The organism is Ramlibacter sp. G4-7 (assembly GCF_057784995.1).
This window is the reverse complement of record NZ_JBYNTT010000008.1, coordinates 110465-164673: the sequence shown is the minus strand read 5'-3', so window position 1 is coordinate 164673 and position 54209 is coordinate 110465. Positions and strand designations below refer to the sequence as shown.

At 67.3% G+C, this 54209-nt stretch carries 55 protein-coding genes and 3 tRNA genes (1 of these 58 cut by a window edge); 24 read left to right on the top strand and 34 right to left on the bottom strand.

Annotated features, from left to right (window positions below; genetic code table 11):
• From AC3EGR_RS13125 to AC3EGR_RS13105, 5 genes are all read right to left on the bottom strand, one after another.
• Positions 1-307, bottom strand: the beginning of a protein-coding gene (locus tag AC3EGR_RS13125) for an ABC transporter substrate-binding protein (protein ID WP_488546925.1). The gene continues 1187 nt to the left of window position 1, outside the view; the window shows 307 of its 1494 coding nt (coding positions 1-307); its start codon is at positions 305-307; its stop codon lies off the left edge, out of view.
• Positions 308-416: 109 nt separating this feature from the next.
• Positions 417-1232 (bottom strand): ATP-binding cassette domain-containing protein, encoded by an 816-nt coding sequence (locus AC3EGR_RS13120; RefSeq protein WP_488546924.1) that lies wholly within the window; start codon positions 1230-1232, stop codon positions 417-419.
• Positions 1229-2263 (bottom strand): ABC transporter ATP-binding protein, encoded by a 1035-nt coding sequence (locus tag AC3EGR_RS13115; RefSeq protein WP_488546923.1) that lies wholly within the window; start codon positions 2261-2263, stop codon positions 1229-1231. Before AC3EGR_RS13115 ends, AC3EGR_RS13120 begins: the two co-directional genes overlap by 4 nt.
• Entirely contained in the window at positions 2260-3138 is an 879-nt protein-coding gene (locus AC3EGR_RS13110; RefSeq protein WP_488546922.1) for an ABC transporter permease, read from the bottom strand. Before AC3EGR_RS13110 ends, AC3EGR_RS13115 begins: the two co-directional genes overlap by 4 nt.
• Positions 3135-4085, bottom strand: a complete 951-nt coding sequence (locus AC3EGR_RS13105; RefSeq protein ID WP_488546921.1) for an ABC transporter permease — start codon at positions 4083-4085, stop codon at positions 3135-3137. The genes AC3EGR_RS13110 and AC3EGR_RS13105 overlap by 4 nt, the downstream gene beginning before the upstream one ends.
• A 51-nt stretch (positions 4086-4136) precedes the next feature.
• On the opposite strand from AC3EGR_RS13105, the gene AC3EGR_RS13100 reads away from it, so the two are divergent.
• Positions 4137-4436, top strand: a complete 300-nt coding sequence (locus AC3EGR_RS13100; RefSeq protein ID WP_488546920.1) for a YfhL family 4Fe-4S dicluster ferredoxin — start codon at positions 4137-4139, stop codon at positions 4434-4436.
• On the opposite strand, the gene AC3EGR_RS13095 is transcribed toward AC3EGR_RS13100, so the two are convergent.
• The 8 genes from AC3EGR_RS13095 to AC3EGR_RS13060 all read right to left on the bottom strand — a co-directional run bounded on the left by AC3EGR_RS13095 (position 4408) and on the right by AC3EGR_RS13060 (position 10607).
• Positions 4408-4791 carry a hypothetical protein gene (locus tag AC3EGR_RS13095; RefSeq protein WP_488546919.1) on the bottom strand — a complete coding sequence of 128 codons (384 nt, stop codon included), beginning with the start codon at positions 4789-4791 and terminating at the stop codon, positions 4408-4410. The genes AC3EGR_RS13100 and AC3EGR_RS13095 overlap by 29 nt on opposite strands.
• Positions 4792-4810: 19 nt before the next feature.
• Positions 4811-5425, bottom strand: coding sequence for an aminoacyl-tRNA hydrolase (gene pth / locus AC3EGR_RS13090; protein ID WP_488546918.1), 615 nt, complete (start codon positions 5423-5425; stop codon positions 4811-4813).
• A gap of 130 nt (positions 5426-5555) precedes the next feature.
• Complete coding sequence (locus tag AC3EGR_RS13085; protein WP_488546917.1) at positions 5556-6269, bottom strand: 50S ribosomal protein L25/general stress protein Ctc; 714 nt, start codon at positions 6267-6269, stop codon at positions 5556-5558.
• Between the two features lie 81 nt (positions 6270-6350).
• Entirely contained in the window at positions 6351-7331 is a 981-nt protein-coding gene (locus AC3EGR_RS13080) for a ribose-phosphate pyrophosphokinase (RefSeq protein ID WP_488546916.1), read from the bottom strand.
• 80 nt (positions 7332-7411) lie between these two features.
• Positions 7412-7488 (bottom strand) — tRNA-Gln (locus AC3EGR_RS13075).
• A gap of 26 nt (positions 7489-7514) precedes the next feature.
• Positions 7515-8381, bottom strand: a complete 867-nt coding sequence (gene ispE, locus AC3EGR_RS13070) for a 4-(cytidine 5'-diphospho)-2-C-methyl-D-erythritol kinase (protein WP_488546915.1) — start codon at positions 8379-8381, stop codon at positions 7515-7517.
• Positions 8382-8385: 4 nt separating this feature from the next.
• Complete coding sequence (locus tag AC3EGR_RS13065; RefSeq protein ID WP_488546914.1) at positions 8386-8880, bottom strand: outer membrane lipoprotein LolB; 495 nt, start codon at positions 8878-8880, stop codon at positions 8386-8388.
• Positions 8877-10607 (bottom strand): tetratricopeptide repeat protein, encoded by a 1731-nt coding sequence (locus tag AC3EGR_RS13060; RefSeq protein ID WP_488546913.1) that lies wholly within the window; start codon positions 10605-10607, stop codon positions 8877-8879. Before AC3EGR_RS13060 ends, AC3EGR_RS13065 begins: the two co-directional genes overlap by 4 nt.
• A gap of 62 nt (positions 10608-10669) precedes the next feature.
• On the opposite strand from AC3EGR_RS13060, the gene mutM reads away from it, so the two are divergent.
• From mutM to mutY, 3 genes are read left to right on the top strand one after another with little or no spacing between them, the layout of a single operon-like run.
• On the top strand, positions 10670-11485 hold the full coding sequence (gene mutM, locus AC3EGR_RS13055) for a bifunctional DNA-formamidopyrimidine glycosylase/DNA-(apurinic or apyrimidinic site) lyase (protein WP_488546912.1): 816 nt from the start codon (positions 10670-10672) through the stop codon (positions 11483-11485).
• Between the two features lie 52 nt (positions 11486-11537).
• The gene (locus AC3EGR_RS13050) at positions 11538-13508 is read left to right on the top strand and encodes a dynamin family protein (RefSeq protein WP_488546911.1); all 1971 of its coding nucleotides are present in this window, start codon (positions 11538-11540) and stop codon (positions 13506-13508) included.
• 4 nt (positions 13509-13512) lie between these two features.
• Positions 13513-14607, top strand: a complete 1095-nt coding sequence (gene mutY / locus AC3EGR_RS13045) for an A/G-specific adenine glycosylase (protein ID WP_488546910.1) — start codon at positions 13513-13515, stop codon at positions 14605-14607.
• A gap of 121 nt (positions 14608-14728) precedes the next feature.
• Here mutY and rapZ read toward each other — a convergent pair whose 3' ends face one another.
• The 3 genes from rapZ to AC3EGR_RS13030 are packed head-to-tail and all read right to left on the bottom strand — an operon-like array spanning position 14729 to position 18160.
• On the bottom strand, positions 14729-15601 hold the full coding sequence (gene rapZ, locus AC3EGR_RS13040; protein ID WP_488546909.1) for an RNase adapter RapZ: 873 nt from the start codon (positions 15599-15601) through the stop codon (positions 14729-14731).
• A gap of 1 nt (position 15602) precedes the next feature.
• Positions 15603-17264 (bottom strand): DNA repair protein RecN, encoded by a 1662-nt coding sequence (recN, locus tag AC3EGR_RS13035; protein ID WP_488546908.1) that lies wholly within the window; start codon positions 17262-17264, stop codon positions 15603-15605.
• The gene (locus tag AC3EGR_RS13030) at positions 17264-18160 is read right to left on the bottom strand and encodes an NAD kinase (RefSeq protein WP_488546907.1); all 897 of its coding nucleotides are present in this window, start codon (positions 18158-18160) and stop codon (positions 17264-17266) included. The genes recN and AC3EGR_RS13030 overlap by 1 nt, the downstream gene beginning before the upstream one ends.
• A gap of 49 nt (positions 18161-18209) precedes the next feature.
• On the opposite strand from AC3EGR_RS13030, the gene hrcA reads away from it, so the two are divergent.
• From hrcA to AC3EGR_RS12995, 7 genes are all read left to right on the top strand, one after another.
• Entirely contained in the window at positions 18210-19211 is a 1002-nt protein-coding gene (gene hrcA, locus AC3EGR_RS13025; RefSeq protein WP_488547019.1) for a heat-inducible transcriptional repressor HrcA, read from the top strand.
• 165 nt (positions 19212-19376) lie between these two features.
• On the top strand, positions 19377-20117 hold the full coding sequence (locus tag AC3EGR_RS13020; protein ID WP_488546906.1) for a hypothetical protein: 741 nt from the start codon (positions 19377-19379) through the stop codon (positions 20115-20117).
• Positions 20118-20337: 220 nt separating this feature from the next.
• Positions 20338-20577, top strand: coding sequence for a hypothetical protein (locus tag AC3EGR_RS13015; protein ID WP_488546905.1), 240 nt, complete (start codon positions 20338-20340; stop codon positions 20575-20577).
• A gap of 44 nt (positions 20578-20621) precedes the next feature.
• Positions 20622-20698: transfer RNA gene (locus tag AC3EGR_RS13010), tRNA-Ile, on the top strand.
• Positions 20699-20881: 183 nt separating this feature from the next.
• Entirely contained in the window at positions 20882-22075 is a 1194-nt protein-coding gene (locus tag AC3EGR_RS13005) for an SIR2 family protein (RefSeq protein WP_488546904.1), read from the top strand.
• Positions 22062-23963, top strand: coding sequence for an ATP-binding protein (locus tag AC3EGR_RS13000; RefSeq protein WP_488546903.1), 1902 nt, complete (start codon positions 22062-22064; stop codon positions 23961-23963). The genes AC3EGR_RS13005 and AC3EGR_RS13000 overlap by 14 nt, the downstream gene beginning before the upstream one ends.
• Before the next feature lie 21 nt (positions 23964-23984).
• Positions 23985-24197: a KTSC domain-containing protein gene (locus AC3EGR_RS12995; protein ID WP_488546902.1), complete on the top strand. Its 213-nt coding sequence runs from the start codon at positions 23985-23987 to the stop codon at positions 24195-24197.
• A gap of 387 nt (positions 24198-24584) precedes the next feature.
• Here the strand turns inward: AC3EGR_RS12995 and AC3EGR_RS12990 are convergent, their stop codons facing one another.
• From AC3EGR_RS12990 to AC3EGR_RS12970, 5 genes are all read right to left on the bottom strand, one after another.
• The gene (locus AC3EGR_RS12990; protein WP_488546901.1) at positions 24585-24962 is read right to left on the bottom strand and encodes a hypothetical protein; all 378 of its coding nucleotides are present in this window, start codon (positions 24960-24962) and stop codon (positions 24585-24587) included.
• Positions 24955-25476, bottom strand: coding sequence for a hypothetical protein (locus AC3EGR_RS12985; protein WP_488546900.1), 522 nt, complete (start codon positions 25474-25476; stop codon positions 24955-24957). The genes AC3EGR_RS12990 and AC3EGR_RS12985 overlap by 8 nt, the downstream gene beginning before the upstream one ends.
• 354 nt (positions 25477-25830) lie before the next feature.
• Complete coding sequence (locus AC3EGR_RS12980; RefSeq protein WP_488546899.1) at positions 25831-27606, bottom strand: replication endonuclease; 1776 nt, start codon at positions 27604-27606, stop codon at positions 25831-25833.
• Positions 27607-28244: 638 nt separating this feature from the next.
• On the bottom strand, positions 28245-29180 hold the full coding sequence (locus AC3EGR_RS12975; protein WP_488546898.1) for a hypothetical protein: 936 nt from the start codon (positions 29178-29180) through the stop codon (positions 28245-28247).
• Between the two features lie 331 nt (positions 29181-29511).
• Positions 29512-30036: a response regulator transcription factor gene (locus AC3EGR_RS12970; protein WP_488546897.1), complete on the bottom strand. Its 525-nt coding sequence runs from the start codon at positions 30034-30036 to the stop codon at positions 29512-29514.
• A 256-nt stretch (positions 30037-30292) separates the two neighbouring features.
• Between AC3EGR_RS12970 and AC3EGR_RS12965 the strand changes: the two genes are divergently transcribed.
• A complete protein-coding gene (locus AC3EGR_RS12965) occupies positions 30293-30691 on the top strand; it encodes a response regulator (RefSeq protein ID WP_488546896.1) in 399 nt (132 codons plus the stop codon).
• Here AC3EGR_RS12965 and AC3EGR_RS12960 read toward each other — a convergent pair.
• The 4 genes from AC3EGR_RS12960 to AC3EGR_RS12945 form a co-directional block, all read right to left on the bottom strand.
• The gene (locus AC3EGR_RS12960; RefSeq protein WP_488546895.1) at positions 30688-30906 is read right to left on the bottom strand and encodes a hypothetical protein; all 219 of its coding nucleotides are present in this window, start codon (positions 30904-30906) and stop codon (positions 30688-30690) included. The genes AC3EGR_RS12965 and AC3EGR_RS12960 overlap by 4 nt on opposite strands.
• Before the next feature lie 76 nt (positions 30907-30982).
• On the bottom strand, positions 30983-32431 hold the full coding sequence (locus AC3EGR_RS12955) for a tyrosine-type recombinase/integrase (protein WP_488546894.1): 1449 nt from the start codon (positions 32429-32431) through the stop codon (positions 30983-30985).
• 132 nt (positions 32432-32563) lie between these two features.
• A complete protein-coding gene (locus tag AC3EGR_RS12950) occupies positions 32564-33112 on the bottom strand; it encodes a response regulator (protein WP_488546893.1) in 549 nt (182 codons plus the stop codon).
• A gap of 203 nt (positions 33113-33315) precedes the next feature.
• Positions 33316-35040 (bottom strand): response regulator, encoded by a 1725-nt coding sequence (locus AC3EGR_RS12945; protein ID WP_488546892.1) that lies wholly within the window; start codon positions 35038-35040, stop codon positions 33316-33318.
• A 222-nt stretch (positions 35041-35262) separates the two neighbouring features.
• On the opposite strand from AC3EGR_RS12945, the gene AC3EGR_RS12940 reads away from it, so the two are divergent.
• From AC3EGR_RS12940 to AC3EGR_RS12930, 3 genes are all read left to right on the top strand, one after another.
• Complete coding sequence (locus AC3EGR_RS12940) at positions 35263-36399, top strand: sensor histidine kinase (protein WP_488546891.1); 1137 nt, start codon at positions 35263-35265, stop codon at positions 36397-36399.
• A 73-nt stretch (positions 36400-36472) separates the two neighbouring features.
• The gene (locus tag AC3EGR_RS12935; protein WP_488546890.1) at positions 36473-37192 is read left to right on the top strand and encodes a Crp/Fnr family transcriptional regulator; all 720 of its coding nucleotides are present in this window, start codon (positions 36473-36475) and stop codon (positions 37190-37192) included.
• A gap of 190 nt (positions 37193-37382) precedes the next feature.
• A complete protein-coding gene (locus tag AC3EGR_RS12930) occupies positions 37383-38618 on the top strand; it encodes a sensor histidine kinase (RefSeq protein ID WP_488546889.1) in 1236 nt (411 codons plus the stop codon).
• 111 nt (positions 38619-38729) lie between these two features.
• Here AC3EGR_RS12930 and AC3EGR_RS12925 read toward each other — a convergent pair whose 3' ends face one another.
• Positions 38730-39041, bottom strand: a complete 312-nt coding sequence (locus AC3EGR_RS12925) for a BON domain-containing protein (RefSeq protein WP_488546888.1) — start codon at positions 39039-39041, stop codon at positions 38730-38732.
• A gap of 204 nt (positions 39042-39245) precedes the next feature.
• On the opposite strand from AC3EGR_RS12925, the gene AC3EGR_RS12920 reads away from it, so the two are divergent.
• A complete protein-coding gene (locus tag AC3EGR_RS12920; RefSeq protein WP_488546887.1) occupies positions 39246-39668 on the top strand; it encodes a universal stress protein in 423 nt (140 codons plus the stop codon).
• 51 nt (positions 39669-39719) lie between these two features.
• Here AC3EGR_RS12920 and AC3EGR_RS12915 read toward each other — a convergent pair whose 3' ends face one another.
• Positions 39720-40592: a mechanosensitive ion channel family protein gene (locus tag AC3EGR_RS12915; RefSeq protein WP_488546886.1), complete on the bottom strand. Its 873-nt coding sequence runs from the start codon at positions 40590-40592 to the stop codon at positions 39720-39722.
• 202 nt (positions 40593-40794) lie between these two features.
• On the opposite strand from AC3EGR_RS12915, the gene AC3EGR_RS12910 reads away from it, so the two are divergent.
• Positions 40795-41013, top strand: coding sequence for a hypothetical protein (locus AC3EGR_RS12910; protein WP_488546885.1), 219 nt, complete (start codon positions 40795-40797; stop codon positions 41011-41013).
• A gap of 6 nt (positions 41014-41019) precedes the next feature.
• Here the strand turns inward: AC3EGR_RS12910 and AC3EGR_RS12905 are convergent, their stop codons facing one another.
• The gene (locus AC3EGR_RS12905) at positions 41020-41772 is read right to left on the bottom strand and encodes an SAM-dependent methyltransferase (protein ID WP_488546884.1); all 753 of its coding nucleotides are present in this window, start codon (positions 41770-41772) and stop codon (positions 41020-41022) included.
• Positions 41769-43010 carry an MFS transporter gene (locus AC3EGR_RS12900; protein ID WP_488546883.1) on the bottom strand — a complete coding sequence of 414 codons (1242 nt, stop codon included), beginning with the start codon at positions 43008-43010 and terminating at the stop codon, positions 41769-41771. The genes AC3EGR_RS12905 and AC3EGR_RS12900 overlap by 4 nt, the downstream gene beginning before the upstream one ends.
• Before the next feature lie 90 nt (positions 43011-43100).
• On the opposite strand from AC3EGR_RS12900, the gene AC3EGR_RS12895 reads away from it, so the two are divergent.
• The 4 genes from AC3EGR_RS12895 (at position 43101) to AC3EGR_RS12880 (ending at position 46263) form a co-directional block, all read left to right on the top strand.
• The gene (locus tag AC3EGR_RS12895) at positions 43101-44270 is read left to right on the top strand and encodes an acyl-CoA dehydrogenase family protein (protein ID WP_488546882.1); all 1170 of its coding nucleotides are present in this window, start codon (positions 43101-43103) and stop codon (positions 44268-44270) included.
• Positions 44270-45451 carry a CaiB/BaiF CoA transferase family protein gene (locus AC3EGR_RS12890; protein ID WP_488546881.1) on the top strand — a complete coding sequence of 394 codons (1182 nt, stop codon included), beginning with the start codon at positions 44270-44272 and terminating at the stop codon, positions 45449-45451. Before AC3EGR_RS12895 ends, AC3EGR_RS12890 begins: the two co-directional genes overlap by 1 nt.
• Before the next feature lie 47 nt (positions 45452-45498).
• Positions 45499-45575 (top strand) — tRNA-Arg (locus AC3EGR_RS12885).
• A gap of 298 nt (positions 45576-45873) precedes the next feature.
• Positions 45874-46263 carry a hypothetical protein gene (locus AC3EGR_RS12880; protein ID WP_488546880.1) on the top strand — a complete coding sequence of 130 codons (390 nt, stop codon included), beginning with the start codon at positions 45874-45876 and terminating at the stop codon, positions 46261-46263.
• A 37-nt stretch (positions 46264-46300) separates the two neighbouring features.
• On the opposite strand, the gene AC3EGR_RS12875 is transcribed toward AC3EGR_RS12880, so the two are convergent.
• On the bottom strand, positions 46301-46534 hold the full coding sequence (locus tag AC3EGR_RS12875; protein WP_488546879.1) for a hypothetical protein: 234 nt from the start codon (positions 46532-46534) through the stop codon (positions 46301-46303).
• 179 nt (positions 46535-46713) lie between these two features.
• Here AC3EGR_RS12875 and AC3EGR_RS12870 point away from each other — a divergent pair, with 179 nt between their 5' ends.
• The 3 genes from AC3EGR_RS12870 to AC3EGR_RS12860 all read left to right on the top strand — a co-directional run bounded on the left by AC3EGR_RS12870 (position 46714) and on the right by AC3EGR_RS12860 (position 51084).
• On the top strand, positions 46714-46935 hold the full coding sequence (locus AC3EGR_RS12870; protein ID WP_488546878.1) for a YodC family protein: 222 nt from the start codon (positions 46714-46716) through the stop codon (positions 46933-46935).
• Positions 46936-47090: 155 nt separating this feature from the next.
• Entirely contained in the window at positions 47091-48974 is a 1884-nt protein-coding gene (treZ, locus tag AC3EGR_RS12865) for a malto-oligosyltrehalose trehalohydrolase (RefSeq protein ID WP_488546877.1), read from the top strand.
• Complete coding sequence (locus AC3EGR_RS12860; RefSeq protein ID WP_488546876.1) at positions 48967-51084, top strand: amylo-alpha-1,6-glucosidase; 2118 nt, start codon at positions 48967-48969, stop codon at positions 51082-51084. The genes treZ and AC3EGR_RS12860 overlap by 8 nt, the downstream gene beginning before the upstream one ends.
• Positions 51085-51118: 34 nt before the next feature.
• Here AC3EGR_RS12860 and AC3EGR_RS12855 read toward each other — a convergent pair whose 3' ends face one another.
• The 4 genes from AC3EGR_RS12855 to AC3EGR_RS12840 all read right to left on the bottom strand — a co-directional run bounded on the left by AC3EGR_RS12855 (position 51119) and on the right by AC3EGR_RS12840 (position 54117).
• Entirely contained in the window at positions 51119-52240 is a 1122-nt protein-coding gene (locus tag AC3EGR_RS12855) for a DNA topoisomerase IB (protein ID WP_488546875.1), read from the bottom strand.
• A gap of 1 nt (position 52241) precedes the next feature.
• Complete coding sequence (locus tag AC3EGR_RS12850; RefSeq protein WP_488546874.1) at positions 52242-53207, bottom strand: CAP domain-containing protein; 966 nt, start codon at positions 53205-53207, stop codon at positions 52242-52244.
• Positions 53208-53327: 120 nt separating this feature from the next.
• Entirely contained in the window at positions 53328-53576 is a 249-nt protein-coding gene (locus AC3EGR_RS12845; RefSeq protein WP_488546873.1) for a hypothetical protein, read from the bottom strand.
• An 85-nt stretch (positions 53577-53661) separates the two neighbouring features.
• Positions 53662-54117: a hypothetical protein gene (locus AC3EGR_RS12840; RefSeq protein ID WP_488546872.1), complete on the bottom strand. Its 456-nt coding sequence runs from the start codon at positions 54115-54117 to the stop codon at positions 53662-53664.
• Positions 54118-54209: the final 92 nt, after the last annotated feature.

Below are 54209 nucleotides of genomic sequence, written 5' to 3'. Positions count from 1 at the left end.
ACTTCACGCCCTTGCGCAGCTTGAAGGTGTAGGTGGTGAGGTCGGGGCTGACCTCCCAGCTTTCGGCCAGCAGCGGCGTGACCGAGCCGTCCGGGTGGATCTTGGTGAGCGTCTCGTAGATGTTGTAGAGCGTCACCTCCGCGATGGACGACGCGGCGCCGCCGGTGGGGTCCAGGCCGGGGCTGGGCTCCAGGGCCATCGCCAGGACGATGGCATCCTTGCGGCCCTGCGCGAGCGCGGCCGGGGGCAGGCTGGCGAGCGCGGCCAGGGAGGCGGAATGGGCGAGGACGCTGCGGCGTTTCATCATGGCGTGGGCTCCAGGGAGAGGCTTGCTTGTGTTCGTGGGTGACAGCGAGGCTGAGCGGCCATCATCCCCGACCTGCACCGCGCGAGGCAAGAGGGGATGACTGGGGCTGTCAGCCGGATGGTTGCATGGCGGCGGGCGGCTCCGCCTGCGGCACGGCGGCCAGCAGGGTGCGGGTGTACGGGTGCTCCGGGGCTTCGAACAGCCGCTCGGGCGGTCCCTGTTCGACGATGCGCCCCTGCCAGAGCACGGCCACTTCCTCGCACAGGTGCTGCACCACCGCGAGGTCGTGGCTGATCAGCATGTAGGTGATCCCGAACTGCGCCTGCAGGTCCTGCATCAGGTTGAGGACCTGGGCCTGCACCGACACGTCGAGCGCGCTCACCGGCTCGTCGGCGACGATCAGGCGCGGACGCGTGACCAGCGCCCGGGCGATGGCGATGCGCTGGCGCTGGCCGCCGGAGAATTCGTGCGGGTACTTGCCCAGGTCGTTGGCGCGCAGCCCCACGGCCTGCAGCACTTCGTCCGCCCGCTGGCGCTGTTCGTCGCGCGGCGTGCCCTGGGCGCTGAGCGGCTCGCAGACGATGCGCTCCACGGTCTGGCGCGGATCGAGCGAGCCGTACGGGTCCTGGAACACCATCTGGAAGTCGCGCCGCGCCCGCCGCAGTTCCTCGCGCGGCAGGGCGTGCAGGTCCCGCCCGAGCAGGCGCACGCTGCCGGACGTCGGGTGGTCCAGCGCCATCACCAGGCGCGCGAGCGTGGACTTGCCCGAGCCCGATTCGCCGACGATCCCCAGGCTGCGGCCCGCCTCGACGTTGAAGCTCACGCCGCGCAGCGCCTGCACCTTGCCGGGCGGCTCGAACAGCTTCTCGCGCGGCAGGGTGTAGTCCTTGACCAGGTTCTCGACCTGCAGGAGCGGCGCGCTCATGGCTGCTGCTCCCTCTGCCTCTGGGAGAGGGCGGGGGCGAGGGCACCCGCGGCCTTGGCCTGCGCCACCGCATCCAGCCGGATGCACCTTGCCTGGTGCCCCGCCAGGACCTCGTACGGCGGCGGCACGGTGACATGGCACTCGGGAAGCGTGAAGCCGCACCGTCCCGCGAACGGACAGCCCTTGGGCAGGTCCACCAGCTCCGGCACGGTTCCGGGGATCGTCGCCAGCCTCTGTCCCTTGGCCGTGCGCAGCCCCGGCCGCGCGGCGAACAGCCCCAGGGTGTAGGGATGCATGCGGTTGGCGAAGACCGACGCGGTCGTGCCGCTCTCCACCACGCTGCCGCCGTACATCACCATCGTGCGCCGCACGTTCTGCGCGATCACGCCCAGGTCGTGCGAGATGAGGATCAGCGCCATGCCGCGCTCGGCGACCAGTTCGCGGATCAGGTCCAGGATCTGCCGCTGGATCGTCACGTCCAGCGCGGTGGTCGGTTCGTCGGCGATCAGCAGGTCCGGCCCGCAGGCGAGCGCCATGGCGATGGTGACGCGCTGGCGCTGGCCGCCGGAGAACTGGTGCGGATAGGCGTCGATGCGCCGGGCGGCGTCGGGGATGCCGACGCGATCCAGCAGCGCGATCGCTTGCTTGCGCGCCTCGGCGGCGGACAGCCGGCGGTGCAGCCGCAAGGGCTCCGCCACCTGGTGGCCCACCGTGTGCACCGGGTTCAGCGCCGTCATCGGCTCCTGGAACACCATGCCGATGCGGTCGCCGCGCAGTGCGCACATCGCGCGCTCCGCCTGGCCGACCAGCTCCTGGCCTTCGAAGAGGATGCTGCCGGTGACCCGGGCGTTGTCCGGCAGCAGGCCCAGGAGGGCCATCACGGTGATCGACTTGCCGCAGCCCGATTCCCCCACCAGGCCCAGCGTGTCGCCGCGTTCCAGCGTGAAGCTGAGGTCGCGCACCGCGAGCGCCGGCCCGCGGTGGGTCTGGAGTTCGACGCTGAGGTTTCGGACCTGGAGCAAGGGGCTCATCGCTTGCGGGCCAGGCGCGGGTCGAACAGGTCGCGCAGGCCGTCCCCCAGCAGGTTGAGGCCGAGCACCGCGAATGCAATGGCCAGGCCCGGGAAGACGGCGAGCAGCGGTGCCTGGAACATGAGGGTCTGCGCCTCGCTCAGCATGCGCCCCCAGGACGGCTGCGGCGGCTGCGTTCCCAGCCCGAGGTACGAGAGCGCCGCCTCCGCCAGGATGGCGATGGCGAAGCGGATGGTCGCCTGCACGATCAGCACCGACAGGATGTTGGGCAGCACGTGCTCCAGCGTGATCGCCAGGCGGCCCTTGCCGCAGGCCCTGGCGGCCAGCACGAATTCCCGGCCCCACACCGCGTTGGCCGAGGCGCGCGTGATGCGCGCGAAGGTGGGGATGTTGTAGATGCCGATGGCGATGATCGCGTTGACCATGCCGGGGCCGAACACCGCGGTCATCATGATCGCCGACAGGATCGCCGGGAAGGCGAAGGCGAAGTCCGAGACCCGCATGATCCCTTCCTCCACCCAGCCGCGGCGGGCGGACGCAAGCAGGCCCAGGGCCGTGCCGATGACCAGGCCGATGCTCACCGCGATCACGCCGACCGCGATGGAGGCCCGCGCCCCCACCAGCAGCAGCGAAGCGACGTCGCGGCCATAGGGATCGGTGCCCAGCCAGTAGCCGGCGCCGGGGGCGCGCAGCTTGAGCGCCATGTCGACGTCGTAGGGGTTGTGCGGCGTCCACACGAAGGACAACCCGGCCGCCAGCGCGAGCAGCACGCTCAGCACCAGGCCGATCATGAAGCTGGGGTTGCGGCGGGCGCGTTGCCAGAAGCCCTGGCCTTGCAGCGGCGCGAGCAGGGTCGTGTCCAGCACCGAACTCATATGTCGCTGGCCTTCACGCGCGGGTCGATCACGGCGTACAGCACGTCCACGATGAAGTTGACGACGACGACCATGGCAGCGAGCAGCATCACGCAGTTGCGCACCACGATCAGGTCGCGGTTGGAGATGGACTGGAAGATCAGCCGGCCCAGCCCCGGCAGGTAGAACACGCTCTCCACCACGATGGTGCCGGCCAGCAGCTCCGAGAACTGCAGGCCCATGATGGTGATCACCGGGATCAGCGCGTTGCGCAGCACGTGGCCCCACAGCGTGCCGCGCCGCGACACGCCCTTGGCGCGGGCGGTGCGCACGAAGTCCTCGCGCAGCACCTCCAGCACGGAGGACCGCGTGATGCGCGCCAGGATGGCCGATTGCACGACGGCCAGGGCCAGCGCCGGCAGCAGCAGCGCCCGCAACCCCGGGACGATGCCTTCGCCCCAGCCGGGGAAGCCGCCGGCGGCGAACCACCCCAGCTTCACCGAGAACAGCAGGATCAGCAGGATGGCGAACCAGAAGTTGGGAATCGCGATGCCGACCTGGGTCAGGCCCATGATGCCGACGTCGCCCAGCTTGTTGTGGCGCGAAGCCGCATAGATGCCGGCCACCAGCGCGAACACGGTGGTCAGGAGGATCGCCATCACGGCCAGCGGCACCGTCAACGCGAGCCGTTCCAGCACCAGCTCCCCGACCGGCGTGCTGTAGGCGTAGCTCAGCCCCAGGTCGCCGTGGAACAGGCCGGCCATCCATTCCCAGTAGCGCCCCCAGGCCGGACGGTCCAGCCCCAGCTTGTGGGCCAGTGCCGTGACGGCCTCGGGCGAGGCGTCCGGGCCCATGATGATCTGGGCGGCGTTGCCCGGCAGGATGTCCAGCACCGTGAAGACCACGACGGAGGTGCCAACCAGCGTCGCAATCAGGGTGATCAGCCGCTTGAAGAGGAACAGGGACATGCCGCGCGGGATAATGCCAGAACCGCACCAGCAGTCCGAGGCCCAGCTCCCATGGCATTGATGATTACCGACGAGTGCATCAACTGCGATGTCTGCGAGCCGGAATGCCCGAACCAGGCGATCTTCCTCGGCCCGGAGATCTACCAGATCGATGCCGACAGATGCACCGAGTGCGTCGGGCACTTCCCGGAGCCGCAGTGCGTGCAGGTGTGCCCCGTCGCGTGCATCCCGCTGGACCCGCAGCGGGTGGAGAGCCGCGAGACGCTGTGGCAGAAGTACCAGCGGCTGACCGCCGCGGCGCAGGCCGAAGAGGAGGCGCGCGCTACTTCTTCTTCGGCGCCGCCGCCGTAAACACCTCGGGCGGCTTCGTTCCGTCTTCCTTCCTGTCCTTCTTGCCCTTGGGCGGCCTGGCGTGTTCCTTCGCCGCGGGGGCCGGCGGGTCCTTCGGGCCGATCACGATGGCCTTGGGGGCGTTCCTGTCCCCGGCAAGACGCGCCTTTTCCATGGCCTCGGCGCGCCGCAGGTCCTCGGCGGCCGCCTTGCTGGCCCGCGCCGCGTCCGCGGCGCTGCTGCGATCCGTCACGTCGAGGGTGCTGCCGCCCGGGCAGGGCTGCGTGCCGTAGCTGCTGCCGCAGCGCCACACCGTCTGCGCGCAGGCGCCGGTGGCGGCGAGGGCCAGGGAGAGGAGGACGGCTTTCAGGGGCATGGCGTCCTCCTTGGGACGGTCAGGGTTGTTCCGGCTCGGGCCGCGGGGGCTTGGGACGCGGCGGCTTGTGCGTGTGCGCGATCAGGGTGGCCTTGTCCATCTCGCCGGCGAGCAGGGCAGGCACCGCCTTGAGCGTGCGCGCGATGCACTCCTCGATGGCCGTGCGCTGGTCCGGGGCTGGTTTCTTCAGCACCCAGTTGGTCACCTCGGACTTGACGCCGGGATGGCCGATGCCGATGCGCAGGCGCCAGTAGTCGCCCGTGCCCAGCTGCGCATGGATGTCGCGCAGGCCGTTGTGCCCGGCATGGCTGCCCCCGAGCTTGAGCTTGGCCTGGCCGGGGACGACGTCCAGCTCGTCGTGCGCCACCAGGATTTCTTCCGGCGCGATCTTGTAGAAGCGCGCCAGCGCCGCCACCGACTTGCCCGAGAGGTTCATGAAGGTCTGCGGCTCCAGCAGCCACACGGTCTGGCCGTGCACGTTGGCCCGGGCCACCAGCCCGTGGTAGCCGCGGTCGTGCACCAGGTTCACCTTCAGCTCGCGCGCGAGTTCGTCCACCCACCAGAAACCGGCGTTGTGGCGGGTGGCTTCGTACTCGGGACCCGGGTTGCCCAGGCCGACGAACAGCTTGATCATGGTGCACGCCTCGCAGGTTAGGCCGCGGCCGAAGCGGCGGCGAGGGAAGTATTGTCGCGGGACGGAAAGCAAAAAAGCCCGCTTGCGCGGGCTTTCGATGGCTGGCGCGGCACGAGCCGCGCGCGGCACGTCACTTCTTGGCGGCGGGAACCTTGGCGGCGGGCTTGGCGTCCTTGGCCGCCGGCTTGGCGTCCTTGCCACCCTTGGCCGGAGCGGCCTTCGCTTCCGCAACCGGGGCGGCAGCGGCGACTTCGGCACCGGCAGCGTCGGCAGCGGACTCTTCGGCCGCGGCCATCACCACGGACACCAGCACCGGGTTGGGCTTGCCGTGCGTCACGGCCTTCACGCCCTTGGGCAGCTTGATGTCGGCCAGGTGCAGGGACTGGCCCTTCTTCAGGCCGGACAGGTCCACGTCGATGAACTCGGGCAGGTCCGCCGGCAGGCAGGAGATGTCCAGTTCGTTGACGACCGGGTTCACCAGGCAGTGCTCCAGCTTGACCGCGTCGGATTCCTCGGCGCCCGTGTAGTGCACCGGCACCTTCATGTGCAGGCGGGTATTGGCATCCACGCGCTGGAAGTCGATGTGCTGGACCTGCTGGCGGTATGGGTGGTACTGCACGTCACGCAGCAGCACCTTGGCGGTGTTGCCGGCCAGTTCCATGTCCAGGATGGACGAGTGGAAGGCTTCCTTCTTCAGGGCGTGCCACAGCGCGTTGTGATCGAGCTCGATCAGCTGCGGCTGGCCGGCGCCGCCGTAGACGATGCCAGGGGTCTTGCCCACGTTGCGGAGACGGCGGCTCGCACCCGTACCTTCCGACTTGCGCTCGAAAGCGACGAATTTCATGACTTACTCCAGTCTGGAGCCCACCGCGACCAGTGCGGCTCCGTTTCAAAATGCCCTCTCTTGCGAAGAGGGCGGCAAAGCTCAGAACAGGTTGACCTGGTCCGAGAACAGGCTCATGACGGACTCGCCCTTGGCGATGCGCTGGATGGTTTCAGCGATCAGGGGGCCGACCGAGAGCTGGCGGATCCGGGTGCAGGCGCGCGCCGCATCCGACAGCGGGATGGTGTTGGTGACGACCACTTCGTCCAGGCCGGTGCCCTTGGACAGCCGCTCGATCGCCGGGCCGGAGAAGATGGGGTGCGTGCAATACGCGTACACGTTCTTGGCGCCGCGCTCCTTGAGCACCTCGGCCGCCTTCACCAGGGTGCCGGCCGTGTCGATCATGTCGTCCATGATCACGCAGTTGCGGCCTTCGATGTCGCCGATGACGTGCATCACTTCGGAGACGTTCGCCTTGGGGCGGCGCTTGTCGATGATGGCCAGGTCCGTGTTCAGCTGCTTGGCCAGCGCCCGGGCCCGGACCACGCCGCCGACGTCGGGCGACACCACGATCAGGTTGTCGTAGTTCTTCTGGCGCAGGTCGCCCAGCAGCACCGGCGAGGCGTAGATGTTGTCGACCGGGATGTCGAAGAAGCCCTGGATCTGGTCCGCGTGCAGGTCCATGGTCAGCACGCGCTGCACGCCCACGGTTTCCAGCAGGTTGGCCACCACCTTGGCCGAGATCGGCACGCGGGTCGACCGCGGGCGGCGGTCCTGGCGGGCGTAGCCGAAGTAGGGGATGACCGCCGTGATCCGCTCGGCCGAGGCGCGCTTGAGCGCGTCGACCATGATCAGCAGCTCCATCAGGTTCTCGTTGGTCGGGGCGCAGGTGGACTGCACCACGAACACGTCCCGTGCCCGCACGTTGGTATTGATCTCGACCGTGACTTCGCCGTCCGAGAAGCGGCTGACCGTGGCGGCGCCGATGCCGATGCCCAGGTGGCGCGCGATCTCTTCGGCCAATGCCGGATTGGCATTGCCGGTGAAGACCATGAAATCGGGGGTCGGGGCAGCCTGCTGCATGGGAATGGACGTGTTCAGACCTGGATCAGTTGCGGACAGGACACGCTCGTGGACTGTTCCGCAACGTCAATCGACTGGTTTGGCAGGGGAGGAAGGACTCGAACCCTCGCATGCTGGAATCAAAATCCAGTGCCTTAACCAACTTGGCGACTCCCCTACACGGGTCCGAGGCTGAAACCAGCCTCAAACCGAATCGTCGCTGGATGCCCAACCCACCAGGGGATGGACCTCCATCTTGCCGCATTCCCGCACCAGCCAGCCAGAACCGGCCCAGTGCCCCGGCGCCTGCACCAGGAACCGTCCCGGCGGCAACAGCGCAAAGACCGCGCTGCCCGAACCCGTCATGCGGGCTTGCAAGCCCTGCGAACCCAGCCATTCGATCGCCTCGCCCACTTCGGGGCAAAGCTGCCGGGCCACCGGTTCCAGGTCGTTGTGACCGAAACCCCAGGGATCTGCAGCAAAGCCTGAGATTCTAGCACTGTCCGAATTCCGTTTCAGGCCGGGGTGGCCGAAGATGTCCCGGGTGGAGAGGCCGCGGGGCGGCTTGACCACCGCGAAGCGCGCCGGCGGCAGGTCCACGGGCGTGATGCGCTCGCCCACGCCTTCCACCCAGGCACTGCGACCGCGCAGGAAAAACGGCACGTCCGCGCCCAGGGACAGCCCGATCTTCTCGAGGGCAGACAAGGGCAGGCGCAGGTCCCAGAGGCGGTTGAGCGCCAGCAGGCAGCTCGCCGCGTCGGAGGAGCCGCCGCCCATGCCGGCTTCGGCGGGCAGGCGCTTGTCGATGCGGATGTGCGCGCCCTCGCTGCTGCCGGTGGCCTGCTGCAGCGCGCGGGCGGCCCGGATCGTCAGGTCTTCTTCAGGAAGGCGGGCGCCCAGGTCTTCGCGGGAGAGGTGGCCGCCGGGCCGGCGCTCGAAGTGCAGGCTGTCGTGCCAATCCAGCAGGACGAAGGCGGATTGCAGCAGGTGGTAGCCGTCGGCGCGGCGGCCCGTGACGTGCAGGAAGAGGTTGAGCTTCGCCGGCGCGGCGACGTCGTGCAGCGCGCGCATCGGCTCAGCGCTCGAAGACCAGCCGCAGGTCGGCCGGCGGGGGCGGGTCCGTGCGCCTGGCACGCAGCCGGCCTTCGCCCACCTGGCTCAGGTCGGCCTGCCAGCCGGGAACGGCGGCGTCCTTGCCGGCGAGCCAGTCGAACAGCGAGGCCACGGGCAAGGGCGCACCGGTCGCTTCCTCGGCCAGCGCATCGAGCGAGGGGAACTGGCGCGTGCTGCCGTTGGAGCGCAGCGTGGCGGAACCAGGCGCCCAGGCCAGCACGGCCACCGTTCCGCCCAGGGGATCGAACAGGCTCAGCTCGCCCTGCTCGGGTGCGCCCTTGAGCTCGAAGCCGGCGGAGAAGGACTGGTTCGCCTGCCCTTCGACGCTCAGCGCCATGCGCCCGGTCCAGGTCTGCACGCCCGGCGCGGCGGGGGCGCGCGGCGGCACGGCGCAGGCGGACAGCAGCAGCGCGAGGAGGGCCGCGCCAGCCCAGCGCGCCGCCAGGCGCAGGCTCACGGCTTGACTTTCAGCCGCTTGAGCGTGTCCTGCAGCGTCTCGTTCTCGGCGTTGATCAGCAGGCCTTCGCGCCAGACGCTTTGCGCCTGGTCGTGCTGGCCCAGGCTCCACAGCACCTCGCCCAGGTGCGCGGCGATCTCGGGATCCGGCCGCTCCTTGTAGGCACCCTGCAGGATGCGCAAGGCCTCGGCCTTGTTCCCGCTGCGGAACTCGACCCAGGCCAGGCTGTCGCTGATGAAGGGATCGCCGGGGGCGAATTCCAGCGCCTTCTGCACCAGTTGCCGGGCCTCGGGCAGGCGCACGCCACGCTCGGCGAGCGAATAGCCCAGGGCGTTGTACGCGTGGTGGTAGTCCGGCTTCTTCGCCATGAGCTGGCGCAGCAGCTTTTCCATGTCGTCGAAGCGGCCCATCTTCTCGGCGATCATGGCCTGGTCGTAGAGCAGGTCGGGGTCGGCCGGGTCCTTGGCGATGGTCTGGGCGAGCAGGTCGTACGCGCCCTTGTAGTCCTTGTTGTCGCGCAGCAGCTGCACTTCGGCCATCGCCTTCAGGCGCGCGTCCGCCGGCGTGCGTTCGGGCAGCGACTGGATCAGCTTGCGCGCTTCGCCCATCTTGCCCTGGCGCGCCAGGATGGATGCGCGCCGGTTCTGCGCCTGCACCAGGTCCTGTGCGTTCTCGATGCGGTCCAGGTAGGCATTGGCCTGCGCGAAGTCCTTGCGCTTTTCGGCGATCTGCGCGAGCGAGAGGTAGGCCTGGGCGGTGCCACGGCTGCGGTCCTCGCCGGCGGGCTGGGCCTGCACCAGTTCGAGATAACGCTTCAGGGCCGCCTCCGCGGCCGGCAGCTGGTTGTCCTGCACCAGCAGCGTGCCTTGCGCGAGCCAGGCCTCGGGGAAGTCGGGCCGCTCGCGCGTGACCAGCTGCAGCTGCTGCAGGGCTTCGGGCTGGCGCTGCGAATCCAGCAGGGCGCGGGCGTAGGACAGGCGCAGCTCCGGCAGCGGCTGCCCCTGCATATAGCTGCGCACCATCGCCTCGGCCTGCGGCAGCTTGGGGTCCATCAGCTCCAGCGCCAGCAGCACGGGCCCTTCGGCAGTGGGCCCGGCGGCCTGGCCGCGCTTGGCCGCATCGAGCGCGCCGGCGGTGTCGCCGGCGGCGAGCCGCAAGCGGCCGACCGCGCTCCACGCGGCGGCGCCGGTGTCGGGCTTGTTCAGGTAATCGGCCAGCCCCTGTTCGAGGATGGCGGCCGCCTGCTTCTTGTCGGTGGCGCGCGAATAGGCGCGCGCGACGGAGGCCATCACGGCGGGCCGGTCGCTCGCGTCGGCCAGCGCGATCTCGGTCTTCAGCGGCTCCAGGCTTTCCGGCAGGCGATTGAGCGCCACCAGGATCTGCAGCACGTAGCGGTTCGCCTCGCGCGATTGCGGGAAGGCCTGCTTCCACGCCCGCGCGGCCTGCAGCGCGGCGTCGCCGCTGCGCGCCTCGAAGGCGAGTTCGACGGCGCGCTGGTAGAGCGAGGCATCGTGGGTCTTGCGCGCGGCGTCCAGGATCAGGGCGAAGCCCGCGGCCGGCTCGCTGCTGCGGACGTTGAGTTCGCCGAGCAGCAGCTGGTAGAACAGTTCGGCGTCGAGGCCGCTGTTGTCGACGGCAGCGACGGTGGTCTGGGCGCAGGCGGTGGTTCCCAAGGTGAACACCGCGGCGAGGGCGACGGAGAGTGCCGCCAGGCGAAAACGCATCATCGAGCCATGATAATCCTTGGCGCCCGGAAGGCAGGGAGCCCGCGGCTCCAACTCCTTTACACATGCCCGAACTCCCTGAAGTCGAGGTCACCCGCCTCAGTTTTGCCGAGCGGATCGCCGGCGCCCGCATCGAGGCGGTCCGCGTGGGCAAGCCGCTGCGCTGGCCGCTCGGCGTGGAACCCGCAACGCTCGTCGGGCGGACGGTGCGCGCCGTGCGCCGGCGCGGCAAATACCTGCTCGTGGACCTGGACCGCGGTCTGCTGCTGCTGCACCTGGGCATGTCCGGCAGCCTGCGCTTCGACGGCGCGATGCCGCAGGCGCAGCTGCACGACCACTTCGACCTGGTGACCGACAAGGGCGTGCTGCGCCTGAACGACCCGCGCCGCTTCGGCGCCGTGGTCTACGCGGAGGGGGAGGACGCCGCGGAGGCGGTCAAGTTGCTCGGAGGCCTGGGCGTGGAGCCGCTCACCGAGCAGTTCGACCTGGCCGCCTTCCACGCGGGCCTGAAGAAGCGCAGTGCGCCCATCAAGCAGGTCCTGCTTTCCGGCGACCTGGTCGTAGGCGTCGGCAACATCTATGCATCCGAGGCCCTGTTCCTCGCCGGCATCCGCCCCACGCTGGCCGCACGGCGCATCAGCCGCCCGCGCGCGGCGCGCCTGCATGCGGCGATCCGTGAAGTACTTGCCAGGGCCGTTGCCAAAGGGGGCAGCACGCTGCGCGACTTCTCCAATGCCTGGGGCGAATCCGGCTACTTCCAGCTCGAAGCCATGGTGTACGACCGCGAGCGCCAGCCTTGTCGCGTGTGCGGAACACCCATCCGGATGATCCGTCAGGGCGCGCGCGCAACGTATTTCTGCCCGGTGTGCCAGAAGTCCTGAGGACAAAAAGGGTCCGATGCTATAGTGAATTGAAGAGAGAGTCGGGGGCTGAGTGGTTACTTCCTTCAATGAGCAGTTCGACCAGCATGGCGCATGGCGGCGTGAGTTCGCCCTGCGCCTGAAGCTGCTGGCGGAGTGGCTGAAGGACCACGACCTGCTGGACTCCGCGGTCGACGAGCGCGTGCGCCGCCTCGAAAGCCAGATGCGCTCCGACAAGGTGATGGTCGCCTTCGTCGCCGAGTTCTCGCGCGGCAAGTCGGAGTTGATCAACGCGATCTTCTTCGCCGGCTACAAGCGCCGCATCATGCCGGCGAGCGCCGGGCGCACGACGATGTGCCCCACCGAGCTGGGCTACGACGCCGAAGTGCCGCCCTGCCTGCGCCTGCTGCCGATCGAGACGCGCCTGCAGACGCAGCCCCTGATGGAATGGCGCATGGTGCCGGAGAAGTGGCACCGGGTGGACCTGGACGTCAACGACCCCGCGCAGCTGGCCCAGGCCTTCGAGAAGGTCTCGGAAGTGCGCCGCGTCACCGTCGACCAGGCCAAGGCCCTGGGCTTCTGGCACGAGGAGTCTCCCGAGGACAATCCCATGATGGGGTCCGACGGGCTGGTGGAGGTGCCCAAGTGGCGCCATGCCCTGATCAACATCGCCCACCCGCTGCTCAAGCAGGGCCTGGTGATCCTGGACACGCCCGGCCTCAACGCCATCGGCGCCGAGCCCGAGCTCACCGTCAACCTGATCCCGCAGGCGCACGCCGTCGTCTTCATCCTGGCCGCCGACACCGGCGTGACCAAGTCGGACCTGGCGATCTGGCGCGAGCACCTGATCGCCGAAGACCAGGATGCCGATTCGCGCCTGGTGGTCCTGAACAAGATCGACACGATGTGGGACGCCCTGTCCACCGCGTCGCAGGTGCAGGCGCAGATCGACCGGCAGCGCCGGACGACCGCGGAGATCCTGGGCCTGCAGGAAGATCAGGTGATCCCGGTGTCGGGCCAGAAGGGCCTGGTCGCCAAGGTCAACAACAACGCGGAGCTGCTCAAGGCGTCCAACCTGCCCGCGCTGGAACAGGCGCTGGCGCAGGGCGTCATGGGCCAGCGCCAGTCCATCCTGCGCTCCTCGGTCAGCACCAACATCACGGACCTGCGCACGGAGGTGAACCGGGTCCTGGGCGTGCGCCGGCGCGACCTCGCCGAGCAGATGGTGGAATTGAAGGGACTGCGCGGCAAGAACACCTCGGTGATCAAGCACATGCGCGCCCGCATCGAGCAGGAGCAGGCGGACTTCGACGCGAGCGGCGCCAAGATCCACGCGGTGCGCTCGGTGCACCTGAAGCTGCTGCGCGACGTGTTCGACCTGCTGGGCACCGCCACGCTCAAGAAGGAGATGGCGGTGCTGACCAAGGCGCTGCGCACCCCCGGCCTCAAGCTGGGCGTGCGCAAGGCCTATTCGCACACCTTCGACCGCCTGCGCGAAGGCCTGCGGCAGGGCGAGAAGATCAGCAGCGAGATCCAGACCATGCTGACCGGCACCTTCCGGCAGCTCAATGCCGAATACGGCTTCGCGCTGCAGGCGCCGCGCGAGCCGGACCTGGCCCGCTACGAGCGCGACCTCGACCTGGTCGAGCGCAGCCACAACCAGTACCTGGGCGTGAGCAACGCGCTGAAGCTGGCGCAGCCCGAGTTCGCCGACCGGCTGGTGCGCGCGCTCGCCACCCGCCTGCGCGTGATCTACGAGTCGGCGCTGGGCGAAGTGGAGCTGTGGAACAAGTCCGCCGCCGCGCAGCTCGATGCGCAGCTGCGGGAACGCCGCCGCAACTTCGGCCGCCGGCTGGAGGCCATCGAACGCATCCAGCAGGCCGCGACCGGCCTGGACGACCGCATCGCCGAGATCGACGCGCAGGAAAAGGCGCTGACGCTGCTGGACTCCAAGCTCGCGGAGCTGACCGGCCAGCTGACGAACGCGCCCTTGCTGGGCGGCGCCCGGGCCCCGGTCGCGCAACCGGCGCTCAAGACGGCCTGATCCCATGGTGCGCCCGCCGGGCCGCCCCAGGGGCGCGGCTGACCGCCAGGCGCAGGCTGGCGGCCTTCCCGATGCGCTGGCCGGCTTTTCCGGCCGCGTCGTGCGCTGGCAGCGCGCGCACGGCCGCAATTCCCTGCCCTGGCAGAACACGCGCGACCCTTATCGCGTGTGGCTCTCCGAGATCATGCTGCAGCAGACGCAGGTCGCCGCGGTGCTGGGCTACTACGAGCGCTTCCTCGCGCGCTTTCCCGACGTGCAGGCGCTGGCCGCGGCGCCCCTGGACGACGTGCTGGCCCTGTGGAGCGGCCTGGGCTACTACAGCCGCGCGCGCAACCTCCATCGCTGTGCGCAGGAGGTGGTGGCACACCATGCGGGCGCGTTTCCGCGCAGCGCCGACGTGCTGGCGACGCTGCCCGGCATCGGGCCGTCCACGGCCGCCGCGATCTCGTCCTTCTGTTTCGGCGAACGGGCCGCGATCCTCGACGGAAACGTCAAGCGGGTGCTCACGCGCCTGCTGGCGTACGAAGACGACCTGAGCCTGGGCGCGAGCGAGCGGCGCCTGTGGGACCACGCACGCGAGCTGCTGCCGCGGCGCGAGCTGCAGGAGAACATGCCGCGCTACACGCAGGGCATCATGGACCTGGGCGCGACCATCTGCCTGCCGCGCAACCCGAGCTGCCTGCTGTGCCCCGTGCAGGGGGACTGCGCCGCGGCGCGGCAGGGCCGGCCGGAGGACTTCCCGGTCAGGACGAAGAAGCTCAAGCGCGGCGCCGAGTCGCTGTGGCTGCTGCACGCGCAGGCCGACGACGGGTCGGTGTGGCTGCAGAAGCGCCCGACCCCGGGCGTCTGGGCGGGGCTTTACTGCCTGCCGGTGTTCGCCAGCCGCGAAGCGCTGGACGAGGTGCTGCCGAAACGCGCGCAGGTGCGCGAGGTGGAGCCGTTCGTGCACGTGCTGACGCACAAGGACCTGCACCTGCACCCCGTGCAGGTGGTGGTGAAGCCGCAGTGGGGCGCGGGGGAAGGGCAGTGGTTCGGGCAGGGAGAGTGGGCGGCCGTGGGCTTGCCGGCGCCGGTGCGCAGGTTTCTCGAGCGGGTTTGACGACCTTCGGTGGGGTTCGCTGCGCTCACCGCCACCCTACCAATTCACGCTGACGAACGCCGTGTCGGGTGGCGCGGCGAAGCCGCGGACGGTGAACGACGTGAACCCCACCGTCTCCGCCCTACCGCGCGTCCATCTCCCGGTGCCGCTTCAGCGCCGTCCAGCGCTTGCCGAATTCTTCGGCCAGCCGCTCCACCAGGTACACCGAACGGTGCTGGCCGCCCGTGCAGCCGATGGCGACCGTCACGTAGCTGCGGTGGTTGCGGGCCAGCGGCTCGAGCCAGTGGTCCAGGAAGGCGCAGATGTCCGCGTACATGTCCTCGACCTCCTGGTACTTGCGCAGGTAGTCGATCACCGGCTGGTCCTTGCCCGTGAGATCGCGCAGCTCGGGCTCGTAGTGCGGGTTCGGCAGCATGCGCACGTCGAACACGTAGTCGGCGTCGACGGGGATGCCGCGCTTGTACGAGAAGGACTGGAACACCAGCGTCATCGCCGCAAGCGGCGCCGACAGCAGCGATTTCACGTAGGCCTGCAGCTGCGCGGCGCGCAGCACGCTGGTGTCGATCACGTGGGCACGCTGGCGCAGGGCGGCGAGCATCTCGCGTTCGAGCTCGATGGCCTCCACCACGGCGCGTTGCTGGTCGCTCTGGGCGTCCGTGCCGGCGCGCGACAGCGGGTGGCGCCGGCGCGTTTCGGAAAAGCGGCGCACCAGTGTTTCCGTGGTTGCGTCGAGGAACAGCGGGCGCACCGCGATGCCGCTGCGCACCAGGGTGTCGAGCTGGCCGGGCACCAGCGGCAGCGCACCCGCGCTGCGCACGTCCATGGCGATGGCCACGCGGCGCCGCGCGTGGCGCAGTTCCAGGTCCACGAACTGAAGCAGCAATTCCGGCGGCAGGTTGTCCACGCAGAAATAACCCGCATCCTCCAGCGCGCGCAGCGCCACCGACTTGCCCGAGCCGGACATGCCGGTGATGAGGACGAGCTCCAGGGGCATGTCAGCTGCCTGCCGCGGCCGCGTCGCCGAGCATTTCCTTGGCGTGGGCGAGGGTGGTGCCGGAAAGGCGCTCGCCTCCCAGCATCCGGGCGACTTCGGCGACGCGCTTCTCGCCTTCGACCGGGGCGACGCTGCTGGCCACGCCGGCCTTCTCGGCCTTCTTTGCCACCACGAGGTGGTGGTCGGCGCAGGCGGCCACCTGCGGCAGGTGCGTGACGGCCAGCACCTGGCGGTCGCGCCCGAGCTGTTTCATCAGCCGCCCCACGGTCTCGGCCACCGCGCCGCCGACGCCGGAATCGACCTCGTCGAAGATCAGCGTCTGCGCTTCGCCCAGGCGGCTGGTGGTCACGGCGATGGCCAGGGCGATGCGCGAGAGCTCGCCACCGGAGGCCACCTTGCCCACCGGCCGCGGCGTGCTGCCTGCGTGACCCGCGACCAGGAATGCCACCTCCTCCAGCCCGTAGGCCGAAGGGGCCGCGGCCTTCTCCAGTGCCACCTCGAAGCGCCCGCCCTGCATGCCCAGGCCCTGCATGGCTTGCGTCACCGCCTTGGCCAGCTGCGGGGCGGCCTTGGCGCGCGCGGCGGACAGCGCCTTCGCCTCCTTGAGGAACGCTTCCTGTTCCTTCTTCTCGGCGGCCTCCAGGGCCGCGAGGTCGGCGGCGGCGTCGAGCCTGGCGAGCTCCTCCTGCCACCCGGCGAGCAGCGCCGGCAGGTCGGCGGGCTGGCGCTTGTAGCGGCGCGCCAGCGACATCCAGCTGCCCATGCGCTCGTCGAGTTCGGCCAGCCGCTCCGGATCGAGGTCGGTCTTGCGCAGGTAGGCCTGCAGCGAGTGCGCGGCATCTTCCACCTGCGCCAGGCTGGAGGCCAGCACCTCGGCGATCTCGCGGAACTGCGGCTCCAGGTGTTCCTGTTCGCGCAAGGTGTCCAGCGCCTGCGCCAGGCCGCGCCGGGCACCGCCCTCGTCGCCATCGAGCAGTTCCTGCGTGCCTTGCGCGGCATCGAGCAGGGCCTGCGCGTGCGACAGGCGCGTGTGGTCCGCATTGAGCTGGTCCCACTCGTCCTCGCGCGGCGCCAGCTTGTCGAGTTCGCCGATCTGCCAGGCCAGGCGTTCCCGCTCGCGCTGCAGCGAGTCCTGCGCGTCGCGGGCGTCGGCCAGGGTCTTCTGCGCCGCGCGCCAGCCGTTCCACAGCTGCTGCAGCCGCGCCGCGTCGACGCCGGCATAGCCATCGAGCAGGGTGCGCACGGACGCGGGGCGGGTGAGGCTCTGCCAGGCGTGCTGCCCATGGATGTCGACCAGCATCTCGCCGGCCTCGCGCAGCTGCGTGGCGGTGGCGGCGCTGCCGTTGATCCAGGCGCGGCTCTTGCCCTGGGTGTCGACGGTGCGGCGGAGCAGCAGCGTGTCTGCCGCGTCGAAACCGGCCTCCTGCAGCCACGGCAGCAGCGCGGCGGGCAGGTCGAACTCGGCGCTGATCTCGGCGCGGGGCGCGCCTTCTCGCACCACCGTCGCTTCGGCGCGGGCACCCAGCGCAAGCTGCAGCGCGTCGACCAGGATCGACTTGCCGGCGCCCGTCTCCCCGGTGAGCACGGAGAAGCCTTCGCCCAGGTCGAGCTCGAGCTCGCGGACGATGACGAAGTCGCGCAGCGCGATGCGTTTGAGGCCCACTAGCTCGTCCCCTCGTTCCAGTGCAGTTTCTTGCGCAGGGTGTCGAAGTAGGTCCAACCCCTGGGATGCAGGAATCGTACCTTGTGCTGCGAGCGCCGCACGGTGATGCGGTCACCGTGCAACAGTGAAGCGAGCGACTGCATGTCGAAATTGGCGCTGGCATCGCGCCCGGCCACCAACTCGATGGCGATCTCCACCCCGTCGGGCAGCACGATGGGCCGGTTCGACAGCGTGTGCGGCGCGATGGGAACCAGCACCCAGCCGGGGGTCGAAGGGTGCAGCAGCGGGCCGCCGGCCGACAGCGCGTACGCCGTCGACCCCGTGGGCGAGGCGACGATCAGGCCGTCGGCGCGCTGGTTGGCGACGAAGTGGCCGTCGACCTCGACCCGCAGTTCCACCATGCCGGAGGTGGCGCCGCGGTTCACGACCACGTCGTTCATGGCCAGCGCGTCGAACACCACCTGCTCGTCCCGGATCACCCTGGCGTGCATCAGCGAGCGCTGGTCCTCCTCGTACTCGCCCGCCAGCATGGGCGGCAGCACGTTGCGGTACTGGTCCAGCGCGATGTCGGTGATGAAGCCCAGGCGGCCCTGGTTGATGCCGATGAGGGGCACGCCGTGGCGCGCGAGCTGCCGCCCTATCCCCAGCATCGTGCCGTCGCCGCCCACGACCAGGCCCAGGTCGCACTGGGTGCCGATCGCAGCGACTTCCGCGGTGGGGTAGCTGGTGAGGCCGATGAGTGCGGCGGTGTCGCGTTCCACCACCACCTCGCAGCCCTGGGATGTCAGGAAATTCGCAATGTCTTCCAGCGCACTGCGGGTTTGTGCCGCCACGGCAGGGGCCACGGAGGCGTGGTACTTGCCGATCACGGCGACCTGCCGGAAGATCGATTTCATTCGCAAATTACATCATTAAAATCGCTGGGCAGTCCCCTTCCTTCCAATGATGCTCGACGACCGCGCCAAGGTGTTGCTCAAAGCCCTGATCGAGCGCTATATCGCCGAGGGGCAACCCGTGGGTTCGCGCACGCTGTCGCGCGCCTCGGGCCTGGAGCTGTCGCCCGCCACCATCCGCAACGTGATGTCGGACCTGGAGGAGCTCGGGCTGGTCGCCAGCCCGCACACTTCCGCCGGCCGCATCCCCACCGCGCGCGGCTACCGGCTGTTCGTGGACACGATGCTCACGGCGCGCCGGGACGATTTCGCGACGCCCTCGCTGCCCCCGGACCAGCCGCAGAAGGTGATCGCGCATGCGGCGCACATGCTGTCGAGCCTCTCGCAGTTCGTGGGCGTGGTGGTGGCACCGCGGCGCAGCTCCGTGTTCCGCCACATCGAATTCCTGCGCCTGGCGGAGCGGCGCTTCCTCATCATCATCGTCTCGCCCGAGGGCGACGTGCAGAACCGGGTGGTGCATACCGCGGCGGACTACACGCAGTCGCAGCTGGCCGAAGCGGCCAACTACCTCAATGCGCATTACGCGGGCCTCACCATCGAGGAGGTGCGCGAGCGGCTGAAAGGCGAGGTGGAGCAGCTGCGCGGCGAGATCGCCACGCTGATGCAGACCGCGGTGGAGGCGAGCTCCGAAGCGCTGACCCAGGAGCAGGACGAGGTCGTGATCGCCGGCGAGCGCAACCTGCTCGCGGTGAGCGACTTCGCCAGCGACATGACGCACCTGCGGCACGCCTTCGAGCTGTTCGAACAGAAGACCCAGCTCATGCGCCTGCTCGATATCTCCAGCCAGGCCGACGGCGTGCGCATCTTCATCGGCGGCGAGAGCCAGATCGTGCCGTTCGAGGAGCTCTCGGTGGTGAGCGCGCCCTACGAGGTGGACGGGCAGGTGGTGGGGACGCTGGGCGTCATCGGGCCCACCCGGATGGCCTACGACCGCATGATCCAGATCGTCGACATCACCTCGCGGCTGGTGAGCAATGCGCTGAGCCACAAGTGATGGTGTCGGCTGCGCCACGCGCCTTAGTGCTTCCGCACGCGTCCTCACGGTAATTCTCCGCACGCCTGTCCACTGGCGTGCATCCCCGCCACGCTCGTCACATGCGCGCTTGACGGCCGAGCAACGTGCTATGACACTGGCTTCGTTTTTACAACAAGAAACATTATGTCCTTGCGATCCATGCGCGCCGCGGCAACCGGCGCCCTCCTGGCAGCTCTCCTCGCCGGCTGCGGCGGCGGGGACGAAGCGCCGGCGTCCGCCACCAACGTCTGGTGGGGCACCACCGCCTCCGGCCGCGACCTCGGGGGCGTGACCCTCGCCGACGGCTCCTATTACCTGCTGTACTCCTCGACGACCGACGCCAACACCGTGGGCGGCGCGATCCAGGGCACGGCGACGATCACCGGGGAGTCCTTCGCCTCCTCCGACGCCCTGGACTTCAGCGCCGAAGGCGCGGGAATCCGGCCGTCGACCGTGGCAGCCCTCCTGAAGTCCGGCTCCCTGGCCGGCACCGTGACCACGACCGCCACCGGTGCGACCCTGAGCTTCCAGACCCGCACCTACGATCCGGGCTGGGGCGCCTCCGTGCCCAGCCTGCAGCGCCTGGCCGGCTCCTACAACGGCACCGCCGGGTTCGCGCTCGGCGTGCGTCCGGCCGTCTTCACGGTGACGGAAAGCGGTGCCGTGACCAGCACCATCAACGGCTGCGCCATCACCGGCACGGCCAAGCCCCGCACCGACGGCAATGCCTACGACCTGAACATCGCCTTCGGCGGCGCCCCCTGTGCGCTCCCGGGCCTGGCGTTCGCGGGCATCGCCTACATCCGCATCGACAACGGCCGGCTGTACGCGGTCGCCCGCAACGCGGCCACCAAGCAAAGCGTCATCTTCAGCGGCGCGAAGTAAGCACGCCGGGCCCGACGTCTTCGACACGCGGGCATCCAGTTCCTCGCGCGCGGCCTGCAGGCCGCGACTCCGGGGCCGCCCGACGCCCGTGACCCCGGTCCTGAGGCGTCGGGCGATCGTCGCGCATGGCGACTTTTGCACACATGCCCCGCACTTCCGTGCAGCAGCCGGCGGCGTCCTACGCCGGCTTGTCCGCAGCCGGGGGTGAAATTGCCGGCACATGGTCGAGCCCAAGAAGTACACCGAGTGGCTGCAGGTGCACCGGCGCCTGCTGGAGCAGGAGCGCGCGTTTGCCCGTTCCCGCGAAGCGATGGCCCGCGGCGAGCGCGTCGACGCGGAGATGGTGTCCATCCAGCAGTCGGAGATCCGGGCGCTGCGCGCACTTTCACGCGCACTCATCCGCAGGTCGCTCCCACCGACGGAGCATCCCGGGCAAGGACAAGGCAAGGAACGACGCTGACGCGTCGGGGGCCTGGCGGGGCGCGGCCAATACAATGCCCGAGGGGGCCGTTAGCTCAGTTGGTTAGAGCAGGGGACTCATAATCCCTTGGTCGCTGGTTCGAGCCCAGCACGGCCTACCAGTTCTTCTCTCGCAACGCTGCTATAAAAGATGGAGCGCCTGCGTGCAGGCCGTGGCTCATGTAGCCGTGGTGTAGCCCGCCGCGCCACCTTCTCCCCCTTTCGCCAGAGGCGCCAAACCTGCCAATTGGTAGAGTCGCGGCTCTCACGCGCGCCCTGCTCGTGGAATCAGCGAAGGACAAGGGATGCAGTTTCACGATCCTTACCGCCAATCAACTCTGCTGCAACAGGCGCTTGCGCCAAGCAGGATGCGGATAGGTTTTCTTCTTGGAGCAGGGTGTCCAGTGTCGGTGCGCGTCAAGGATGCCGGAGGCGCCGACAAGGCATTGATCCCCGACATAGCCGGGCTGACGGCGCTGATCGACAGTGACCTCAAAGCCGACACTGCACTCGCCGCCAGCTATAAGGCGCTGCTTGCAAGGTTACCTGCCGCTCCCACCCCCAACATTGAGGTCATCCTGAGCCATCTCAGGGCGCTTCACGACATCGTCGGAGCTGGCGATATCGGGGGCCTGAAAGTGGCTGACTTGCAGAAGCTGGAAAAGAGAATCTGTGAGCTGATTTCCGGCGTCGTGCGCGCTGAGCTCCCCGACTTCCAGACGCCATATCATCATCTCGCTTCGTGGGTAAGTGCGACGTCGAGGGCGCACTCCATAGAGGTGTTCACGCCCAACTACGACTTGCTTATCGAGCAGGCATTCGAAGCGAGGCGGGTGCCTTATTTCGATGGCTTCGTGGGTGCCAGAGAAGCATTCTTCGACCTGGCGTCGATGGAGAGCGATGTGCTTCCTACGCGCTGGGCCAAGTTGTGGAAGCTTCACGGCTCCATTAATTGGTGGCGTACGACGACTGACGAAGTTGTTCGTAAAGAAAAAAGCGCCAGCGGTGATCGGCACATGATCTATCCGTCGCACCTTAAGTACGACCAGAGTCGCCGCCTCCCGTACCTTGCGATGCTGGACCGGCTACGAGATTTCCTCGGGCGTGGTCAGGCCGTTCTTGTGACCTGCGGGTACTCCTTTGCCGACCAACATCTAAATGAAGTTCTCCTGAACGGTCTGAGGGGCAACCCAACGGCAATGTGCTTTGGACTTCTTTATGGGGCTAGAGCAAATTACTCGGAAGGGCTGCGGTGCGCAACGAGGCAACCTAATCTTAGTTTGCTCGCGGAGGACGGAGCAGTTCTCGGGACCTTGGATCGCGAATGGAATGCTGAAGACGGGTCGGCGCATCCGCTGCACGGCCTGGGTATCCGGTTCGAAGGGGCTCAGGGCGCCCCCGCCAAGAACAAGTTTCTGCTCGGGGACTTCCGGAGACTTGGTGACTTCCTTGCGTACCAGATCAATCAGAACGAGGACGGAACCCATGCAACAGCGTGACCCTACCCTCGTTGGGACGGTTCAGGACGTTTTCGGATCCACGATAACCGTGGAGCTTCGCGATGACACGGCAACCGGCCTTGGTTTTGTACATGGCGAAGGCTACCGCATAGGACAGGTGGGGAGCTTCGTCCGAATCCCTCTCGGGTTCGTCAATCTGTACGGCGTAGTCTCTCAGGTCGGCGCAGGCGCCGCGCCAGAAAAGGGAGCCGGGGCACGAGAGTACGGGAACCGCTGGATAAAGGTTCAAATGGTTGGGGAAGGACAGCGCGGCGGGCGCTTTGAAAGGGGGATATCGCAGCACCCGACAGTCGATGACTCTGTTCACATAGTCACGCAGTCCGACTTGGCCGCAATTTACGGCGCTGTCGACATGCAGGAATATGTTTCTTTAGGACGTCTGGCCAGCGCGGAAGCGATTCCGGCTTTGGTGAACATCAACCGGCTGGTGTCGCGCCACAGCGCGGTGGTTGGGACAACGGGTTCGGGAAAGTCGACCACAGTTGCCGGACTCCTGTCGGCTCTATCTGACCCGACGCGGTATCCCTCCGCACGCATCCTAGTTCTCGATATCCACGGAGAGTACGCGAAGGCGTTGAAAGACCGTGCAAACGTGTTCAGAGTGGGTGCGGACGCGGCGCTTCAGCAGCGGCAGCTATATGTCCCGTACTGGGCACTCGCCTTCGACGAAATGGTTCCATTTGCGTTCGGAAAGCTGAGTGACACTCAAGCATCAGCCGTGGCGGAGTTCGTTCTGCAGTTGAAGCGAGAAGCTCTCGATGCCTTTCCGCGCGAAGGCGTATCCGTAGACACCCTTACGGCGGACTCTCCCGTACCTTTCTCGATCCATAAGCTCTGGTTTGAGCTGCATAAACGCGAGCACCATACGCTCGTGCCGTCACCAGGAGCGGCAGCAGGTGAGCTCATGCCAGCGTATGTCCTGAACGCCGCCGGGCAGCCGCTTGATCTGGGTGACGCAATGGCAGTGAGGCCGCCGCAGTATCGCACCCCTAAGCAAACCGGCCCGGCACCGGAGCAAGTGCGACTTGGATCGGGCTCAATAGGCATTCGGTCGCAGTTGGCGGCTCTGGCAGCGAAGCTTCGAGACCCCCGAATGGCGTTCATGTTCAACCCGGGCGGCTGGCGGCCGCAGTTAACTGGAGAGATTGATCGCGACCTCGACGAATTGCTTGAAGACTGGATCGGCTCACCTCGTCCAGTGTCGATCCTGGACCTCTCTGGCATTCCGTCAAGCATCGTGAGTGACCTTGTTGGTTCACTGTTACGCGTGCTGTACGACGCAGTGTTCTGGGCGAGGAACTTGCCTGAAGGCGGCCGCGAACGCCCGCTCCTGGTGGTACTTGAGGAGGCGCACGCGTACTTGGCAAAGGACAATACCGGCGCTGCTTCCGCATCCGTGCGTCGCATTGCGAAAGAGGGGCGAAAGTACGGCGTTGGCATGATGCTGGTAAGTCAGCGGCCTTCGGAGATTGACAGCACTATCCTTTCACAATGCGGCACGCTGTTTGCCCTGCGGCTGGCAAGTGACGCGGATCGGGGGCACATCGCTAACGCTGCCGCCGACAACCTGAAAGGTCTGTTTGAGATGCTTCCGGTGCTGCGAACCGGGGAAGCCATCGTAGTTGGAGAGGCAGTGAGCCTGCCTGTGCGCGCGTTGATTACGCCACCGCCTCTTGATCAGAGACCAGATAGCAGTGATCCCAGAGTGGTCGTGCGTCAGATTGACGACCAAGGGCACCCTGCGTTTGAGGCCCCTGGTGGGTGGAGTCAGGCAAGCGGGCCGCATGACTACAGCATCGTTGTAAAGCAGTGGCGTAAGCAGTCCGCACAATATGAGCACGCGGCGCCGCACGATCCGGCTGCATGAGCCTATCTACGGAGGTCTTAAATGGTTGATTCGTTTGAATGTCCGGAGTCTTCGACGATTGTGCGGGTAGTGTATGACGACGAGTCGATGATTCTGACTGTGGAGTTCAAGCAGTCTACGTACCAGTACTACGACGTCCCGTCGCACATCTTCGAACAGATGCGCGTTTGCGGCTCCAAAGGGCAGTTCCTCGCCCAACAAATCAAAAGCCAGTACCGCTATTCGCGTGCGTAGACTTGAACAGAGTGCGACGTCGCACTGTTCTCGGCGCGAAACCTTCCGCAGGCTCTCAAGACTGTCAGTGCCGTTGACCAAGTCCAAGCCGAAACATCGGGCGCAGGGGATGATTCAACCGTCAAGTTCAAGGCGATCTTGAAGACTTCGGAACCCCTGTATGCGCCAGTTCCCTTCGATGAGGCCGCGACCAGCGCAGGCGCAAACATCGCTCTTGCCTCGCAGATTGACACGGCAGCACAGCAACTCTCGGCCGACAGTCGCGCGAAGTTCAAGGCCGACATTGAGAAGGCAACTGCGAAGCCCACCTTCATCAAGGCTGTCAAGGGTGGTGACCAACTTGTCCCTCCTTCAGCATCTCTGACAGCGGCAAGCCCACGGCATCGGCTAGCCTAACAGGCGCGCGATATCGCCCACCTCCGGGTCAATGAATGCCTTCGGTTCCTTGCTGACCTCAATGGCGCCGGCGATGATGCCAAAGGCGTTGGGGCGGCGCTGTATCTCATGCTTGTCGGTAGTTTGCAGCGTCGCCATTTTGTCCTGCACGTGAATTACCTCGCCAATCCCTTTGATCACCTCAAGCCGGCCAAGCGACTCGCCTGAATCAGGGTCGATGATTTCTTCGCCAATCTTGTAGATCAGGAATCGCTGGCCCGACCGTATGCCGTGCAGGCGCCCGGCATTGATTACGACGCGAAACTCGTCAATGATGCTCGCAATCTTCGCGCTTACAACGAGTTGATTCTCTGCGGGCTGGTTAGCCATTTGTCATGACCTCCAAATAACGGGATTTGATGTCGGGAAGAGCATTTAGGCTGCGCCAGCGACTCCTATCTTCCAGATATGTTGCGAGCCCACGGCTGGTCAACGGAACGGCAACTACGCACTGTGGGTAGCCTTCCGTAGTGGTCGTTTCAACTGAAAGCAGTGCTAGAGGAAGCTGCACGCCATCAGCGCTCGCGACGAGCGCCAAAAGTTGCCCCGGCTGAATCCATGTCGATCTATCGAGAATGATGATTAAGCGGCCTTCATAGAAGTGGGTACCCTTCAGCACGAGGCGGACCGCGGCTGGCGATTTCGCCTCGATGTAGTACTTTTTCGCCGTGGCTGTCATGCCAATAAGGGCGAACAGAAGGAAAACCGACGACGCCGCAAAACTCCTGGTCGGGAGTGGCACGCTGTTATCAACCCCGAAGAATGACGCGACGCCGACCAACCCGGCCGCTGCACTCCACAGAATCGGGAACGGCTTAAACAGCGCGTCGCGCGAAAAGCTCATTGAATCATCCAGTCTTCCGGCTGTAGGGTTCGGTCGTGTAGCCTGTAAATTCGTCGGGAGGCGCAGCGACCGTTGCTCGACATTATGGGGGCAGGTCGCCTGGGGTTAGGGGCACCGCCGTACCCGCTGGAATGCAGTAGGGTCGCGCTCTCTCACTCAGCACCGTAGCCCCGCAGGTGTCTCAGGTCGGGATCGCGCGGCTCGTGGGCCCCGGCGAATTTACCTCGGGTGGTATACGCGTGGAAGGGTGACGCCACTATGGGCGATCCTTAGGCTAAAGCAGGGAGCTAGCTTCACTCTTGATCCGGAAGTCATAGGTGTGCTGGTTGTGGGGAAGGGTGGTTCACGCCTCCCTCATTTCAGCCCGTAGTACGTGAGAAGTGCTTTCTTGATTACGTCGGTCGCCACGGCAACCTTTACGTTCACTTCCGGAGAGCGGGGGAGGCTCGAAGCATTGGCCGTACAGTTATTGACACGAGTCCGAGGCTGCGCGGGCTGGGCCCGCTCCGCAGACGAACTCCCGCAGGCAGGAGGCATAGGCTTCCGAAGAATCTCCCAGCGTTGACGCGTCGACTCCACCACCCAGTTCGCCGCAGGCGCGCCGAGCGGAACTGCGGGATCATAGGTTTCCACGCCAAAGGGACGCGGCGTCGCCTCGTCTCCATAGCGTCCCGGCTTCTCGGGAACGAACATCGCGAGCTTGATACGCGCGCCGCGCCCGCAGAAGACGCCACCTTGCGCCTCGCAGTACTTGTCCCACGCCACCGCGGCTTTGTCGTGCCCTTCGACGACGTTCTGCTTGTTTGCCGCCGTGTGTGCGTCTGCCAGGTGGCGAGGAGCGCCAGCTGGAATGTTCTCTACCCGGCGCAGTTCACGCCACACGCTCACCGGCGGTCCGCCGATCTGCTGGAACTGGCGCACGCCCCAGCGTGCCGCCCAAGCTTCGACCCGAACAGCGGTTTCCGTTGCCGCGCCGCCGTTGCGGTCCTCGCCAACGTGCTCCCCATCGATGTTCTTCGACACGTACTTCGCTATGTACGCCGCAGCGCTCCCCTTGGCTGGGTCGATAAGCTTCACGTCGCATCGGTGTTCGAACGCGCCCGGCTCGTCCGGCGAGTCCTTAAGAGCGTGCTTCCGAAAAACTTTCTCGAGTGCGTCCGCGTCTCCCGTCTCGCAGAAGAGAAGAAAGTGCCAATGGGGCGTGCCATCGTGCTGGGGCTCGGCAATCCGGAACCCATACACCCCGCACGCGCGCCGATCCAGAGCGGAACGAATGTGGCTCCAAACCCTCGCCAGGTACTTCTGACCTGCGCGCGGCGTTTCGGCAGGGCTGTAATTTGGGTTGGGAAGAACAATTTTGCCGCCACCGACAACGCGAAAGCGATGAAATCGGCTCGGACAGGTAAGGGTGAGGAACAGGCCGGTATGCGCGGCCGACTTGGCTGCTCGCTCGAAACCTGCGATGCGAGTCATCAGCTCCGCTCGGCGAATTCGCTTGTTCGAAGTGCCCTTCTGGGAGAGTTCCGCCAGGGTGAATTCCTGTCCGAGTTCGTTGCGCGCGATGGTTGATTCGAGGACGGCCGCATTGCGCGCGTTCTGCTGCAGGCGGGCGCGTAGTCCCTCGTTGCTCACGTACAGATCGCGCGCCTTGTTCACATATCCAAGCTGGATGGCGACTGCCTCAGTTGTGCGCCCATGGTGCTTGCGGAGTTTTCGTCGCCACCAAAGCACGCAGGTCATGCGGGCGACCGCACAACGGTCCTTTACCTTTGCCGCCGGGGCTTCGATTCCTTGGCCTTCGCATATCCGTTCCATCGCTGCCCTCAACGCGGAGATGGAATGGAAGATTTCAGCTCGCGCAGCGCACCGCGTAGCGAGCGTGGCTGCCGCTTCGCAGATCACGGCGTCGGACGCATCCAACGGAACGCGAACCCGCAAAAGCGCTTCGGTTGTCTCGCGGAGCTGGACGTTCGCTTCCCGGTAGTCGTCCGCTTTTGCGGCGTCCCACTGCTTCAGAAGCCGGTCAGCCCAACGCTTAGGAAGGGTGGCGACGCGGCTTTGAGTCCATTCGCTGTCCGAAGGAATGTGCCGCAGGCGCCTTTCCCCGCGAGCCGCGTCTACACCACCCATACGAACTCGGCGACACGTTCCGAGGGACCGCCGAAGTAGCCTTCAATAAGCGTGTGCAAAGTTGCGGGACAACTGCCGCGGAGCACCTGAAAGAAAGCCTTTTCTTCCTTGGCCAAGTCCAGCACTGCGAATTGCCCGTTCTCTGGCCCTTTCAGAAAGGCTGGCTCTCCCCTGTGAGCGACCAGCAAGAGGGCCTCGGCGAGCGTGGACGCGGCCTCGCGCCCCTGCCCGCCGCGTTGCAGCTGAAGGAGTCGAAGAGGGCTCACGCGGCCGCCTGGACGTTCAGGATTCGCCGCAGCTCCGCAACAGGCCAAGCGAGCCTGCCATGGACGCGGATAGGGCGCAGCGGCCCGTTTTCCCGCATTGCCCAGAGCCGAAGGGTTTGCTGCGCCCGGTTAAGGTGAAAGGCAGCCTCGGGTGTCGGGAGATTCGCGCGCGTTTCGCGCTCAAGTGGAACCGCGATAGGAGTGTTGGTGGCCATGTTTTGCCCATGTGGCGTGTGGAACATGGCCATTGCAACTGGCAGCGCCAGGCGCGAGAAGCTTCGCGGACCTTAGCGGACCTTAGCGGACCCTATCGGTCCCTACCGGGTCTCGCGCGGTGACATCCGTGGGAATTCGGGGCGTTAAATCACGCGTTCAAGCCCGGTCGCGTGCACGCGCGAGCCGCTTTGCAAGTGCTTTCCGGTTCAAGATCGCGGCTTCGCCTTCATCCAAGTACTGCAGCCCGTCCTCAGTCGAGCCCCGAAGCGGCGGGACTTTCTTCTCGGCCATCACAAGGAGCGTCGCCCAGACTGCTGCCACGTCGAAGGGGGCTCCGCATTCCATCTGGGCTTGCTCAATGACAGGAGAGAGCACATCGCGTCGGAGAGCTCTGGTGCTGTGCACCACACTCGTGGGGGTGTCGGGTCTCGGCTCAGCGGCGACGGCCGCCGCATTGAGCTGCGCTGGCGGCACAAGGTGCCGAAGGGCCTCAGGAAGTTGGAGGCCAAGCCGTCGGGCGAACCATTGTGCTGCGTCCGCTGGCCGAACGCGCGCGTTGGCCGTCATCAAGTCTGCCCCCAAGGCGAGGTTTCGAAGGTCCAGGTACGCCTTCACGAACGGAGTGAGTGGCGGCTTGGTTTTGAAGATCAGGCCCCTCGGTTCGATCTCACGGCTGATCGCTTCCCAGCTCACGACGCGCGGATCACGACCGAGCAGGAGCGCTACGGCGTCGTCGAGAGACCAAGTGTCCATTGTCAGCCAATACCCATAGGATGCGCGGGAGCCAGGGGCGTTATAGAACTTTGCCGCCTCCTCGGCAGCGGCCCGTTTCGCGTCCGCCTCTTGCTGCTGGCGAAGATAGGCGTCATGCAGGGCGCGCAGCTCGGACTCAGGCAAAGCCATTAGCTCAGATCGTCGAAGTTCCGCCCGTACAAGCGGCTCCGGCTTGCCGATGGGCTTTTGACTGTGGACCATGGCGCCGTAGATGGCCCTCGTAACCGCAAGAGTGGGGATTTCGTGCGCCAGCACTACGTCTGCCCAGGCTGACTTTGAAGAAGCGACGATTGGCTTCTCCATTTCCGATTCGGACAAAAGACTCTCCTTGCGCTCTCTTCGCAGCGTTGATTTTCGCTTGTTCTCGTGACGCCCCTAGCCGCCCGTGCGCGCTGTGGGTTAAGCCAAGCGCCCAGGCACCCGTACGTACGTCGTACATACGTACGTACGGGTGCCATACGTACGTATGTAGCAGCTCCATGCGCTTCTGCGTAAGAGGGGTCCCCATAGAGAGGTCCCTATTGCGCACGTCACTAAGGGAGTGCTCCTAAGGGACCTATGAGGGATTCCCCACTTCGCCTTCTCTAAGGGACACCTTCTAAGGGAATCAGCTCCCGGCCGAATCGGCAGGCGCGATCGTGCTTCGACCTCAGGGCACTGCAGTACGGTTGAGGATCAGCGCTTCCAAAGTGGCGGCCAACTCGGTCGAACTGACAGGAGCAAGGAGAAAGGTGTCTGCCCCCACGAAGCCGCTTTCTGCCTGGTGAGCGGGGCTCACGGCAACGCCAGAGACATGCACTATGGGGAGACTCGCTGTTTCGGGCTTAGCCCGCAACAGGCGGCAGACCTCCAGTCCGTTGATGTCCGGCAAGTGAACGTCTAGAACAACGGCGGACGCGCTGTTCGCAAGCGCCAGGCACTCTGCTCCCGCCATGGCTTCCATAGTCCGGAATCCTGCCGCGCGGAGCCCGCGCGCCATCGCGTATACCGTCGATTCGCTGTCGTCAACGACCAGGATGGTGTGCATTGAGCGATCCAGGCTCCCGAGACTGAGTCGCGTAGCGGTTGTCCGCCTTGCGTCATTGTCCATGTGCTGGCGAATGCTGTCCGCGCCGCGGCCACCTCGATTTCCCGGCTCGTTGTCATTGGAGCTGTCAGCGAAATGCTTGCTCACGCTGGCTCCTCTGCAAAGCGAACTGAACTACCGGGAGAGTACCCCATGCCGCCATAGGCAATTCAGCGGCAGGTGACTTGACACTGCCGGAACTACGGCTAAGCCTCCCTGAATCCTGTCAGCACCTTCCTGCATGTCTGTGGGTCTAGCGCAGCGACCGCTCCCTCACCACTCTGACAGACAAGCGCCGATTTACATCCTGCAATGCGGTAGCAATCGTGCGTTCACGAGAGTCTTGTCACCACGTTGGGGGGGTATGCAATATCGTGTTTTTGTCGTGGACGACTTGGCTGCAATGCGCCAGTTGATGGAGATGGTTCTCGACACCAGTGGAGAAGCGCGTACCGTCGGAGCTGCGACGACTGAGGCCGAGGCGAAGTTGTGGCTGGACGAACACGAGGGTGAATGGGACTTGGCCATCATCGATCTGATGTTGGAGCAAGGGTCTGGCTTCGGCGTGATCGCCCAGGCGGCTGCGAGTCCTCGGCGCGGCCGGGTGGTGGTATTCAGCGGCTACGCGTCCGAAGGCATTCGCGAGCACTGCCTGCGGCTAGGTGCTGATGCGGCATTCAGCAAGACGGAGACGGCGGCTTTCCTTAGCTGGCTGTCCGAGCAACTGTCCGGGGCTGAGGACCGAAACCCGGCACGTCTCTAGCGTCCTGAGGCTGGTTTTCCGACGCGGTCCAGCTCAGTCTGCACTGCTTGGAATGCCGCATCTGAACGCGCAAAGAGCCCAGCCAAGTCCGCGCGGATTCGCGGGAGGGCCGAATTGTCGTCACCAATGATGGCGGCATGCATCTCGCGCTCCTTGGCGAAGATTTCGGCTTGTACCGCTCGAAGGTTTTGTAGAGCTGCGATGGCTTTGTCCACCCCATCAGTCTACGCGCTGAGCTGACCCCGCCGCACCTTTTTTGGGCGGGCGGGCGGACGGTTCGCCGCCTTCTGCCTACCGAATGACTTGCAGGCGCCTGGTGGACTCGGACGGCGTGGAGGGCAGCCCGGCCTGCTGGAGCATCCACCCCTCCAGGCGTTCGTGATGCAGGCGCAAGAGGTCGAGGGGACGCACGGTGTAGTGCTTCTCAGCCGTCGCGCTCGGTTTGTGCCCCATGAGCTGGGCCACTACGCCCGCTGGCAGCTCCAGCCACTCGGAAAGGGACTTGAAGGAGCGGCGCAAGCCATGCAGGGTCAATCCCTCGATACCCGCAACCTCGCACGCGCGCTCGTGCTGTTTGTGCGGGTTGCTCATGGCCTTCCCGGCTTGCTCGGGAGCTCGGGAAGGGCTGGCGAACACCCATTCATTCAGCCGGGGCAGTGCTGCTAGGAGTTGGTCCACATAGGGGGTCAGCGGAATGACGCGCTCGCCTTCCACCTTGTCTCGGATCGTGAGCCCCTTCCATTTGGTGTTGAGGTCCCGCCAGCGCATGGCGAGCACTTCACCGGGGCGCGCGCCTGTGAGAAGAACTGTTTGCAGATACGCGGCGTGTTGCGGGTGCTGGAGCTGCCGCACGGCAGTGAACCAGGCGGGAAGCTGCTCACGCTGCAAGGCGTCTTGCTTCACTTTGGCCTTCCCGAGCACTTCGCGCACGGCCTTCGCTTTGGCGGCATTTTGCGAAGGGACGACCTGGGCGTAGGCCGGCTGCTCGCTGCACCAGCTCAGGAAGCCGCGCAGAAGGCGCCAAGAGTGCAGAGTGGACGTTTCGCGGGTCTTGGATTCCTCGGCGGCCCACAAGCTGATGGCGGCAGGGGTGAGCTCGGACAGCTTGAGTTCCATCAGAGGGTAGAGCGGGCCTGCCACGGTCTTGCCCCGGCCCCGCGTGCCTCGCACGGCCTCTTGCCCGCCGGCCTTGGCTCGGCGGATGTGGTCCCGGTAGTGATGCTCTCCCCAGCGGTCTTTCCGCGCCTCGACGTACACGGCCCACGCTTCACCCACCGTCACGGCCTGAGCGGCTTCGGTTTGCGCTTTCGCCGTGCGCGCTGCCTCCTGCTGGCGCTGCAGTTCGCGCGGGTCGGTGCCCGTGTCGATCAGCATGCGCTGGCGGTTCGCCTCCACGCGCGCAGCCTCAATCGTCCAGGCGCGCACGTCTCCGATGGTGCGGCGGATGGTCTGGCGTCCGAGCTTGGCCTCGAAGACGAAGGCCTTCGCGCCCGCTGCCGTGACCCGCACCCTCAGGGCAGGTGACTTGCGGTCCCGCAGGAAGGCTTGCGTCTTGCCTTCCGGGCAGCGAAGCCGCTCGATCATCCCGGCCGTGAGGTCCTGAGGCGCGCTCAGATCGACAGGTGCAGTGTTTAAGGGCCGCATGATCCCTTGGTCTCCTGTGGTGCCCCATGTAGCCACCATGTAGCCACCGGAGCGCAGTTTTGCCGAATGCTCTTCAACACTCGGCGACCGGGTCAAGCGCCTAAGCTGTTGATTTCCAATGGATTATGGCCCATTGGCTCAACGCGCTTCAACAATCAGAAATGAATACCAAAGTTCTTTTGGCGGGGACTCATAATCCCTTGGTCGCTGGTTCAAGTCCAGCACGGCCTACCAACTCCGGGGCGGATCATCCGCTGGCATTGCGGTCCGGCTGAGGATCAGCGCTTCCAACGTGGCGGCCAGTTCCGTCGAACTGACGGGAGCAAGCAGGAAAGCGTCGCCCCCCACGTAACCGCTTTCCATCTGGTGAGCGGGGCTGACGGCAACGCCAGAGACATGCACTACGGGCACCCTCGCTGTTTCGGGGTCGGCCCGCAACAGGCGGCAGACCTCCAGACCGTTGGTGTCCGGCAAGTGAACGTCCAGAACAATGGCGGACGACCTGTTCGCAAGCGCCATGCACTCCGCTCCCGCCATGGCTTCCATGGTCCGGAATCCTGCCGCGCGCAGCCCGCGCGCCATCGCGTAGAGCGTCGCTGCGCTGTCGTCAACAACCAGGATGGTGTGCAGGGAGCGATTCAGGCCTCCGAGCCTGAGTTGCGCAGCGGTTGTCCGCCGTGCATCGTTGTCCATGTGCTGACGGATGCTGTCCGCGCCGTGGCCACCTCGATGACCTGGCTCGTTGTCGTTGGAGCTGTCTGCGAACTGCTTGCGCACCTTGGCTCCTCTGCCGAGCAAATCGAACTCCCGGGAGAATACACCTTTGGTCGTCACGAGCAATTCAGCGCAGGTGAGTGCTGAAATACGTCAGGCTAAGCGGGATCGCGTCGCGGCTGCTTGGGAGCCAGGAGGACTCTGGAAAAGCCGATGCGGCGCCTTGTTCGAAGAGAGGCCTCCAACCGCTCGTTCTCCTCGGGGACTCATGACTCCTTGGTCGCTGGTTCAAGTCCAGCACGGCCTACCACCGTCTGGCTCGCGCCCCCCGTCCTGAGGCGCTTGCAAATCAACCGCACCAGCTGGTCGATCTCGACCGGCTTGACCAGGTGCTGGTCGAACCCGGCGTCGCTGGAGCTTTGCATGTCCTGGGGCTGGCCCCAGCCGGTCACTGCCACCACGGTACGCCCTGCCCCGCCCTCGCGTGCGCGGATGGAGCGACAGACTTCGTAGCCGTTCATGTCCGGCATGCCGATGTCCAGCAGCACCAACTCGGGGTCGAACGAAGGAACCGCTCCGAGCGCGTCCTCTCCCCCATGGACGACGTGGACCTCGTGACCCAGGAGCTCCAGCAAGGTTCGGAGGGTGTCCGCCGCGTCCCGGTTGTCGTCCACGACCAGGATGCGCAACACCCCGGCGCCCGGGTCGACATCGGCCGGCGTCGACTCGTGTTGCACGACTTCCCTGGGGAGTTCAGCCAGGGGCAGGTTCACCACGAACCAGCTGCCCTTGCCGGGCCCTTCACTGTGGGCACTGATACACCCGCCGTGCATCTGCACCAGCTTGCGCGTCAGCGCCAGGCCAACACCCAGTCCTCCGCGCGAGCGCGACAGCGCTGCCTCCTCTTGCGAGAACATCTCGAACACTCCGTTCAGGCGGCTCGGCTGGATGCCGATGCCGCTGTCCGTGATGGTCACGATGGCGGTTGCGCCATCCCCGACCACGCGCAGCTCGATCTCGCCGCCGGGATCCGTGAACCTGGCCGCGTTGCTCAGCAGGTTCATGAAGACCTGCGCGAGCCTGGCGGGGTCGCCATCCACCGCCAATGGCTCGGGTGCGATCAGGAGCGTGAGCTTGTGGCCATTGCCGTCGATCTGCGGCTGGATCGTCTCGACCGCATCCGCCACGACGGACGCGATCTCCGTGTGCTGTCGCCTCAGCTCGATGCGGCCCTGGTTGATCCGGCTGATGTCCATCAGGTCCTCGATGAGGCGCGCCATGCGGTCCACCTGCCGGTCGATGATTTCGGTGGACCACTGCACGTCGGCGGATGCGGAGGCCTTCAGCTTCAGGAAGTGCACCGCGTTGCGGACCGGAGCCAGGGGATTGCGCAGCTCGTGCGCCAATGTGGCCAGGAATTCATCCTTGCGGCAGTGCGCATCGCGCAGGCGCGCCTCGCTTTCCTGCAGTTCCCGGGTGCGTTCGGCGACGCGGTGGTCGAGTGACGCGTTCAGCTCGCCCAGGCGCTCCTGCGCACACCGGCGCTCCGCGACTTCCGCGAGCAGCAGCCGGTTTGCGCGTTCCAGCTCGCGGCTGTTCCTGTGCAGTTCGGCGAACACGGCAACCTTGGAGCGCAGCACTGCCGGGTCGAGCGGTTTGTGCAGGTAGTCGACGGCGCCGATGTTGTAGCCATCCAGGACTTGCTCGTCGTCGTTGTCCTGCGCGGTGAGGAAGATGATCGGGATGCGCGCGGTCTTGCGCCGCTCCTTGAGCATCCTGGCCAGTTCGAAGCCGCTCATGCCCGGCATGCGCACGTCCAGCACCAGCACGGCGAACTCGTCGGAGAGCAGGGCCACCAGCGCCTGCTCGCCCGTGGTGGCGCGCACCAGTCGGTAGCCCGGGTCGTCGAGCACGGACTCCAGCACCGTGAGGTTCGCGGGCTCGTCGTCGACCAGGAGGATGTTGACCGTGCTGAGTCCCGAGTTCGTCATGTTGTTCTTGCCGGCCGCCACCCGGCTGTTACGACAGCGTCTCCCAGCGGCACCCGGTGCCTACGGGTCGATGTTCCGGCAGCTGGCAGGCAATGTCTGTACGGTGCCGCACGATTCCGCGCGCGTTGTGTCGGATCAATGTCCCGGCCCGCGCGTCCGCAATGAAAGGCGCACACTAGCGGCACCGCTCTGCTGCGCATGCAGCAGGGCCAGGAGATGGGTATGCATGACTTCCTGAACCACAACCGCGAGGAGCTGGTCGAGCGCTGCAAGTCGAAAGTAGCCCAGCGCCCGTTGCGTGCTGCCACGCCCGAGCAACTGAAAAACGGGGTTCCGCTCTTTCTGCAGCAGTTGATCAAGACACTCGCGGCGGAGAAGGACGACCAGCCCGGTGAGAGCCTCCGGATTTCCGGCGCATCCGGGGGAAAGGCCAGTGAACTCTCCGAAATCGGAGCCTCTGCGACCGTGCACGGAAAGCAGTTGCTGGAGCTGGGGTACACGGTGGACCAGGTCGTTCATGACTACGGCGACTTGTGCCAGGCCATCACCGACCTCGCCGAAGAGCGGGATGCGCCTTTCAGCGTCGGAGAATTCAGGACCCTGAACCGCTGCCTGGACAACGCCATCGCGGACGCCGTCACCGAGTTCAGTTCGCAACGCGAGGTTGCCGCGTCCCGGCAGGCGTCCGTGGAATGCAATGAGCGCGTCGGTTTCCTGCTGCACGAGCTGCGCAACGCCTTGCTGACCGCCAAGCTCGCGTTCACCGCGCTCGAAAGCGGCAAGCTGCCGGTCGCGGGGGCGACGGGGGGCGTGTTGCGGCACAGCCTGGACGCGCTGACCTCACTCGTGAAGCACGCCCTGGACGAGGTGCGCGTCAGCGCAGAACTGCCGGGGACGGAAGTGTTCTCCCTCGCATCCCTCATCGCGGACGCCGGCAGCGCGGCGCTCCTGGACGCCAATGCGCGCAATTGTTCGTTCAAGGTGAGCAATGTGGACACGCAACTCGCAATCGAAGGAGACCGCCTGCTTCTCCTGGGCGCGCTGATGAACCTGCTGCAGAACGCCTTCAAGTTCACCCTTCCGCAGACGGAGGTCTCGTTGAACGCCTACGCGAGCGATGGCGGCAACGTTTTCATCGACGTCGCGGATCACTGCGGTGGTCTCGCCCCGGGGAGCGCCGAAGTCATGTTCCGGCCCTTTGCTCGCGGCCAGCGGGACAAGAGTGGGTTGGGGCTGGGGCTGTCCATCGCGCGGGCGAACGTGGAGGCGGCCGGAGGGAGCCTGGGCGTGCGCGACGTGCCCGGCACCGGGTGCGTGTTCACGATCCGTCTTGCCCGGCATGCACCGGTCCCGGCGTGAGGAGCACGGCGCCGTCGCCATTCCGCGCTCGGGCAGCCGCCGCCTATACTGAGATAGCTCACGTGAGGAAACCATGGCCGCACCGGGCGATCCCCGAGGCAACCAGCTGCTGGCCGCACTTCCGGCACCGGAGTGGGAACGGTGGTCATCGGTCCTGGAGCCGGTGCAACTGCCGCTGGGCCGCGTGCTTTACGAATCGGGGCGCCCCCTCACGCACGTCTATTTCCCCACCGACTCGATCGTCTCGCTGCTGTATGTGATGGAAAACGGCGCTTCCGCTGAAATTGCCGTCGTCGGCAACGAGGGAGTGGTGGGCGTTTCGCTGTTCATGGGAGGCGAGACCACGCCGAGCCGCGCCGTGGTGCAAAGCGCGGGAAGCGGGTTCCGGCTCGGGGCCGAGGCGATGAAGGCGGAGTTCAACCGCGCCGGGCCGGTGCTTCGCCTGCTGCTGCGCTATACGCAGGCACTCATCACGCAGATGGCCCAGACGGCCGTCTGCAACCGCCACCATTCCCTGGACCAGCAGCTTTGCCGCTGGCTCCTTCTCAGCCTGGACCGCCTGCAGGGCAGTGAGTTGCGCATGACGCAGGAACTGATCGCGAACATGCTGGGCGTGCGGCGGGAGGGCGTCACCGAGGCCGCGCTGAATCTGCAGACGGCCGGCCTGATCAGCTATTCGCGCGGGCACATCACGGTGCTGGACCGCAAGCGTCTCGAGCAGCGGACGTGCGAGTGCTACGCCGTGGTCAAGAAGGAGTACGACCGGCTGCTGCCGGTCACCATGGCCGTTTGAGCGAGCGGCACTTGTTCCAAAAAGCAAGGACGGTCACCGGGCCGACTTTTTTGTGCCGCGCGCGGGCGGGCGCGCCGCATGTTGTGTCGGGGCCGGCACCGAATGTGGACGAGTAGCCCATGTGTGTGCCAGCGCACGGACAAGCCGCAGCCGCGGGGCGAAAGTGCATGCCTGCTCCAAAGGAGCCGCCATGTACCGCACACCCGCCACCGACCACAGCCTTCTCCAGTCCGTCATCGGCGCATTTCACGCCGGGCGGCCAGCCGCTCCCGCACGCGCGACCATGTTCAGCTTCGTGGAGGGCAACCATGAGGCGCTCATCGCGCGCTGCAACGCCATGGGCGCACACAGATCCGGCCCCCCGGCCGGCGACAGGACGGCCGGGAACGGCATCCCGCAGTTCCTGGGACAACTCGCCAGGACCCTTCGCGCCGAAGCCGACCGCAACCCGGGCGAAAGCTTCCGGATCTCGGGAGCCCTGGGGGAGAAGGCCCCCGCACAGTCCGAGATCGGCCTCAGTGCCACCGCCCACGGCCGCCAGTTGCTCGAACGGGGCTGCACCGTGGACGAGGTGGTCCACGACTATGGAGACATCTGCCAGGCCATCACCGGCCTGGCCGCCGAGCGGCGCGTGCCATTCACGATCGAGGAGTTCGGGACGCTGAACCGGTGCCTCGACAACGCCATCGCGGATGCGGTGACGGAATACAGCGCCCGGCGCGACGACGGCGTTTCACGCGATCACTCCGCCGAGGTGAACGAACGCGTGGGCTTCATGGTGCACGAACTGCGCAACTCCCTCCACTCGGCGACGCTGGCAGTGCGCGCACTGGAATCGGGGAGCCTGCCGCTGCAGGGTGCGACCGGTGCCGTGCTCAAGCGCAGCCTCGCTTCGATGACCTCGCTCCTGCTGGAATCGGCAGCCACGGTGCGCGCCACCGCGGGCGCCGAGCGGCCGTCCCAGGTCTTCCTGGTGGCGTCCCTGCTGGCGGATGCCGCGGCCGCCGCATCGCTCGATGCGCTTGCGCGGGGGTGCGTGCTCACCGCGGATCCGGTGGACGACCAACTGGCGGTGCGCGGCTCCCGGGAGTTGCTGCTGGGCGCCGTGGTGAACCTGCTGCACAACGGGTTCAAGTTCACCGCGCCAGGCTCCCATGTGCGGCTGGGAGCACATGCCGCGGCGCCGGATCGCGTGCTCATCGAAGTCGCGGATCACTGCGGCGGCTTGCCCGCGGGCTGCGCGGAGAAGATGTTCACGCCTTTTGCGCAGGCGGGGACGGACAGGACCGGCCTCGGGCTCGGACTGACCATCGCACGCCGCAGCGTCGAGGCAGACGGCGGGACACTTTCCGTGCACGACCTTCCAGGCACGGGGTGCGTCTTCACCATCAGCCTGCCGGCGCATGCGCCGGAAGCGGCGAATTGACTTGTTTCATAGGGAACGCCCCGACGTTCCGACATGAAGCTTGAACGGGGGCGGGGGCGCTTGCGCCATCGCCTCGTCTCCGGCCGCCCCCTTTCAGGCGCTACCCACCCCTCACGGCTTCAGGATGATCTCGTTGCGCACGCTGCGCACGCCGCTGACGTTGCGGGCGATCGCTTCGGCGGTGCTGCGCTCCGTGCCGTTCTTGGCGAAGCCGGAGAGCATCACGGTCCCGTTGAGCGTCTCGACCTTGATGCTCGACGCGTCGACATCGCGGTTCTCGACGAACTTGGCCTTGACGCTCGTGGTGATGCCGGTGTCGTCGACATAGGCGCCGACGGTTTCCTGGCCGCGCGAGACGGCGCAGCCTGACAGGACGACGAGGGTGGCGGCGAGGGTGGAAGTGAAGGCGAGGCGGATGTTCATGGTATGTCTTTCGAAGTGGATTGAAAAGATAACGTGCCCGGCTGCGTTCGGTCTGTACGCCGCCGCACTTACGCCTGACGCGCGCCTCGGATGACGACAGTTCGCCAGCGCACGGACGATGGCGCCGCGACCCGCTAAGTTCAGGGGGCGCCGCGACTGCCTGTGATCGACACCGGAGCAAGGCGCGAGCGAAGGAGAAGATCCATGGACGTTCTATTGGCGGTCGACGGCAGCGACTACACGAAGCGCATGTTGGCGTACCTGGCGTCGCACGAGGAACTGCTGGGAGAAGGCAACCGCTTCACCGCACTGACCGTGACCGACGCCATCCCGGGACGCGTCGCCCGTTTCGTCGACAAGGCCAGCGTCGACGACTACGGCGAAGAGCAGGCCGACGGTGTGTTCAAGCCGATCCGCGCGTTCGCGCAGCAGCAGCACTGGGACTTCAGCACCGCCCATGTGCAGGGGCAGCCGTCGCAAGCGATTGCCGCCTACGCCCTGGAGACGACACCCGACCTGATCGTGATGGGCAGCCATGGGCACTCGGCGCTGGCGAACGTCGTGATGGGATCCACGACCAGCGGCGTCCTGGCGCTGTGCCGGATTCCGGTGCTGCTGGTGCGCTGAACATGGCAGCTCCGGCCGCGGGCGTGCCGCTCTTGCTGCCAGCCGGTCGACTCACGACCCCTTGGCCGCCGGCTCCAGGCCGCCCCGGCCCATCATCTCCGACACCCCCAGCGCCAGCTGCTGCACCCGCGTGATGTTCATCGGTATCGGCGGCGGCCAGCCAGCCTCGTTGCAGGTGCGCACGATCGCCTCGTTGGTCGCGAAGTAGACCTGCCAGTAGTGTTCGTTGCTGCAGTAGGGCCGCACCGCGATCACCGGGCCGAGCAGGTTCAGGTCGATCATGTTCACTTCCGGCGCGGGCGAGGCGTGCACGTTGGGGATGCGTGCCACCGCTTCGCGCAGGCGGGCGATGGCTTCGCCCGGGTCCACGGTCGCCGAAAGCTGCGCGGTGCGCTCCACGCGGCGTGCCGGCAGGGCGGAGAAGTTCTGGATCGTGTCGGCGAAGATCTTGCCGTTGCCGATCAGGGTCAGCACGTTGTCGGGCGTGACGAGCGTCGTGCCGAACAGGCCCAGCTCGTGGACCGTGCCGGTCACGCCGCCCACGCTCACGAAGTCCCCCACCTTGAACGGCCGCAGCACCAGCATGAAGGCGCCGGCGGCGAAGTTGCCCAGCATGCCGCTCCAGGCCGCGCCGATGGCCACGCCGGCGCCGGCCAGCAGGGCTGCGAACGAGGTGGTCTGCATGCCGAAGTAGCCGAGGATGCCCAGCGCCAGCGCCACGCTGAGAGCCACGTTGATCACGGAGCCCAGGTATTTGCTCAGCGTCGGGTCGAGCCGGTTGCGGGTCATCGCACCCTGCACCAGGCGGATGACGCGCCCGATCAACCAGCGGCCCGCGACCCAGAAGGCGATGGCGGCCAGGATCTTGATCCCGAGCTGCAGCGCGGTGACCCGCAGGAAGGTTTCGACGGCGGAAAGGTCCACGGCAAGTCTCCCTGGGGAGTGGCTCGGGCACCGACTCTATAGGGAACGTCCGGCCAGAAAATAGGACTTTCGTACCGGTCTCGGCTACGATGACGCCATCCTCCACGAAGCGCGGCCTCCGCGCAGGACCATGACGCGGTACCGGTTTTCGGCCTGCCAGTGCGGGCACTCGAACTATCGGCTCCTTCCCCGCCACTGGTGGATGCGGGCGCTTCCCAACCATCGCCGCTACAAGTGCAAGGTCTGCGGCGCCCGCATGCTGCTGCGCACGGACGGCTCCTTGCGCGCCAGCGTGCGCAAGGGGTCCCTCATCCTCGTGCTGGTGGCCCTGGTGGTGGTCGCCTACGTCACCATGTACGCCGTCGACTACCGCGAGGAATCGGCCTATGCCCGCTGGAAGCGCTGGGTCGAGGAGCAGTAGCTCCCGTCAGCAGGCGCCGCCCGGCGCCCGTGCATAGCTGGCGGAGGAGCCGAGCAGGCGCTCGCCGCCCGCCGTGAACCGCGTTCCGTCCAGGACGACGGTGGTCCCTTCGACGCGCCCCTGCACCTGGCGTGCCCCGATGCTGCCGGCGAGCTCCTGGTAAGCCTGCCGCAACACGAGCCGCGTCGCCCCGCTGCACCACACCCCGTCCACCCGCGCCGGCACCACCCACAGGTGCACCCGGCTGGACTTCTCCAGTCCCACCTGCTTGTCCGGCACCTCCACCGTGGACGTCGCGTCGGGCTTCCAGTCGCCCAGGTCCCAGTCGTGCGAGACGATGCGGGTGCCGGGTTTGAGCGCCAGCAGGGCCGGGCGCAGCCGCAGGTTGAACTCGGGCAGCAGGTACATGGTGACCACCGTGGCGGGCGAGAGGTCGGTGTCGAACAGGTCCTGCACGCGGAAGTCCACCTGCGGGGCCACGCCCGCGTCCTGCGCGTTGCGCAGGCTGCGCCGCACCAGCGCCGGATCGATCTCGACGCCCAGCCCGGTCGCGCCGAAACGCTTCGCCGCCAGGATCACGATGCGGCCGTCGCCCGAGCCCAGGTCGATGACGTGGTCGCCGGGGCCGACCCGCGCAATGCGCAGCATCTCCTGCGTCACGTTGTCGGGGGAGGTGATGAAAGGGACTTCCTCGCCGCCTTGTGCGAGGGCGGCGCCGCAGGCCAGGGCGCAGGCCAGGAGCAGGGGTGCGCGCGTCATGCGGCGGCGGGCGCCATCAGGGTGAAGCCCTTGCGCGGCAACTGCAAGGCCACCACCCCTGCGGCCAGCAGCAGCACGCCGGCCGCGCCGAACGCCACCCAGTGCGTGCCGAACTGCTCGTAACCCCAGCCGCCCAGCCAGGAGCTGATCATCCCGCCGATCTGGTGACCGAGGTAGGCCATGCCGTAGAGCACGCCGACCAGCCGCACGCCGTAGACGTCGGCCAGGATCGCCGAGGACAGCGCGATGCTGCCCGCCCACACCAGCCCGCCGATGGTGGAGGTGAGGTACAGCTCCCAATGCGTGCCCACCAGCACCAGCGCGAAGAAGCCCAGGCCGCGCACGAAGTAGATCGTGGCCAGGATGTGGCGCCGCGGCAGGCGGTCCGCATAGCGGCCCAGGATGAGCGTGCCGCCGATGGCCACGAAGCCGATGACGCCGATGCCCATGGAACTGGTGAAGGCGTCGAAGCCGTGGTCCATCAGCATGGGCATGCCGTGCGTGCCCAGCAGGTTCATGCTGAACCCGCAGGCGAACAGGCCGAAGAAGATCTTCCAGAACGGCACGGTGCGCATCGCGTCGCGCAGCTTCAGGCTGGCGGGCAGCGTGCCGGCGCGCGCCCGCTGCGCGGCGAAGTCCTCGGGGCTCAGGTCGGTGTGCTCCGGCGCCGTGTCGTGGATCACGAACAGGGCCGCGGGCAGGGTGACGACGGTGAAGGCGGTGGCGAATCCCAGAAGCGTCGCGCGCCAGCCAAACGACTGGATGGCGAAGCTGAGCACGGGCGTCATCACCGCCATGCCGGCCATCGAGCCGGTGGAGAGGAAGAACAGCGCCATGCCGCGCCGCTGCGTGAACCAGTGGCTGATCACGGGCGTCAGCGACACGGGGCTGACGAAGGCCAGGCCGACGGACAGCAGCAGGCCGAAAGCAAGCAGGAAGCCGGCCGTGTTCGTGGTGGTCACGGTCCACAGCACGGAGCCGGCCACCATGGCGGTGCCGGCCAGCAGCACCGGACGCGTGCCGTGGCGCGCGATCAGCGCGCCGGCCACCGGCATCGCGAGCCCATAGGTGATCATGCCGACCGCCACGATGGTCGACAGCAGGCTGCGGCTGAAGCCCAGGTCGTGTGCCATGGGCAGGAAGAACGGCCCGAAGCTCAGGCGCATGCCCGAGGACAGGAGCGTGAGGAACGCCGCCGCCGCGACGATGTTCCAGCCGAAATACCAGCGTGCCGCCATGCGGGCATCATATGCAAGACGGCGCGCGGGCTTCCCCTGGGAACCTGCGTACTACTCCCCCAGCCGCGCTGGACCCCGACGAGGCGACGCATGAAGACACAGATCCCCGCCCCCGACCAATACCAGGAGATGCGCGAGGCGCTGCGCGACCTGTGCGGCCGTTTCGACTCCGCGTACTGGCAGAAGGTGGACACCGGCCGCGGCTATCCGGAGGCCTTCGTGGACGCGCTCACCGAGGCCGGCTGGCTGGCCGCGATGATTCCCGCGGAGTACGGCGGCTCCGGGCTGGGCCTGGCCGAAGCCTCCGTGGTGATGGAGGAGATCAACCTGTCCGGCGGCAACGCCGGCGCCTGCCACGGCCAGATGTACAACATGGGCACCTTGCTGCGGCACGGCTCGCCCGCGCAGAAGCAGCAGTACCTGCCCGGCATCGCCAGCGGCAAGCTGCGCCTGCAGTCCATGGCCGTCACGGAGCCGACCACGGGCACCGACACGACGCAGCTCAAGACCACCGCCGTGAAGAAGGGCGACCGCTATGTCGTCAACGGGCAGAAGGTCTGGATCTCGCGCATCCAGCACTCGGACCTGATGATCCTGCTGGCGCGCACCACGCCGCTGGCGGAGGTCAGGAAGAAGAGCGAAGGCATGAGCATCTTCCTGGTGGACCTGCACCAGGCGATAGGCCGCGGCATGACGGTGCGGCCCATTCCCAACATGGTGAACCACGAGACCAACGAGGTGTTCTTCGACAACCTGGAGATCCCGGCGGAGAACCTGGTCGGCACGGAAGGCCTGGGCTTCCGCTACATCCTGGACGGCCTGAATGCCGAACGCACCTTGATCGCGGCGGAATGCATAGGCGACGCGTACTGGTTCGTCGACAAGGCGCGGCGCTACGCGGGCGAGCGCGTGGTGTTCAACCGCCCCATCGGCCAGAACCAGGGCGTGGCCTTTCCGATCGCCGATGCGTACATCGAGACGGAAGCGGCGAACCTCATGCGCTTCAAGGCCTGCACCCTGTTCGACGCGCACAAGCCCTGCGGCGGCGAGGCCAACATGGCCAAGTACCTCGCGGCGAAGGCGTCCTGGCAGGCCGCCGACATGTGCCTGCAGACGCACGGCGGCTTCGGCTTCGCCCACGAATACGACGTGGAGCGCAAGTTCCGCGAGACGCGCCTGTACCAGGTGGCGCCGATCTCGACCAACCTGATCTACTCGTATGTCGCCGAGCACCTGCTCGGCCTGCCGAGGTCGTTCTGATGACGCGTCCCCTCGATGGCATCACCGTCGTCTCGCTGGAGCACGCGATCGCGGCGCCTTTCTGCACCCGCCAGCTCGCCGACCTGGGCGCGCGGGTGATCAAGGTGGAGCGGCCGGGGGTCGGCGATTTCGCCCGCGCGTATGACACGCGCACGCAAGGGCTCGCGTCGCATTTCGTGTGGGTGAACCGCTCCAAGGAAAGCCTCACGCTGGACCTGAAGCAGCCGGCAGCCTTGCAGGTGCTGCAGGACCTCGTCGGCCGCGCGGACGTCCTCGTGCAGAACCTCGCGCCGGGCGCGGCCGACCGCATGGGATTCAGCTACGCCAGGCTGCGTGAACGCTGCCCGCGCCTGGTGGTGTGCGACATCTCCGGCTACGGCAACGACGGCCCTTACCGCGACAAGAAGGCCTACGACCTCCTGATCCAGAGCGAAGCAGGGTTCCTCTCGGTGACCGGCACGCCGGAGCAGCCGTCCAAGGCGGGCATCTCCATCGCCGACATCGCGGCGGGCATGTACGCGTACACCGGCGTGCTCGCCGCGCTGCTGCAGCGGCAGAAGACGGGCCAGGGTTCGCACGTGGACGTCTCCATGCTGGAGGCGCTGGGCGAGTGGATGGGATTTCCCTTGTATTACGCCTATGCGGGTGCCGAGCCGCCACCGCGCAGCGGCGCTTCGCACGCGACCATCTACCCTTACGGGCCCTTCGCCACCGGCGACGGCAAGACCGTGATGCTCGGGCTGCAGAACGAGCGCGAGTGGAAGGCCTTCTGCGACAAGGTGCTGCGCCAGCCCGCGCTGGCCGCCGACCCGCGCTTCGAGAGCAACAGCCGGCGCAACGCCAACCGCGAGGCGCTCGCGGCGCTGATCCTGGCTGCGTTCGCGGAGCTCGAGGCCGAGCAGGTGCTCGCGCGGCTGGACGAGGCGCAGATCGCCAACGCGCACGTCAATACGCTGGCCGACGTCTGGCAGCACCCGCAGCTGCAGGCCCGTGGCCGGCTGGCGTCCGTGGAATCGCCGGCCGGTGCCTTGCAGGCCTTGCTCCCGCCCGGCGTGCAGAGCGGCTTCGACTACCGCATGGATCCCATTCCCGCCATCGGCCAGCACACCGAGGCCATCCTGCGGGAGCTGGGCCGCGACGACGCGCAGATCGCGCGCCTGCGGGATTCCCAGGCGATCTGAGCCGTGCCGGAGGGGGCTTCCGGGATGCTGCTATACTCCGGGGCTTCGCGGCTGTAGCTCAGTTGGATAGAGTACTTGGCTACGAACCAAGGGGTCGTGGGTTCGAATCCTGCCAGCCGCACCAGAATTCCGGTTCTAGATCAACGGGTTAGACGTTCAGGCGTCTAGCCCGTTTTTCTTTGCGGGACCCTCTGCGTGGCTTTCCGCGTCTCGGGCATTCACCAGACGCCACGGGTCGTCCGGCCCCGCCAGTGCTCCTCGGTACGTCCATGCTGCGCTTCACGAACACGCGCGAGTGAGGACTGAACCAGCCGACGGACCCCTGGCCGGCCCTCAGCCGCCCGGAAGTTCTTCACGCTGCCACGTCACCTCGTTCCAACGGGGGGTTGCGGCGACTTTTCAGGACCCACTAGAGTGTGCTGATGAGCCTGGATCCCAGCGACTGCCGTGAGGAACCCGACGAACGCGAATTGCTTCGCCTGGAGCTGGTCGGACTCGCGGCGGAGGTGGCAACTCTCTCGGTTCGAATTGAAGAGGAACTCGCGGGCAGGCAGCCGGAGGCCGGGCAGCTGACCGCCACGCGCCGGCTCCTGTCGGAACGCGCGTTCTCCGTCCTCCGGCCTGAGACGAGCTTCGACTCGGTCAAGACAGGGGCACTGGCGGCGGCCCTGCGCATCCTCCGCGAAGATCAGCGGCGGATGCTGGAGTTGCGACGGCAAGTTGCAGCCCTCCGGGACCCGGATCAGACCGTGCCGTGCGATCTGGATCTGGCATGTGATCCGCCCCCACTCGGCAAACCTGCCGGCCCTTGATGCGCCCGCAAGTTCAACCGCGTGCGAGCGCAAGCTCCTAGGCGGTCTTGTCTTGTGCGCCTTGTTCCTGGCGCGTGCGGTCCCACAGCTCCTGGCCCAGGGCCATGCACAGGTCCGCCAGGTCGTTCACCTGCTCCCGCAGTTCGTCGACCAGCAGGGGGTCGACGTTCGCGCCCCAGGATTTCGCGAGCTCGCCCTTGCGCGCGGTCAGGCGGGCGCGCGCGTCCTGCAGGTCGGCGAGCAACTGGGCGTGAGGATGGGAAGGGTCCATGAATCGATCCGTGCGGGCGCCGCGACAGTGGGCGCAGCGTACTACAGCGAACCGATTCCCCGTCCCTGCCCGGCATTTGCCCCGCCGTGGGTCGGTAGCGCGCGGCGTCGGCATCTTCCTACATGCAGAACAGCGGATGGGGACAAGGCTGAGCCAGGGCCACGGCGACAATCGCCAAGATGCACGCAGAGCGCTTCGAATCGGGTGACGTGGTGCGGCTCAAAGCCGGTGGTCCCCCGATGGTCGTGCGTGCCGTGAGCGGCGACACCGCCTACTGCCAATGGTACGCGGGCGTCGACCTGCACCAGGGCACCTTCCTGTTCACTTCGCTGAGCGACATCGGCCGTGAGCGCCGCGCCGTCCAGGCGGCGGCGCAGCGCGCGGCCCTCCCGCCGTCCTGATCCCTTCTTCCTTCCGCAGCCTCCCCGGGCCCGCGCCCGCGCACGGTGCTGCCCGACACGTCCTGCAAGCACCGCCGTTCCGCGCGCACAGTGCGGCCGGCCCACGGCCGCGGTGTTGCATTGCAGAATGAAGCGGACCTCCATCCGCAGACGCAATGACGACGCACAACAGAAGGCGCCTTCCGATCGGAGCCGAGTACCGCCCGCGCGAAGGCACGCACTTCCGCGTCTGGGCGCCTGCGGCCGGCCGCGTCGACGTGGTCTTCGACGGCGACCTCGCCGCGGTGCCATTGCGGCCGGAGGGGCAGGGCTACTTCAGCGGCTTTTCCGACCGGGCCGTGCCGGGCACGCGCTACCGTTTCCGCCTCGACGGCGGCGATGCCTTTCCCGACCCGGCGTCCCGCTGGCAGCCCGAGGGACCGCATGGACCCTCGGAAGTGGTGGACGCCCAGGCCTTCCGCTGGACCGACCAGGCGTGGCCCGGTGTCACGGCGCGCGGGCAGGTCCTGTACGAGCTGCACATCGGCACCTTCACGGCGGAAGGCACCTACCGCGCGGCCGAGGAACACCTGCCTTTCCTCAAGGACGTCGGCATCACGGTCATCGAGCTGATGCCGGTCAACGAATTCAACGGTCCTTTCGGCTGGGGCTATGACGGGGTGAACCTGTTCGCGCCCACGCGCCTGTACGGGCACCCGGACGACCTGCGCCACTTCATCGACCGCGCGCATGCGCTGGGCCTGGGCGTCATCCTGGACGTGGTCTACAACCACTTCGGGCCGAGCGGCAACTACCTCAGCCGCTTCTCGCCGGACTATGTCAGCACGAAGTACGAGAACGAATGGGGCGAGCCCATCAACTTCGACGGCGAGAACAGCGCGCCCGTGCGCGAGTTCTTCGCCTGCAACGGCGCGTACTGGGTCGCCGAATTCCACTTCGACGGCTTGCGCCTCGATGCCACGCAGTGCGTGTTCGACGCCGGCGACAAGCACATCGTCACCGAGATCGTCGAGCGCGCCCGCGCCGCCGCGGCGCCGCGCTCCATCTACGTCACGGCGGAGAACGAACCGCAGCATGCGGAGCTCGCCCGTGCGCCCGCGCGCGGCGGCATGGGCATCGATGCGCTGTGGAACGACGACTACCACCACAGCGCCACCGTGGCGGCGACGGGTGCCTGCGAGGCCTACTACAGCGAGACGCGGGGCACGCCGCAGGAGCTCATCTCTTCGCTGAAGTGGGGCTTCCTGTACCAGGGCCAGTTCTACGCCTGGCAGAAGAAGCGCCGTGGCCATGCGGCGCTGGACCTGCCGGCGAGCGCATTCGTGCAGTTCCTGCAGAACCACGACCAGGTGGCGAACAGCGCGCGCGGCCAGCGCCTGCACCAGCTCACCACACCGGGGCGCTACCGCGCCCTCACGGCGCTGACGCTGCTCACGCCCTGCACGCCGCTGCTGTTCATGGGGCAGGAGTTCGCGGCGAGTGCGCCCTTCCTGTATTTCGCGCGGCACGAGGAGGAGCTCGACGGCCTCATCCGCAAGGGGCGCCACGAGTTCCTGACGCAATTCCCCAACATCGCGAGCCCCGATGGTGGCAAGCTGCTGGCCGTTCCCGCCGATGAAGACACGTTCCTGAGATGCAAGCTGGACCACGCGGAACGCGAGCGCCATGCGCATGTGGTCGCGCTGCACCGCGACCTGCTGCGCTTGCGCCGCGAGGACCCGGTGTTCTCGCGCTGCGACGCGCAGCGCATGCACGGCGCCGTCCTGGGGCCCGAGGCTTTCCTGCTGCGCTTCCTGGACGACGCCGGGGACGACCGCCTCTTGCTGGTGAACCTTGGACCCACCTTGCCACTCCATCCCATGCCGGAGCCGCTGCTCGCCCCACCCGATGGATGCCGCTGGCGCCTCCTGTGGAACAGCGAGGACGCGCGTTACGGCGGCAACGGCATGCAGGAACTGGATGGCGAACACAGCTGGCGCCTGCCCGCGCATGCGCTGGCGGTGCTCGCCCCGCAAACCATGAAGGAGGAAGATGGCTGAAGCCATCCTGAACACCGTCCCCTGGCAGGGGGCGCCGCACGACCCGGAGCACCTGCTCACGCGTGAATGGCTGGTCACCAACGGCCTCGGCGGCTACGCCTCGGGCTCCGTCGCGGGCATGGCCACCCGGCGCTACCACGGCTTGTTGATCGCCGCGTTGCCAACGCCGATCGGCCGCACCGTGATGCTCAGCCACCTCGGCGAGTGGCTGCGCCTGCCGGACCGCAAGCTGGTGCGGCTCGCCGGCGAGGAGCGGCCGGGCAAGCCGCTGGAAATGCCCGAGTTCCTGACCGAGTTCCGGCTCGAGATGGGCCTGCCGGTGTGGACCTTCCACGTCGGCGACACGCGGATCGAGAAGCGCATCCTGCTGCCCTACGGCCAGAACACGGTGCACGTGAACTACCGCATGACCGGGGGCAACGATCGCGTGCGCCTCATCCTGCGGCCGCGCCTGCATTTCCGCGGCCACGAGATGCCGGTGGAGGAGGGCTTCAACGAGCAATGCAGCATGCAGGTGCTGGAGCGCCGCCTCGAGGTGCAGTCGCTGTCCAACCGCGCGCTGCCGCCGCTGCGCATGACGCTGCAGGGACGGGAGGCGGACCTGGTGCTCGAAGGCGGCAGCTTCGAGGAGTTCTTCTACCGCATCGAAGCAGCGCGGGGCTATCCGTCGCGGGGCCGCACGTGGACGCCGGGGCGCTTCCGCGCGGTGCTGGACCCGGGCGAGGAATGCACGCTCGTCGCCTCGACCGAAAGCTGGGACACCCTGCACGCGATGACGCCGCAGCAGGCACTGCAGTCGGAGTTCACCCGGCGCGAGAAGCTGCTGGAGCAGGCCGACCCGGCGGCGCGCAGCGGCCGTGCCGGCGAACTGGTGCTCGCCGCGGACCAGTTCATCATCGCGCCGTTCAGCCGGCGGGCGGACGCAGCGCGGGCCCTGGCCGAAGGCGACCAGGCACGCACGGTGATCGCGGGCTACCACTGGTTCACGGACTGGGGCCGCGACACGATGATCAGCCTCGAGGGCCTGACGCTGTGCACCGGCCGGCACTCGGAGGCGGGCTACATCCTGCGCACCTTCCTGCACTACGTGAAGGACGGGCTCATCCCCAACATGTTCCCGGAAGGGCAGAACGAAGGCCTGTACCACACCGCCGACGCGACGCTGTGGTTCTTCCATGCGATGGACCGCTACGTGCAGGTCACGGGCGACCGCCTGACGCTGCGGCACGCGATCCCCAAGTTCATCTCCATCATCGAGCACCACCTGCGCGGCACGCGCTTCAACATCGGCGTCGACCCGCGGGATGGCCTGCTCAAGCAGGGTGCCGAGGGCTACCAGCTCACCTGGATGGACGCCAAGGTGGAAGGCTGGGTGGTGACGCCCCGGCGCGGCAAGGCGGTGGAGCTCAACGCCCTGTTCTACAACGCGCTGCGCCTCATGGAACGCTGGCTGCGGGAGGAGGGCGACGAGCAGCGTGCGCACGAGATGGCCCACCATGCGCAACGCGTGTACGAGAGCTTCAACCGGCGCTTCTGGAACGCGCAGGCCAACTGCCTGTTCGACGTGGTGGATGCGGAGAGCGGCGGCGACGACCCTGCGATCCGGCCCAACCAGGTCCTGGCGATCTCGCTGCCGCATCCGGTACTGGACCCGCAGAAGTGGCGCACGGTGCTCGACGTCGTGCAGCGCCTGCTGGTCACCCCCGTGGGCCTGCGTTCGCTGGCGCCCGGCCACCCTGACTACAAGCCGAACTACGAGGGCGATCTGCGCGCGCGCGACGCGGCGTACCACCAGGGCACCGTGTGGGGCTGGCTGGCCGGCCCCTTCGCCGACGCCTGGCTCAAGGTGCACCCGGACGACGGCCATGGCATCGAGCAGCTGATCGAGGGCTTCGCGGCCCACCTGGGCGAAGCAGGCATCGGGCAGATCAGCGAGATCTTCGATGCCGAGCCGCCGTTCACGCCGCGCGGCTGCATCGCGCAGGCGTGGAGCGTCGCCGAGGTGCTGCGGATCCTGGTGAAGTGCCGCCACCTCCTTCGGCAGCAGCCTGGCGCAGGCACTGCATCGGCTGCGCCGTCGTGGTCCTCACAGGCCGCCCACGCGGAGTGATTCCTTTCTCCCTCCCACTGCGGGGGAGAGGGAATCAACCCCGGCGCCGGGTCCGCTTCTTGCGCACCACCGCCAGGCTCTCCTTCAGCGAATCCTCCAGCGTGCGCTTGAGCCGCGTCTCCAGCATCGCCAGCACCGCGGCTTCCTCGGGCTTGAGCAGGCCTTCGGCGACCTCCTCCTTCACGTCCAGCGACAACTCGCCCTCGACGTAGGCGTTGAGCACCTCGGGGTGGACGTAGCACTTGCGGCAGATGGTGGGCGTGTTGCCCAGGCGCGAGGCCACGCGTTCGATGGCGGCCTTGAGGTTCTTCTTCTGGGTCGCCTTGGTGTCCGCCGTCTCGAACTCGCGCAGCGCGAGCGCCGCCATCACGGTGCCCGCCCAGGTGCGGAAGTCCTTGGCCGTGACGTCGCGGCCGGTGATCTCGCGCAGGTAGGCGTTGACGTCCGCCGAGGTCACCTCGCGCAGTTCCTCGCCATCGAGGTACTGGAACAGTCGCTGGCCCGGCAGCTCCTGGCAGGCCCGGATGATCCTGGCAATGCGCCTGTCCCTGACCTGCAGCCGCCACTGCTTGCCGCTCTTGCCCTTGAACTGGAAGCGCAGCTCCGAGCCCTCCACCTTCACGTGCGGGTTGCGCAAGGTGGTCAGGCCGTAGCTCTTGTTCTCCCGGGCGTAGTCGTCGTTGCCCACGCGGATCAGGGTGGTCTCCAGCAGGTGCACCACGGTCGCCAGCACCTTCTCCCGCGGCAGGCCGCGCAGCGCCATGTGTTCGCCCAGTTTCTGGCGGATGGCCGGCAGCGCCCTGGCGAACTCCAGCATGTGCTCGTACTTCGTGCTCTCGCGCACCGCGCGGAATTCCGGGTGGTAGCGGTACTGCTTGCGGCCGCGCGCATCGCGGCCCGTTGCCTGCAGGTGCCCGTTCGCCCTGGTGCAGATCCACACGTCGGTGTACGCGGGCGGGATCGCCAGCTTGCGCACGCGCTCCAGCGTGGCCTCGTCGGTGAGCTTCTCGCCGTCGGGCCGGTAGTACTCGAAGGCTTCGCCCTTGCGCTCGCGCCGGATGCCGCGGTCCTCGTCGTTCACGTAGACGAGTCCCGCCGCTTCCGCGGCTTCGCGCGGGTCCGCCGTGCTGGGGGTGAGCGCTTCGGCGGCCTTCATGTCAGTTGCGGTAGGCCTGGGTCACCATCAGGCCGTGGACGCCCCCGTCGAGGATGCCTATGCCCAGCCGGCCGAATTGCGGCCGCAGGATGTTGGCGCGGTGCCCCGGGGAGTGCATCAACCCCGAGTGCGCGGTGGACAGCGTGGGCGCGAGCGCGAGGTTCTCGCCGGCCGTGAGGTAGCCGATGCGCGCCGTGCGCAGGCGGTCTTCCAGGTCGCGGCCCTCCGGCGTGTAGTGCGAGAAGTAGCCGCGGGCGAACATGTCGCGGCTGTGGGCGCGCGCCACCTGCGTCAGCACGGCATCGGGCTTGATGGCCTGCAGCCCCGCGGCGCGCCGCTCGGAGTTCACGAGGTCCAGCATCTGCGCTTCGAGGTCGGGTCGCGGTGGCGCCTCGGCGATCCGGAAATCCAGGGGCACGCCTTCGCGCGACTCGGGCTTCACCGTCACGACCCGCAAGCTGCGCTCCACCGCGGGGTCGAAGACGGCGGCGAGCTGGCCCTCGATCCATTCCGCCGGGGCGGAAAAGCGCGAGGCCAGCGGGCTCTCGCGCGCCCAGCTGCCCACGCGTGCGCCCACGGGCAGCGTGAGCAGCAGCACGGCCACCACCACCGCATGGATCGCGCCGTTGGCGGCGCCGGGGACGGTGCCCAGCGCCTTGTTCAGGCCGTTGCCGTGCAGCAGCCGCGGCCTGCGCAGCATCAGCAGGCGCAGCACCAGCGTGCCGAGCACGAAGTGCACCAGGAGGAAGATCGCGACGAAGCAGACCGGCGCGGTCCACACGCCCAGCGCCGGCACTGCGCGGCCTGCCCACCCGGCGACTCCGCGCCAGCCGAGGAAGGCCGCCGACAGGCTGGCGGCCAGCGCCAGCAAGTCCAGCGCCGCGAACATGAAGCCGCGTGCCCAGCCGGCCCAGGCGCCGACCAGCACGATCGCGACCAGCACGAGATCGACCGGGTTGAACTCCATTGCGGCCCAGTATGGGGGCGGCTGCCGTATTGCTGACGTAGGACGGTTTCGGCGCGCGCGGGCGGGCGCTGTCCGCGGGCGCAGCGCGCACCGGCGCACGGCGCCCACCGGCGCAGCGGCTCAGGTGCGCAGGGTGCTCAGGTCGCGCTGTCCGTGCGCTGCCGCCACGCGCGGGCGCACGCAACAGGCGCAGGCGCCGACGCGCGCGTAGCGCAGGCGGGCCACGGCGATGGCCTGGCCGACGTCGAGATACTCGCCGAGGTACTCGGCGGCATGGCGGGGAAAGGCGCCGGGCGGACAGCGGCTGCGGTCGTGCACCGCGTGGGCGCCGTCGCCCTGGGCATGCGTCGCGATGAAGTAGCTGGCCATGCTGTCGTTTCCCCCTGCAGGGCCGATGCTAGGGAGCACGCATCCGGGGCAAATCCCCCAAAAGGCTTAACGGATGCAGGGGACGCTAGCGGCGCGCGTGCAGCAGCAGCTCGCTGCCAAGCTCCTGCACGAGGCGGTCCATCAGCGTGCTGCCTTCGGCCAGCAGGGCGCGGGCGCCGCCGCCGTAGAAGTCGGCCCAGCGGATGCACCAGTCGCGCGTTTCCGTGAGCTCCACGTACGCCGACGGCTCCGGCCCGGTGCCGTGGCACTTGCCCGAGACGAGGTGGCCCACGCCCAGCTCGCGGCAGATCAGCTCCAGCGCATGCGGTGGCGCCTTGGCCAGGAAGTCGGAGCTGATGAGGATGGCCTGGATGGCGGGATCCTGCGCGAGGCGCTCGCGCACGCGGTCGGCCAGCTCGGCGCACAGCAGGTGCAGCTCGGGCGCATCGCCGTTGGGCGTGAAGGGCAGCACGGCGACGAGCGGGCGTGCCGGCGAGGGCAGGTCGGGCAGCGGCTGCAGGGCGGAAGAGACGGTGTCCAAGACGACGGGCCGCGGGCGAACGCGGCGAGAGCCGGATGCGGCCATTCTAGGCAGGCCGCGCCGGGCGCAAGCCCCGTGTTCGGAGGAGAACC

What these genes read in the sequence shown, in the direction of transcription:
- AC3EGR_RS13015 (WP_488546905.1), top strand. Translation starts at nt 20,338, where the DNA reads ATGGTCGAGCCCAAGAAGTACACCGAGTGGCTGCAGGTGCACCGGCGC.
- ispE (WP_488546915.1), bottom strand. Translation starts at nt 8,381, where the DNA reads ATGCGCGCGCTGCACGACGTCGCCGCGCCGGCGAAGCTCAACCTCTTC.
- AC3EGR_RS12875 (WP_488546879.1), bottom strand. Translation starts at nt 46,534, where the DNA reads ATGGACCCTTCCCATCCTCACGCCCAGTTGCTCGCCGACCTGCAGGAC.
- AC3EGR_RS12845 (WP_488546873.1), bottom strand. Translation starts at nt 53,576, where the DNA reads ATGGCCAGCTACTTCATCGCGACGCATGCCCAGGGCGACGGCGCCCAC.
- treZ (WP_488546877.1), top strand. Translation starts at nt 47,091, where the DNA reads ATGACGACGCACAACAGAAGGCGCCTTCCGATCGGAGCCGAGTACCGC.
- AC3EGR_RS12860 (WP_488546876.1), top strand. Translation starts at nt 48,967, where the DNA reads ATGGCTGAAGCCATCCTGAACACCGTCCCCTGGCAGGGGGCGCCGCAC.
- AC3EGR_RS12905 (WP_488546884.1), bottom strand. Translation starts at nt 41,772, where the DNA reads ATGACGCGCGCACCCCTGCTCCTGGCCTGCGCCCTGGCCTGCGGCGCC.
- AC3EGR_RS12930 (WP_488546889.1), top strand. Translation starts at nt 37,383, where the DNA reads ATGTACCGCACACCCGCCACCGACCACAGCCTTCTCCAGTCCGTCATC.
- AC3EGR_RS12990 (WP_488546901.1), bottom strand. Translation starts at nt 24,962, where the DNA reads ATGGCTAACCAGCCCGCAGAGAATCAACTCGTTGTAAGCGCGAAGATT.
- AC3EGR_RS13000 (WP_488546903.1), top strand. Translation starts at nt 22,062, where the DNA reads ATGCAACAGCGTGACCCTACCCTCGTTGGGACGGTTCAGGACGTTTTC.
- AC3EGR_RS12890 (WP_488546881.1), top strand. Translation starts at nt 44,270, where the DNA reads ATGACGCGTCCCCTCGATGGCATCACCGTCGTCTCGCTGGAGCACGCG.
- AC3EGR_RS12995 (WP_488546902.1), top strand. Translation starts at nt 23,985, where the DNA reads ATGGTTGATTCGTTTGAATGTCCGGAGTCTTCGACGATTGTGCGGGTA.
- AC3EGR_RS13005 (WP_488546904.1), top strand. Translation starts at nt 20,882, where the DNA reads ATGCAGTTTCACGATCCTTACCGCCAATCAACTCTGCTGCAACAGGCG.
- AC3EGR_RS12980 (WP_488546899.1), bottom strand. Translation starts at nt 27,606, where the DNA reads ATGGGTGGTGTAGACGCGGCTCGCGGGGAAAGGCGCCTGCGGCACATT.
- AC3EGR_RS12910 (WP_488546885.1), top strand. Translation starts at nt 40,795, where the DNA reads ATGCGGGCGCTTCCCAACCATCGCCGCTACAAGTGCAAGGTCTGCGGC.
- AC3EGR_RS13110 (WP_488546922.1), bottom strand. Translation starts at nt 3,138, where the DNA reads ATGAGTTCGGTGCTGGACACGACCCTGCTCGCGCCGCTGCAAGGCCAG.
- AC3EGR_RS13085 (WP_488546917.1), bottom strand. Translation starts at nt 6,269, where the DNA reads ATGAAATTCGTCGCTTTCGAGCGCAAGTCGGAAGGTACGGGTGCGAGC.
- AC3EGR_RS12850 (WP_488546874.1), bottom strand. Translation starts at nt 53,207, where the DNA reads ATGGAGTTCAACCCGGTCGATCTCGTGCTGGTCGCGATCGTGCTGGTC.
- AC3EGR_RS12945 (WP_488546892.1), bottom strand. Translation starts at nt 35,040, where the DNA reads ATGACGAACTCGGGACTCAGCACGGTCAACATCCTCCTGGTCGACGAC.
- mutM (WP_488546912.1), top strand. Translation starts at nt 10,670, where the DNA reads ATGCCCGAACTCCCTGAAGTCGAGGTCACCCGCCTCAGTTTTGCCGAG.
- AC3EGR_RS13105 (WP_488546921.1), bottom strand. Translation starts at nt 4,085, where the DNA reads ATGTCCCTGTTCCTCTTCAAGCGGCTGATCACCCTGATTGCGACGCTG.
- AC3EGR_RS13020 (WP_488546906.1), top strand. Translation starts at nt 19,377, where the DNA reads ATGTCCTTGCGATCCATGCGCGCCGCGGCAACCGGCGCCCTCCTGGCA.
- AC3EGR_RS12925 (WP_488546888.1), bottom strand. Translation starts at nt 39,041, where the DNA reads ATGAACATCCGCCTCGCCTTCACTTCCACCCTCGCCGCCACCCTCGTC.
- AC3EGR_RS13120 (WP_488546924.1), bottom strand. Translation starts at nt 1,232, where the DNA reads ATGAGCGCGCCGCTCCTGCAGGTCGAGAACCTGGTCAAGGACTACACC.
- AC3EGR_RS13095 (WP_488546919.1), bottom strand. Translation starts at nt 4,791, where the DNA reads ATGCCCCTGAAAGCCGTCCTCCTCTCCCTGGCCCTCGCCGCCACCGGC.
- AC3EGR_RS13060 (WP_488546913.1), bottom strand. Translation starts at nt 10,607, where the DNA reads ATGATGCGTTTTCGCCTGGCGGCACTCTCCGTCGCCCTCGCCGCGGTG.
- AC3EGR_RS12940 (WP_488546891.1), top strand. Translation starts at nt 35,263, where the DNA reads ATGCATGACTTCCTGAACCACAACCGCGAGGAGCTGGTCGAGCGCTGC.
- AC3EGR_RS12965 (WP_488546896.1), top strand. Translation starts at nt 30,293, where the DNA reads ATGCAATATCGTGTTTTTGTCGTGGACGACTTGGCTGCAATGCGCCAG.
- AC3EGR_RS13030 (WP_488546907.1), bottom strand. Translation starts at nt 18,160, where the DNA reads ATGAAATCGATCTTCCGGCAGGTCGCCGTGATCGGCAAGTACCACGCC.
- AC3EGR_RS12870 (WP_488546878.1), top strand. Translation starts at nt 46,714, where the DNA reads ATGCACGCAGAGCGCTTCGAATCGGGTGACGTGGTGCGGCTCAAAGCC.
- hrcA (WP_488547019.1), top strand. Translation starts at nt 18,210, where the DNA reads ATGCTCGACGACCGCGCCAAGGTGTTGCTCAAAGCCCTGATCGAGCGC.
- AC3EGR_RS12880 (WP_488546880.1), top strand. Translation starts at nt 45,874, where the DNA reads ATGAGCCTGGATCCCAGCGACTGCCGTGAGGAACCCGACGAACGCGAA.
- AC3EGR_RS12920 (WP_488546887.1), top strand. Translation starts at nt 39,246, where the DNA reads ATGGACGTTCTATTGGCGGTCGACGGCAGCGACTACACGAAGCGCATG.
- AC3EGR_RS13080 (WP_488546916.1), bottom strand. Translation starts at nt 7,331, where the DNA reads ATGCAGCAGGCTGCCCCGACCCCCGATTTCATGGTCTTCACCGGCAAT.
- AC3EGR_RS13100 (WP_488546920.1), top strand. Translation starts at nt 4,137, where the DNA reads ATGGCATTGATGATTACCGACGAGTGCATCAACTGCGATGTCTGCGAG.
- AC3EGR_RS12985 (WP_488546900.1), bottom strand. Translation starts at nt 25,476, where the DNA reads ATGAGCTTTTCGCGCGACGCGCTGTTTAAGCCGTTCCCGATTCTGTGG.
- AC3EGR_RS12855 (WP_488546875.1), bottom strand. Translation starts at nt 52,240, where the DNA reads ATGAAGGCCGCCGAAGCGCTCACCCCCAGCACGGCGGACCCGCGCGAA.
- pth (WP_488546918.1), bottom strand. Translation starts at nt 5,425, where the DNA reads ATGATCAAGCTGTTCGTCGGCCTGGGCAACCCGGGTCCCGAGTACGAA.
- AC3EGR_RS12895 (WP_488546882.1), top strand. Translation starts at nt 43,101, where the DNA reads ATGAAGACACAGATCCCCGCCCCCGACCAATACCAGGAGATGCGCGAG.
- rapZ (WP_488546909.1), bottom strand. Translation starts at nt 15,601, where the DNA reads ATGCCCCTGGAGCTCGTCCTCATCACCGGCATGTCCGGCTCGGGCAAG.
- AC3EGR_RS12900 (WP_488546883.1), bottom strand. Translation starts at nt 43,010, where the DNA reads ATGGCGGCACGCTGGTATTTCGGCTGGAACATCGTCGCGGCGGCGGCG.
- mutY (WP_488546910.1), top strand. Translation starts at nt 13,513, where the DNA reads ATGGTGCGCCCGCCGGGCCGCCCCAGGGGCGCGGCTGACCGCCAGGCG.
- AC3EGR_RS13115 (WP_488546923.1), bottom strand. Translation starts at nt 2,263, where the DNA reads ATGAGCCCCTTGCTCCAGGTCCGAAACCTCAGCGTCGAACTCCAGACC.
- AC3EGR_RS12935 (WP_488546890.1), top strand. Translation starts at nt 36,473, where the DNA reads ATGGCCGCACCGGGCGATCCCCGAGGCAACCAGCTGCTGGCCGCACTT.